The organism is Agromyces bracchium, from assembly GCF_009709675.1.
GTDB classification, from domain to species: domain Bacteria; phylum Actinomycetota; class Actinomycetes; order Actinomycetales; family Microbacteriaceae; genus Agromyces; species Agromyces bracchium.
The window spans coordinates 228,528-284,532 of record NZ_WMLB01000006.1; the positions used below are offsets into that span (position 1 = coordinate 228,528).

General features: G+C 72.2%; 52 protein-coding genes, 1 tRNA gene and 1 pseudogene (1 of these 54 running past the window's edge). 26 read left to right on the forward strand and 28 right to left on the reverse strand.

Annotation, left to right across the window (positions count from 1 at the left end):
• Complete coding sequence (locus GJ743_RS02290) at positions 1-690, reverse strand: hypothetical protein (RefSeq protein WP_155050291.1); 690 nt, start codon at positions 688-690, stop codon at positions 1-3.
• A 232-nt stretch (positions 691-922) separates the two neighbouring features.
• Between GJ743_RS02290 and GJ743_RS02295 the strand changes: the two genes are divergently transcribed.
• Entirely contained in the window at positions 923-2,428 is a 1,506-nt protein-coding gene (locus tag GJ743_RS02295) for a helix-turn-helix transcriptional regulator (protein ID WP_155050292.1), read from the forward strand.
• A gap of 9 nt (positions 2,429-2,437) precedes the next feature.
• Here GJ743_RS02295 and GJ743_RS02300 read toward each other — a convergent pair whose 3' ends face one another.
• Complete coding sequence (locus GJ743_RS02300; RefSeq protein WP_155050293.1) at positions 2,438-2,977, reverse strand: PadR family transcriptional regulator; 540 nt, start codon at positions 2,975-2,977, stop codon at positions 2,438-2,440.
• A gap of 128 nt (positions 2,978-3,105) precedes the next feature.
• Here GJ743_RS02300 and GJ743_RS02305 point away from each other — a divergent pair, with 128 nt between their 5' ends.
• A complete protein-coding gene (locus tag GJ743_RS02305) occupies positions 3,106-4,254 on the forward strand; it encodes a serine hydrolase domain-containing protein (RefSeq protein ID WP_196216882.1) in 1,149 nt (382 codons plus the stop codon).
• A gap of 157 nt (positions 4,255-4,411) precedes the next feature.
• Here GJ743_RS02305 and GJ743_RS02310 read toward each other — a convergent pair whose 3' ends face one another.
• Positions 4,412-5,218 carry a glycoside hydrolase family 16 protein gene (locus GJ743_RS02310; protein ID WP_155050295.1) on the reverse strand — a complete coding sequence of 269 codons (807 nt, stop codon included), beginning with the start codon at positions 5,216-5,218 and terminating at the stop codon, positions 4,412-4,414.
• A gap of 187 nt (positions 5,219-5,405) precedes the next feature.
• Between GJ743_RS02310 and GJ743_RS02315 the strand changes: the two genes are divergently transcribed.
• A complete protein-coding gene (locus tag GJ743_RS02315) occupies positions 5,406-6,854 on the forward strand; it encodes an NAD(P)/FAD-dependent oxidoreductase (RefSeq protein WP_155050296.1) in 1,449 nt (482 codons plus the stop codon).
• On the forward strand, positions 6,851-7,234 hold the full coding sequence (locus GJ743_RS02320) for a cupin domain-containing protein (RefSeq protein ID WP_328288706.1): 384 nt from the start codon (positions 6,851-6,853) through the stop codon (positions 7,232-7,234). Before GJ743_RS02315 ends, GJ743_RS02320 begins: the two co-directional genes overlap by 4 nt.
• Before the next feature lie 55 nt (positions 7,235-7,289).
• On the opposite strand, the gene GJ743_RS02325 is transcribed toward GJ743_RS02320, so the two are convergent.
• Positions 7,290-7,883, reverse strand: a complete 594-nt coding sequence (locus GJ743_RS02325; protein WP_328288707.1) for a TetR/AcrR family transcriptional regulator — start codon at positions 7,881-7,883, stop codon at positions 7,290-7,292.
• 17 nt (positions 7,884-7,900) lie between these two features.
• Entirely contained in the window at positions 7,901-9,385 is a 1,485-nt protein-coding gene (locus GJ743_RS02330) for an APC family permease (RefSeq protein WP_155050297.1), read from the reverse strand.
• Between the two features lie 142 nt (positions 9,386-9,527).
• Here GJ743_RS02330 and GJ743_RS02335 point away from each other — a divergent pair, with 142 nt between their 5' ends.
• Complete coding sequence (locus GJ743_RS02335; protein WP_230386280.1) at positions 9,528-10,688, forward strand: DmpA family aminopeptidase; 1,161 nt, start codon at positions 9,528-9,530, stop codon at positions 10,686-10,688.
• 944 nt (positions 10,689-11,632) lie between these two features.
• On the opposite strand, the pseudogene GJ743_RS20070 reads toward GJ743_RS02335, so the two are convergent.
• From GJ743_RS20070 to GJ743_RS02355, 4 genes and pseudogenes are all read right to left on the reverse strand, one after another.
• Positions 11,633-12,376, reverse strand: a pseudogene (locus tag GJ743_RS20070) (DUF7800 domain-containing protein); the annotation flags it as partial.
• A 61-nt stretch (positions 12,377-12,437) separates the two neighbouring features.
• Complete coding sequence (locus GJ743_RS02345; protein ID WP_155050299.1) at positions 12,438-13,178, reverse strand: winged helix-turn-helix transcriptional regulator; 741 nt, start codon at positions 13,176-13,178, stop codon at positions 12,438-12,440.
• Positions 13,179-13,191: 13 nt separating this feature from the next.
• A complete protein-coding gene (locus GJ743_RS02350; protein ID WP_155050300.1) occupies positions 13,192-13,650 on the reverse strand; it encodes a VOC family protein in 459 nt (152 codons plus the stop codon).
• Between the two features lie 105 nt (positions 13,651-13,755).
• Positions 13,756-15,480, reverse strand: a complete 1,725-nt coding sequence (locus GJ743_RS02355; RefSeq protein ID WP_155050301.1) for a PucR family transcriptional regulator — start codon at positions 15,478-15,480, stop codon at positions 13,756-13,758.
• Positions 15,481-15,628: 148 nt separating this feature from the next.
• Between GJ743_RS02355 and GJ743_RS02360 the strand changes: the two genes are divergently transcribed.
• The 3 genes from GJ743_RS02360 to GJ743_RS02370 all read left to right on the forward strand — a co-directional run bounded on the left by GJ743_RS02360 (position 15,629) and on the right by GJ743_RS02370 (position 20,359).
• Complete coding sequence (locus tag GJ743_RS02360) at positions 15,629-17,179, forward strand: CoA-acylating methylmalonate-semialdehyde dehydrogenase (RefSeq protein ID WP_155050302.1); 1,551 nt, start codon at positions 15,629-15,631, stop codon at positions 17,177-17,179.
• Positions 17,180-17,296: 117 nt separating this feature from the next.
• Positions 17,297-18,712 carry an aspartate aminotransferase family protein gene (locus GJ743_RS02365; protein WP_155050303.1) on the forward strand — a complete coding sequence of 472 codons (1,416 nt, stop codon included), beginning with the start codon at positions 17,297-17,299 and terminating at the stop codon, positions 18,710-18,712.
• Between the two features lie 171 nt (positions 18,713-18,883).
• Complete coding sequence (locus tag GJ743_RS02370; RefSeq protein ID WP_155050304.1) at positions 18,884-20,359, forward strand: flavin monoamine oxidase family protein; 1,476 nt, start codon at positions 18,884-18,886, stop codon at positions 20,357-20,359.
• Here GJ743_RS02370 and GJ743_RS02375 read toward each other — a convergent pair.
• From GJ743_RS02375 to GJ743_RS02390, 4 genes are all read right to left on the reverse strand, one after another.
• A complete protein-coding gene (locus GJ743_RS02375; RefSeq protein WP_155050305.1) occupies positions 20,356-21,168 on the reverse strand; it encodes a Pr6Pr family membrane protein in 813 nt (270 codons plus the stop codon). The two genes, GJ743_RS02370 and GJ743_RS02375, sit on opposite strands and share 4 nt — an antisense overlap.
• A gap of 71 nt (positions 21,169-21,239) precedes the next feature.
• Positions 21,240-22,073 (reverse strand): amino acid ABC transporter ATP-binding protein, encoded by an 834-nt coding sequence (locus GJ743_RS02380; protein WP_155050306.1) that lies wholly within the window; start codon positions 22,071-22,073, stop codon positions 21,240-21,242.
• Positions 22,060-22,725: an amino acid ABC transporter permease gene (locus GJ743_RS02385; RefSeq protein ID WP_328288708.1), complete on the reverse strand. Its 666-nt coding sequence runs from the start codon at positions 22,723-22,725 to the stop codon at positions 22,060-22,062. Before GJ743_RS02385 ends, GJ743_RS02380 begins: the two co-directional genes overlap by 14 nt.
• A gap of 30 nt (positions 22,726-22,755) precedes the next feature.
• Positions 22,756-23,568: an amino acid ABC transporter substrate-binding protein gene (locus GJ743_RS02390; protein ID WP_155050307.1), complete on the reverse strand. Its 813-nt coding sequence runs from the start codon at positions 23,566-23,568 to the stop codon at positions 22,756-22,758.
• A gap of 345 nt (positions 23,569-23,913) precedes the next feature.
• Here GJ743_RS02390 and GJ743_RS02395 point away from each other — a divergent pair, with 345 nt between their 5' ends.
• Positions 23,914-24,246, forward strand: a complete 333-nt coding sequence (locus GJ743_RS02395) for a hypothetical protein (RefSeq protein WP_155050308.1) — start codon at positions 23,914-23,916, stop codon at positions 24,244-24,246.
• A gap of 80 nt (positions 24,247-24,326) precedes the next feature.
• On the opposite strand, the gene GJ743_RS02400 is transcribed toward GJ743_RS02395, so the two are convergent.
• From GJ743_RS02400 to GJ743_RS02410, 3 genes are all read right to left on the reverse strand, one after another.
• On the reverse strand, positions 24,327-24,803 hold the full coding sequence (locus tag GJ743_RS02400) for a PaaI family thioesterase (RefSeq protein ID WP_230386311.1): 477 nt from the start codon (positions 24,801-24,803) through the stop codon (positions 24,327-24,329).
• A 91-nt stretch (positions 24,804-24,894) separates the two neighbouring features.
• Complete coding sequence (locus tag GJ743_RS02405; RefSeq protein WP_155050310.1) at positions 24,895-26,106, reverse strand: acyl-CoA dehydrogenase family protein; 1,212 nt, start codon at positions 26,104-26,106, stop codon at positions 24,895-24,897.
• Positions 26,107-26,153: 47 nt separating this feature from the next.
• Positions 26,154-27,311, reverse strand: a complete 1,158-nt coding sequence (locus tag GJ743_RS02410; RefSeq protein WP_155050311.1) for a CaiB/BaiF CoA transferase family protein — start codon at positions 27,309-27,311, stop codon at positions 26,154-26,156.
• A gap of 116 nt (positions 27,312-27,427) precedes the next feature.
• Here GJ743_RS02410 and GJ743_RS02415 point away from each other — a divergent pair, with 116 nt between their 5' ends.
• The 4 genes from GJ743_RS02415 to GJ743_RS02430 all read left to right on the forward strand — a co-directional run bounded on the left by GJ743_RS02415 (position 27,428) and on the right by GJ743_RS02430 (position 32,145).
• Positions 27,428-28,198, forward strand: coding sequence for a GntR family transcriptional regulator (locus GJ743_RS02415; RefSeq protein WP_155050312.1), 771 nt, complete (start codon positions 27,428-27,430; stop codon positions 28,196-28,198).
• Positions 28,179-28,919: a PDC sensor domain-containing protein gene (locus GJ743_RS02420; RefSeq protein ID WP_155050313.1), complete on the forward strand. Its 741-nt coding sequence runs from the start codon at positions 28,179-28,181 to the stop codon at positions 28,917-28,919. Before GJ743_RS02415 ends, GJ743_RS02420 begins: the two co-directional genes overlap by 20 nt.
• An 87-nt stretch (positions 28,920-29,006) precedes the next feature.
• Positions 29,007-30,371: an NAD-dependent succinate-semialdehyde dehydrogenase gene (locus GJ743_RS02425; protein WP_155050314.1), complete on the forward strand. Its 1,365-nt coding sequence runs from the start codon at positions 29,007-29,009 to the stop codon at positions 30,369-30,371.
• A gap of 223 nt (positions 30,372-30,594) precedes the next feature.
• Entirely contained in the window at positions 30,595-32,145 is a 1,551-nt protein-coding gene (locus tag GJ743_RS02430; RefSeq protein ID WP_155050315.1) for an APC family permease, read from the forward strand.
• A gap of 130 nt (positions 32,146-32,275) precedes the next feature.
• On the opposite strand, the gene glsA is transcribed toward GJ743_RS02430, so the two are convergent.
• Positions 32,276-33,538, reverse strand: a complete 1,263-nt coding sequence (gene glsA, locus GJ743_RS02435; protein WP_328288709.1) for a glutaminase A — start codon at positions 33,536-33,538, stop codon at positions 32,276-32,278.
• Entirely contained in the window at positions 33,535-33,900 is a 366-nt protein-coding gene (locus GJ743_RS02440; protein ID WP_155050316.1) for an iron chaperone, read from the reverse strand. The genes glsA and GJ743_RS02440 overlap by 4 nt, the downstream gene beginning before the upstream one ends.
• Positions 33,901-33,984: 84 nt before the next feature.
• Between GJ743_RS02440 and GJ743_RS02445 the strand changes: the two genes are divergently transcribed.
• On the forward strand, positions 33,985-34,254 hold the full coding sequence (locus tag GJ743_RS02445) for an acylphosphatase (RefSeq protein ID WP_155050317.1): 270 nt from the start codon (positions 33,985-33,987) through the stop codon (positions 34,252-34,254).
• A 43-nt stretch (positions 34,255-34,297) separates the two neighbouring features.
• Here GJ743_RS02445 and GJ743_RS19355 read toward each other — a convergent pair whose 3' ends face one another.
• Positions 34,298-35,107: an FHA domain-containing protein gene (locus GJ743_RS19355; RefSeq protein WP_230386330.1), complete on the reverse strand. Its 810-nt coding sequence runs from the start codon at positions 35,105-35,107 to the stop codon at positions 34,298-34,300.
• 193 nt (positions 35,108-35,300) lie between these two features.
• Here GJ743_RS19355 and GJ743_RS02455 point away from each other — a divergent pair, with 193 nt between their 5' ends.
• The gene (locus GJ743_RS02455; RefSeq protein ID WP_155050318.1) at positions 35,301-35,660 is read left to right on the forward strand and encodes an SPW repeat domain-containing protein; all 360 of its coding nucleotides are present in this window, start codon (positions 35,301-35,303) and stop codon (positions 35,658-35,660) included.
• Between the two features lie 36 nt (positions 35,661-35,696).
• On the opposite strand, the gene GJ743_RS02460 is transcribed toward GJ743_RS02455, so the two are convergent.
• The 8 genes from GJ743_RS02460 to GJ743_RS02495 form a co-directional block, all read right to left on the reverse strand.
• A complete protein-coding gene (locus GJ743_RS02460) occupies positions 35,697-36,029 on the reverse strand; it encodes a hypothetical protein (RefSeq protein WP_155050319.1) in 333 nt (110 codons plus the stop codon).
• Positions 36,030-36,151: 122 nt separating this feature from the next.
• Positions 36,152-37,780, reverse strand: coding sequence for a helix-turn-helix transcriptional regulator (locus tag GJ743_RS02465; RefSeq protein ID WP_155050320.1), 1,629 nt, complete (start codon positions 37,778-37,780; stop codon positions 36,152-36,154).
• A 192-nt stretch (positions 37,781-37,972) separates the two neighbouring features.
• Positions 37,973-39,589 carry a helix-turn-helix transcriptional regulator gene (locus tag GJ743_RS02470; RefSeq protein ID WP_155050321.1) on the reverse strand — a complete coding sequence of 539 codons (1,617 nt, stop codon included), beginning with the start codon at positions 39,587-39,589 and terminating at the stop codon, positions 37,973-37,975.
• A 168-nt stretch (positions 39,590-39,757) separates the two neighbouring features.
• Positions 39,758-40,447, reverse strand: a complete 690-nt coding sequence (gene rplA / locus GJ743_RS02475) for a 50S ribosomal protein L1 (RefSeq protein WP_155050322.1) — start codon at positions 40,445-40,447, stop codon at positions 39,758-39,760.
• Positions 40,448-40,588: 141 nt separating this feature from the next.
• The gene (gene rplK / locus GJ743_RS02480) at positions 40,589-41,017 is read right to left on the reverse strand and encodes a 50S ribosomal protein L11 (protein ID WP_155050323.1); all 429 of its coding nucleotides are present in this window, start codon (positions 41,015-41,017) and stop codon (positions 40,589-40,591) included.
• A gap of 229 nt (positions 41,018-41,246) precedes the next feature.
• Positions 41,247-42,170: a transcription termination/antitermination protein NusG gene (nusG, locus tag GJ743_RS02485; protein WP_328288710.1), complete on the reverse strand. Its 924-nt coding sequence runs from the start codon at positions 42,168-42,170 to the stop codon at positions 41,247-41,249.
• A gap of 66 nt (positions 42,171-42,236) precedes the next feature.
• Complete coding sequence (gene secE, locus GJ743_RS02490; protein WP_328288711.1) at positions 42,237-42,512, reverse strand: preprotein translocase subunit SecE; 276 nt, start codon at positions 42,510-42,512, stop codon at positions 42,237-42,239.
• Positions 42,513-42,553: 41 nt separating this feature from the next.
• A tRNA-Trp gene (locus tag GJ743_RS02495) sits at positions 42,554-42,626 on the reverse strand.
• A gap of 400 nt (positions 42,627-43,026) precedes the next feature.
• Between GJ743_RS02495 and GJ743_RS02500 the strand changes: the two genes are divergently transcribed.
• Positions 43,027-44,244, forward strand: coding sequence for a pyridoxal phosphate-dependent aminotransferase (locus GJ743_RS02500; RefSeq protein ID WP_328288712.1), 1,218 nt, complete (start codon positions 43,027-43,029; stop codon positions 44,242-44,244).
• 2 nt (positions 44,245-44,246) lie between these two features.
• On the forward strand, positions 44,247-45,770 hold the full coding sequence (locus GJ743_RS02505; protein ID WP_328288713.1) for a deoxyguanosinetriphosphate triphosphohydrolase family protein: 1,524 nt from the start codon (positions 44,247-44,249) through the stop codon (positions 45,768-45,770).
• 192 nt (positions 45,771-45,962) lie between these two features.
• Here GJ743_RS02505 and GJ743_RS02510 read toward each other — a convergent pair whose 3' ends face one another.
• On the reverse strand, positions 45,963-46,868 hold the full coding sequence (locus tag GJ743_RS02510) for a LysR family transcriptional regulator ArgP (protein ID WP_155050324.1): 906 nt from the start codon (positions 46,866-46,868) through the stop codon (positions 45,963-45,965).
• A gap of 75 nt (positions 46,869-46,943) precedes the next feature.
• Between GJ743_RS02510 and GJ743_RS02515 the strand changes: the two genes are divergently transcribed.
• From GJ743_RS02515 to GJ743_RS02555, 9 genes are all read left to right on the forward strand, one after another.
• A complete protein-coding gene (locus GJ743_RS02515) occupies positions 46,944-47,666 on the forward strand; it encodes a LysE/ArgO family amino acid transporter (RefSeq protein ID WP_328288724.1) in 723 nt (240 codons plus the stop codon).
• Between the two features lie 312 nt (positions 47,667-47,978).
• Positions 47,979-48,983: an isopenicillin N synthase family dioxygenase gene (locus GJ743_RS02520; RefSeq protein ID WP_155050325.1), complete on the forward strand. Its 1,005-nt coding sequence runs from the start codon at positions 47,979-47,981 to the stop codon at positions 48,981-48,983.
• Between the two features lie 237 nt (positions 48,984-49,220).
• Positions 49,221-50,060 carry a YciI family protein gene (locus tag GJ743_RS20075; protein WP_328288714.1) on the forward strand — a complete coding sequence of 280 codons (840 nt, stop codon included), beginning with the start codon at positions 49,221-49,223 and terminating at the stop codon, positions 50,058-50,060.
• Positions 49,946-51,334 carry an RNA polymerase sigma factor gene (locus GJ743_RS02530; protein WP_328288715.1) on the forward strand — a complete coding sequence of 463 codons (1,389 nt, stop codon included), beginning with the start codon at positions 49,946-49,948 and terminating at the stop codon, positions 51,332-51,334. The genes GJ743_RS20075 and GJ743_RS02530 overlap by 115 nt, the downstream gene beginning before the upstream one ends.
• Positions 51,335-51,419: 85 nt before the next feature.
• The gene (locus tag GJ743_RS02535; RefSeq protein WP_155050326.1) at positions 51,420-52,319 is read left to right on the forward strand and encodes an ABC transporter ATP-binding protein; all 900 of its coding nucleotides are present in this window, start codon (positions 51,420-51,422) and stop codon (positions 52,317-52,319) included.
• A complete protein-coding gene (locus GJ743_RS02540) occupies positions 52,316-53,179 on the forward strand; it encodes an ABC transporter permease (protein WP_155050327.1) in 864 nt (287 codons plus the stop codon). The genes GJ743_RS02535 and GJ743_RS02540 overlap by 4 nt, the downstream gene beginning before the upstream one ends.
• Positions 53,180-53,218: 39 nt before the next feature.
• On the forward strand, positions 53,219-54,418 hold the full coding sequence (locus tag GJ743_RS02545) for a sensor histidine kinase (protein ID WP_155050328.1): 1,200 nt from the start codon (positions 53,219-53,221) through the stop codon (positions 54,416-54,418).
• Positions 54,415-55,080: a response regulator gene (locus GJ743_RS02550; RefSeq protein ID WP_155050329.1), complete on the forward strand. Its 666-nt coding sequence runs from the start codon at positions 54,415-54,417 to the stop codon at positions 55,078-55,080. Before GJ743_RS02545 ends, GJ743_RS02550 begins: the two co-directional genes overlap by 4 nt.
• A gap of 57 nt (positions 55,081-55,137) precedes the next feature.
• Positions 55,138-56,005, forward strand: partial view of a diacylglycerol/lipid kinase family protein gene (locus GJ743_RS02555; protein ID WP_155050330.1) — the 5' portion only. Its footprint extends 212 nt past the window's final position; only the first 868 of its 1,080 coding nucleotides appear in the window; the start codon lies at positions 55,138-55,140; the stop codon falls past the right edge of the window.

Below are 56,005 nucleotides of genomic sequence, written 5' to 3' on the forward strand. Positions count from 1 at the left end.
TCACCCCTGAGGCTCAGTATCCACCACCACCGTGGCGACGGCGACCCAGACCACCGCGAACAGCAGCGGGAACATGCCGAGCATCCAGGCGATCGGGACGAGCGGAGCGATGACGAACCCAGCCCACGCGAGCCATCGCGGGAGTCGTCGCGACCGCCATGCCGTCACGCCGAACGCCACCATCAGCACCGACAGCCCGGTCGTCGCCGGATTGAACACCTGGCTCGCGAGCATCTCGAGGCCGTACCCGGCCTCCGGCGCCGGCGGGAAGCCCCCGTCGAGCGTGCCGGCTGCGACGTGCGCGCCGGCCGACGAGGCCGCACCGGCCACGATGGCGCCGACCGCCGTGATGGCGGCGCCGACGACGCCGACCTGCCCGCCGATCGAGGGCGTGACCCGCCCGACGTCGACCGACCGCCGCAGGAACGCCGCGGCCCAGACGAGGAGGATGCCGGCGAGCGGGAACAGCACCATGCCGAGAAGGGACGTGAGGTTCAGCCGCACGTCGTCGGCGTGCGCGGCAGCGAAGTCGTCGAGGCTGCTGCCCTCGTACACGTAGGGCGGCAACGAGAAGATGACGACCCCGGCACCGAAGGACACGAGGAACGCGGCGCCGATCAGCCGAGCGGGCTGGAATCGCCTCCGTGTCGTCGTGGTCGGGATGACGGGGTCGTCGGCTCGCGTGGACATGGCGGGCTCCCTCCGTGGGATTCGATGTCTCCACGCTCGTCGTCCCGATGTCCCGATCGCACGTGACCGACGGTCCCGTTTCCGCACGGAACAGCTCGCCGACAGAATTCACTGTATTCTTCAGCAGCATCCTGCCGCTGGGATCGGCCAGAACGCGAAGAATGCGATGCTCAGGCAGAACTTCGGGAGGTCTTCGGTTTGCGCCATCCGGGTGCGCATGTGAGCATGAGGCATGGTCACCGCCGATCCAGCCCGCATCGCGACCCCGCAGGCCGCGTACATCGCCGCGCCCGAGCCCGGGCCCGACGAGGTCGACGCGCTGACGCTCGGCCGCCGCATCCGCGAACGCCGCCTCGCCGCCGGCATGACCCTCGGACAGCTCGCCGCGGCGATCGACCGGGCACCGTCGCAGGTGAGCGCGATCGAGAACGGCAAGCGCGAACCGCGGCTGTCGATGCTCCGCACCATCGCCCTCGCGCTCGGCACGACGGCCGACGAGCTGCTGCGCCCGGACGCCCCGTCCGAACGGGCCGCGCTCGAGATCGCCGTCGAGCGTGCGCAGCGCGGCCCGGTGTTCTCCGCGCTCGGCCTCGAGCCGTTCCGTGTCGCGAAGACCATGAGCGACCAGACGCTCGAGACGATCCTCGCGCTGCACAACGAGATCGATCGCCTGCACCGCGAGCGGGCCGCGACGCCCGAGGAGGCCCGCCGGGCCAACGCCCAGCTGCGCGCCGAGATGCGCGCGCGCGACAACTTCTACCCCGAGCTCGAGGCGAAGGCGGCCGAGCTCCTCGAGGCCGTCGGCCACGCGGGCGGCCCGGTCTCGCACCAGCTCGTCGCCGACATGGCGAGCCACCTCGGCTACTCGCTGCACTACGTCGGCGACCTGCCGCACTCGACGCGCTCGGTGACCGACAAGCGAAACGGCCGCATCTACCTGCCGACCCAGCAGTCGCCCTCTCGCGACTCCCGTTCGCCGATCCTGCAGGCGCTCGCGAGCCACCTGCTCGGCCACGAGGAGCCGGGCAACTACGGCGACTTCCTCCGTCAGCGCATCGAGACGAACTACCTCACCGCCGCGATCCTGCTGCCCGAGCAGGCGGCCGTCCGCTACCTGACGGAGGCGAAGAACCTGCGGCGCATCTCGATGGAGGAGCTGCGCGACCACTTCGCGGTCTCGTACGAGACGGCCGCCCACCGGTTCACGAACCTCGCGACGGCGCGCCTCGACATCCCCGTGCACTTCATGAAGGTGCACGAATCGGGCACCATCATCAAGGCGTACGAGAACGACTCGGTGCGATTCCCGTCCGATGCGCTCGGCGCGGTCGAGGGTACGACGGTGTGCCGCAACTGGACGGCCCGCACGGTGTTCGACGTCGAGGACCGCTTCAGCCCCTGGTACCAGTACACCGACACGACGTCGGGCACGTTCTGGTGCACGTCGCGCATCGAGAAGGCCAAGGAGGGCGAGTACTCGGTGTCGGTCGGCGTCCCGTTCGAGCACGTGAAGTGGTTCCGCGGCCGCGAGACACCGCATCGTGCGGTGTCGCGCTGCCCTGACGAGTCGTGCTGCCGACGCGCCCCCGACGAGCTGGCGGGCAAGTGGGCGGATGCCTCGTGGCCGGCCGCCCGAACCCCGACCTCGCTGCTCGCGGCGCTGCCCACGGGCACCTTCCCGGGTGTCGACCAGACCGAGGTCTACCAGTTCCTCGAGGCGCACGCCCCCCGCCCCTGACCGTCGCGGTCAGCGCTCGTCGGCGGCGAGCTCGCGGAACCAGGCGAGCCCGGCGCGGTGCGCCATGAGCCCGTAGTCGAGCGTCGCGCGCTGGTAGCGGAACACCTCGCGGTACTCCTCGGGCACGGCCCGCGCCTGCTCGTCGAGCGCGGCGGCGAACTCCTCCAGACGCGCGAGCTCGCGCTCGACCTCCGACGTGATGTGGTCCAGGATGTCGCGGCGCTCGTCCGCGTCGTCCACGAGGCCGAGCAGGAACAGCCGACTCAGCGCGGCGACCTCGAGGTCTCCGCCGGCGAGCGGTGAGCGGATCCAGGCGTGGAACGCCGCGACACCCTCGTCGGTGATCGTGTGGAACTTCTTGCTGCGGCCGCCCTCGACGACCCCCTCGACGGTCACGTACCCCGACGCGACGAGACCGCGAAGCGCGCTCTGCAGGCTGCCGAAGCTCGCCCGGTAGAAGAGCGATGGCCCGCGCTGGAACTGCGTGTTCAGCGAGTACAGCGTCTGGGGGCCGAGCAGAATCAGCAGCCCGAGGATCACGTTGCCCACCGGCACTCCCTCCGCGACATCCGCCGTTCACGCGTCACCCCTTGTCGGCCGCACGTCGGTGTCGTATATTCCTACTCGTGATATCACTACTCGTGATATCACGATTCGAGACGAGAGGATTCTCGCAGATGACTTCCGCGGACTCGTTCGCCACACGCCTGGACCGGCACCTCGACCGCGTGACGCGACGGCGCGGCGAACTCGGAGCGCCTCAGGTCGCCGTCCGGGCGCCTGGGCTCGGCATCGACTACCGCTTCGGCGACGCCGACGCCCGCTTCCACGTCGCGAGCGTCGGCAAGCTCGCCACGGCGACACTCATCGCGCAGCTCGTCGAGCGGCGGGCGCTCGCCTTCGCCACTCCGGTGGCCGAGCTGCTCCCCCGAGACGAGCTCGCCGGCCTCTTCGAGACGACGCCGGCGACGGATGCCGCGGGCGGAGCGAGCGTCGACCAGTTACTGTCGCACACGGCGGGCGTGGCCGACTACTTCGACGGCCCGGTCGCGAGCGGGTCGCGGATGCGCGATCTCGTCGTCGACGACCCGGACCGATTCTGGTCGCCCGCCGAGCTGCTCGCGTTCAGCCGCGAGCGGCAGCGTCCGATCGGCCGCCCGGGTGAGCGCTTCCGCTACTCGGACACGGGGTTCGTGCTGCTCGGCCGAATCGTCGAGGAGGCGACCGGGCAGGCGTTCCACGAGGCCCTGCACGAGCGCATCTTCCGGCCCGCGGGCATGCTCGACAGCGCGCTCCTCTTCCATTCCGTGCCCGAGCGCGACCGCGCGACATCCGCCGCCGACGGCGACCCGGCCGACGGCCGCGGCAGCACGACCTCCGCCGCCGCGCCGCCGCGCACGGCGATCGCGCCGCTCCGGCTCGGGCGCGTCGAAGCGAGTCGCTTCACGAGCCTCAGCTGCGACTGGGCCGGCGGTGGCATCGTGAGCACGCCCGACGACCTGCTCGCGTTCAGCCGCGCGCTGCACGACGGCACCCTGGTCGCGCCGGCGACGCTCGCGCACCTCGCCGAGCCGCGCAACCGCTTCCGCCCGGGCCTCCGCTACGGCGCGGGCATGATGCAGGTCCGCTTCGGCGGGTTCTCGCCGTTCCTCGCCGGGCTCCCGCGTCCGACCGGTCACGTCGGCGTGCTCGCGACGCACGTCTTCCACGACCCGGCGCACGACGCCGACATCGTGCTGAACTTCGCGTCGACCCGCGAGATGCGTCGCAGCTTCATGACCCTGATCGAGATCGAGCGAGCGCTGCAGCAGGTCGCCCGCGCGTGATCGCGGGGCCCTGGACACCGCGGACGTGACACTCAGGCCACTTCCCGCACCGCACCGCACCGCACCGCACATGAGAATCCGGGTCTCGCGACTGCACGCGGCGCCGAACCTCGGATCTTCATGCACGAGTGAAGGGACCGGCCGGGCCGGCGCGGCCTCAGTCCGCGCGGTACCCCCGCACCGCGTGCACCGCGAACGACTCCGGGTAGGCGGCGACCGCGGGCGGCTCGGGCGGGAACGCGTAGACGTTCAGCATGAGCTGCATCGGGTACTGCGGCGACTGCCGGACCCGCTTGCGCACGAGCCCGTCGATCGAGAACACCACCTCATCCCGCCGCCAGTCGACCGCGTACCGGTGCGGCTCACGCACGTCGTCGTGCACGCGCACCTGTTCGAAGTCGTCGGTGATCGCCGGGTCGTTGAACGGGTGCACTCCCATGCCGACGAGCGCGCTGCCGTCGTCGGCGATGTCGCGCCCGAAGATCTCGAAGACGCAGATCTCGGCGGACTGCGACGGCTCCTCCTCGAGCCCGATCATCCAGAGGGCGGCCATGGCGTGCTCGTCGATGCCGTCGATCGCGGCGACGATCTCGACGCGGCCGAAGTGCGGGGTGAAGAGCCTCCGGTCGCCCTGCGCCTCTCGCACCACGAGGTCGTCGCGGAACGGATGCTGGCCCGCGACCGAGCCGACGGGCCCCGACCGCACCGCGGTCTGCAGGTTCGACACCCGGGTCGTTCCGTCGTACTCGACCGACCACGCCGGCTGGTCGGCGTCGACCCGCAGCCGCAGCACGCCGTCGGCCACGTCGTACCGGGCGCGCGTGCGTTCGCGGCTCGACCACTGCGGCAGGTAGTGCGGAATCCACTGCTCGAGGTCGAGCTCTGGGCCCGAGAGATCGGCGTCGAACTCGAGCAGGTCGGGGGCGGGCGGCGGCACGGGAGGGGCGGGCGGCACTGCGGGCATGCGGTCGATCCTGTCCCACGCCACCGACACGAGGGTTCGTCATCCACAGGCGTGCGCACATGAGAATCCGGGGGATGGGGTCGCTCGCGGCCCCGCTCCCCGGATTCTCATGCGCAACCCCTATTGTCCAACTGTGCAATATGAGGCAGGATGGAGGCCACCAGACCGACTTGGAGTGATCCCACCCATGGGAACGACCGTCTTCGAACGCCGCCGCCCCGCGGCATCCGTCATCGACCGCAGCCTCGCCGACACCGCGCACCGCGTGTTCTGGCTCGACGACCTCCCCGACGAGGCGAAGCGCCCCCGCGCCCGCCTCCAGGGCACGGTCGTCGCCGACCTCGCCGTCGTCGGCGGCGGCTACACGGGCCTCTGGACGGCCGTGCTCGCCAAGCGCGCGAATCCCGACCTGCACGTCGTGCTCCTCGAGGCCAAGCGCATCGGCTGGGCGGCGTCGGGCCGCAACGGCGGCTTCTGCGAGGCGAGCCTCACGCACGGCCGCGAGAACGGCCTCTCGCGCTGGCCCGCCGAGATGGACGAGCTCGATCGCCTCGGCCTGGCGAACCTCGACGCGATCGAGGCCGCCGAGGCCGAGTTCGGCATGGACTTCGAGTTCGAGCGCAACGGCTCCCTCGACGTCGCGATCGAACCGCACCAGGTCGAGTGGCTGCACGAGGCGGCGGCGGATGCCGCGTCCCGCGGCGACGACTCGGTGAAGCTGCTCGACGAGCACCAGGTGCGCGACGAGGTCGACTCCCCCACGTACCTCGGCGCCATCTGGAACACGCGCACGAGCGCCATCCTGCACCCGGCGAAGCTCGCGACCGAGCTCGCGCGCGTCGCCGAGGAGGCGGGAGTCGAGATCTTCGAGGACTCCCCCGTGACGCGCCTCGACACGCCGGGCTCGACCAGCGCGGTGCAGCTCGTCACCGAGCACGGCCGCGTCGACGCGACCCGTGCGGTGCTCGCGACCAACGTCTTCCCGTCGCTGCTGAAGCGCAATCGGCTGATGACCGTGCCCGTGTACGACTACGTGCTCATGACCGAGCCGCTCTCCGACGAGCAGCGCGCGTCGATCGGCTGGGCGAACCGCCAGGGCGTCGGCGACATGGCCAACCAGTTCCACTACTCGCGGATGACGCGCGACGGGCGGATCCTCTACGGCGGCTACGACGCGATCTACCACTTCGGCGGCCGCGTCCGCGACGCCTACGAGGACCGCCCAGAGAGCTTCGAGAAGCTCGCGAGCCACTTCTTCACGACGTACCCGCAGCTCGAGGGGCTCCGGTTCACGCACCGGTGGGCCGGCGCGATCGACACTTCGACGCAGTTCACGGCGTTCACCGGCCTCGCGCGCGACGGCCGCGTCGCCTACGCGTCGGGCTTCACCGGCCTCGGCGTCGCGTCGACGCGGTTCATGGCCGAGACCATGCTCGACCTGCTCGCGGGTCGCGACACCGAGCGCACGCGCCTGAAGATGGTGAAGACGCGGCCACTGCCGTTCCCCCCGGAGCCCGCGGCATCCCTCGGCATCAACGCGACGCGCTGGTCGCTCGACCGCGCCGACCACGACGGAGGACGACGCAACATGCTGCTGAAGACCCTCGACGCACTCGGCCTCGGGTTCGACTCGTGAGCGCGCCCGAGCCGGTGCTCGCGCGCCTCGTCGCAGGGGCCGTGACGGATGCCGCGAGCCTCGCGCTCGCGCACGAACCCGTTCCCGCCGAGCAGGTCGTGGCCGGGTCGCCCTCGACCGGGTACGCCCCGCTCGACGAGCCCGCCGACGGCGGGCGCGCGGGCGAGCTCGGCGTCTGGGAGATGACGCCCGGCGCGATGCGCGACGTCGAGGTCGACGAGGTGTTCCTCGTCATCGCCGGGCGTGCGACGGTCGAATTCGTCGAGCCCGTGCTGCCGTCGATCGAGCTCAGCCCCGGATCGATCGTGCGCCTCGACGCGGGCATGTCGACGGTCTGGACCGTGACCGAGACGCTCCGCAAGCTCTTCATCGCGCGCTGACCGCGTCGCGCGGGGTGCGCGCGGCGTGCTCGCGGCGTGCGACGACGACCGCGGGTCAGAGCTCGCAGTCGAGCGCGAGCGCCGCGTACTCGAGCACGGCGCGGCGGCATTCCGCCCGGTCGAGCCCGAGCCCGAGCAGCGGGTAGAGGTCGTACGAGTCCTCGAGTGCGACGAGGTTCCGCGCGATCGCGGCCACCGGCATGCGGGGGCGGAACGCGCCCACCCCCGCCCCGATCTCGAGCGTCGTGCGGTAGAGCATCACCTGCCGCTCGACGATCGACCGATGGAGCGGGCGCAACTGAGGCCGCTCGGGCAGCAGCGCGATGCTCTCGTAGACGATGCGTAGGTCATCGCTGATCTCGTCGGGGATGCCCGCCTCGATCATCGCGCGGAGCCGCTCGCGCGGGTCGGCGACCTCCTCGGCGATCCGACGGCGGCGCTCGTAGAACTCCTCGAGCACGCCCTCCACCGCGGCGGCGACGAGGTCGTCGAAGGTCGGGAAGTAATAGAGGACGCTGCCCGCACTGACCTCGGCCTCCGCGGCCACCGTGCGGACGTTCGCCTGCAGGATGCCGCGCTCCCCGGCGACCCGGCGCAGCGCCGCGACGAGTGCGTCGCGACGCTGCGCCTGCTTGGTGGACTGCTTCACGTGCGTGCTTCCTCGCCTCAGTCGGCTTCGATCGGCTCCGCCAGTCGCCGGTAGTGCGCCGGGTCGCGGCGCCTGATCGCCAGTCCCCACACGATACCGGCGACGAACAGGATCGGCGTCGGAAGGATGAGGACCAGGTTCGTGACCGGGTCGAGCCCGGTGACGAACTCGAAGTTGAGCACGATCAGCAGGAAGCCGGTGATGAGCCCGGCTGCGCCGAGCACCGGCGCGATGACGACGCGGAACAGGCCATGGCCGCGTCGGTCGCGTGCGAAGAACCCGATGACCGAGATCGCTGCGACGGACTGCGCGAACACGAGCCCGGCGACACCCGTCCCGTACGACCAGATCCCGAGTTGCAGGATCGGGTCGGCGCCGGTCGCCCACGCGACCAGGATCGCGACGACGGCGAGGCCGGCGATCACCGTGCTGGCGACGTGCGGGGCGCGAGTCGTGGGGTGCGTGCGCGCGAGCGGCGCGGGGAGCAGTCCCTCGCGGGACAGCGAGAACAGGTAGCGGCTCGAGGCGTTGTGGAAGGCCAGCAGGCACGCGAAGAAGCTCGTGACGACGAGCACCTGCAGCGCCACGGCGGCCCACGCGCCGAGGTACTGGTCGCCTGCGATGAAGACCGTCTCGGTGAAGGCGTCGGTCGCGACGAGGTCGAGCACGCCCTCGACGCCGAACGCGACCGTGATGACCCAGAAGGTGAACGCGTAGAACACGGCGAGGAAGCCGACCGCGACGTAGGTGGCGATCGGCACCGTGCGCGCCGGGTCCTTGGCCTCCTCCGAGTAGATCGCGGTGCCCTCGAAGCCGATGTACGCACCGAACCCGGTGACGAACAGCGCGGCGACGCCCGGCGCGAACAGGACGTGCTCCGGCGCGAACGGTGCGGCGCTCCATGGCTCCGGTCCGCCGTTCAGGAGCACGCCGATCGAGAGGACGAGGAGGATGCCGACCTCGGCGGTCAGCAGCACGGCGAGCACCTTCGCGCCGACGTCGACCTTGCGGTACCCGAGGAACGCGACGAGACCGGCCGCGACGAGCGACCAGATCGGCCAGGGCAGGTCGATGCCGAACAGGCTCGTGAAGGTGAGCGCGGCGAAGAACCCGAGGAAGCCGTAGAAGCTGAGCGAGAGCGCGATGTACGCGAAGACGGTGACGAGCGCGGTGCCGATGCCGGCGGGCTTGCCGATGCCCTTCGACGCGTAGGCGTAGAACGCGCCGGTGTTGCGGACGTGACGTGACATCGCCGTGAACCCGACGGCGAACAGGATCAGCACGACCCCGCAGATCAGGATGGCGCCGGCGGCGCCGATCCCGCCGAGGCGGAGGGTCGTCGGTGCCGCGCTCGCCACGACCGTCAGCGGGGCAGCGGCCGAGACCACGAAGAAGACGATGTCCCACACGCGGAGCCGGCCGCCGGCGAGCCTGCCCGGGGCGCCTGCGTCCGTGGGCGTCGGCGAATCGACCACGGTCGAATCGGGGATGTGCTGCGTCATTGCCACGTCTCCTCAGGTGCATCGGTGGTGCTCGGGAACGAACTTGAACACGCATTCAAATTCCTATCGACGCCATCTGTCAAGAGTGTTAGATTCGAAATCCCAAGATTCTGAACGATTGTTCGAACTTCAGGAGTCGATGATGACCGCTGCCCAGCACACCCGAGCCCGCGACCTCGGCGTGCCGTTCGACGGCACCCCGGGCCGGTGGAACGCGATCACCGACGTTCCGGGCGTCGAGGTCGGCTACGCGACGATCGTGGAGGGCGACCCCGGCGACGACGTCGTGGCGCGCACCGGCGTGACGGCGATCCTCCCCCGCGGGCGCGGGGGCGCCGGCATCCCGTGCGCCGCAGGCGTGCACTCCCTGAACGGCAACGGCGAGCTCACGGGCCGCAGCTGGATCGAGGAGTCGGGCTCGCTCACGCTGCCGATCGGGATCACGAACAGCCACGCGGTCGGCGCAGTGCACACGGGCATCGACCGCTGGGCGCACGAGGCGCATCCCGGGCTCGCGGCCGAGTGGATGCTCCCCGTCGTCGGCGAGACCTGGGACGGCTACCTCAACCAGATCAACGCCGGGCACGTGCGCCCCGAGCACGCGATCCTCGCGATCGAGTCGGCCGCGAACGGCCCGGTCGCCGAGGGCAACGTCGGCGGCGGCACGGGGATGAACTGCTACGGCTTCAAGGGCGGCTCGGGCACGGCGTCGCGCGTCGTCGAGTTCGGCGACGAGACCCACACCGTCGGCGTGTTCCTGCAGGCGAACTTCGGCAGCCGCCACGAGCTGCGGCTCGCGGGCGTTCCGCTCGGGCGGGAGACCGCGGCGCCGAACCCGTTCGAGGACCTCGAGTGGTTCGTCCGCGACGGCGAGCGGGCGCGGGTGCGTGCCGGCGCGGGCAGCGTCATCGGCATCGTGATCACCGACGCCCCGCTCCTGCCCGGGCAGTGCGAGGCCCTCGCACGCCGCGTGCCCCTCGGCCTGGCCCGCACCGGCACGGCCGGAAGCCACTTCTCGGGCGACATCTTCCTCGCCTGCTCGACCGGCAACGCCGGCTCGTTCACCTCGAACATCCCCTCGGGCGACGTCGGCGACGATCCGTACGAGACCGCCCGCTACGTGCCCTGGGGCCGCATCGACCCGTACTTCGAGGCCGTCGTGCAGGCGACCGAGGAGGCCGTGGCGAACGCCCTCGTCGCCGCGCGCGACATGGTCGGCCGCGACGGGCACGCGAACGTCGCGCTGCCGCACGACGAGGTGCGGGCCGCGTTCTCGGGCCGGGCGGAGCAGCCGGCGGCCTGACCGCGGGCGATCAGCCCGACGTCACGCGTGCCCGCGGATCCGCCGGCACGCGCACGTCCGCGACCTGCTCGAGGTGCGGATGGTCCTGGTCGCCGCCCTCGACCACGCCTGTGTGCCACGACAGCCGGAGCTCGTCGGGCGCATCGACCAGCATCGCGAGGTTGTTCGCGAACCAGGGCCCCTTCACGGTGCGCCAGCGGAAGGGCGCATCGGGAACCTTGGCCGAGCGCGCGGCGAGCCGACCGACGGGCGTCGCCGCGCCGTACGACATCACGACCGAGAACCATCGCATGACGCGCGGCAGCGGGTTGCGGATCGGCGAGCAGACCGCCTGGAGGATCCGCGCGCCCGGCACGTCGTCGCGGTCGACCTGGGCGAGGTAGGAGTAGTGCACGTCGCCGGCGAGGAAGAGCACGTTCCGCGGCGCCCGCCCGCGCTCGCCTGCGGCGAGCTCCCGGACCATCCGCGCGACCTTCTGGAACGTGTCCTGCCAGGCCCCCCAGTGCTCGAGGTCGACGGCCTGGCGGAGCGCCTCGCACACGGGCCGCCCTCCGGCCCCACGCCCCCTGCGAGATCGCCTCGTCCCAGGCCTCGACGTTGTGGAGCCCCATCGGCAGCAGGAACGGGAGGGAGGTCGCGATGAGCACGTGCCGGAATCCGCCGCGGAGCTGCGCGTCGAACCACTCGAGCTCCTCCGCGTCGAGCAGGCCACGGGCCTCCGGGTCCAGGTCGCGCGCGGCACGCGAGTCGACGACGACGAGGCGGATGTCGTCGAAGTCGCGCGTGTAGCTCCACCGCACGCTCGTCGGCTCCCGGTCGCCGCGGTCGGCGAACGCGTCGACCTCGTCGGTCAGGTCGAGCTCGTCGTCGCCGTCGTGCCGCGCGACCCGCTGCCACAGCTCGTCGTCGGCCCGTTCCTCGGGCGTGAGGTTGCCGAGGTGCTGGTACACCCAGTACGAGCCGAGCCCCGCCACGATGCGGCCGTGCCACCACGAAGTCGCCTCCATCTTCTGCTTCCAGTCGTGCGAGGCGTTCCAGTCGTCGCGGATGTCGTGGTCGTCGAAGATCATCGCGGTCGGCACCGTCGAGAGCAGCCAGCGGTTCGCCGGGTCCGACCACGCGAGCCGATACAGGTGGGCGTACTCCTCGTAGTCCTTCAGCTCCTCCCCCGGCTCCTCGTCGATGTCGCGCTTGTTCCGGATGAACTCCTGCATCTCGTCCGAGGTGATGTCCGCGTACACCTGGTCGCCGAGGAACATCATGAGGTCCGGGCGTTCGGCGAACCCCTCGGCGAGCGCGAGCGCGAAGGCGCGCATGGCGTCGACGCCGTGCGTGAGATTGCCCTCGAGGTCGTGCGGCACGCTCGTCCGGCACGATCCGTAGGCGAGGCGAAGGCGCCGGCCGGGCTCCCACGTCGCGACGACGGATGCCGGGTACTCCGAATCCGGATCGGGCCACGCGCGCTCACCGTCGACGTCCAGCTCGTACGGCAGCACGGCGCCGGGCTCGAGCCCGTCGAGCTCGACGAGGGCGTAGTGGTGGTCGTGCACGGCGAAGGTCCGCGCCTGCCAGCTGCGGCCGTCGGCACGGACGCGCACGGTCGCGGCGTCCTCCGTCTCGACCCAGATCGTGGCGGAGGTCTCGCCGACATGGCGGAGCATCGGACCGAGGATCAGCGGGGAGGTCATCACCTCGTTCTACCCGCCGCGCGGTCGCGCGTCACGGGGTTGCGACGCGCGCGCGAACGCGTCAGGCGACGGATGCCGCGAGGCCGCCGGCCGCGTCCTCAGGCGGCTCGACGGGGTCGATGCGGAAGGTGCGCGCGAAGCGCGTCACCCCGTCGCGGTCGCCCGCGAGCACCGGCACGCCCGAGGCATCCGTTCGCCCCGCGATCAGGTCGCGGAGCTCGGCGGGCTCGAGCGCGAACTCGACGCTCGAGCCCGCGGCATCCGCAGCACTCGACCCGACGCCCGCCGAGGGCCGGGGTGCCGGCACCGCATCGGGCCCGATCGGCACGACCTCGAGGGTGCGTCCGTCGACGCTCGCGGCGACCGAGGCGCGCCCGACGTGCAGCACGTACTCGGTCGCGGGCTCGTCGGCCGCGGCATCCGCCCGGAACGCCGAGCGCAGCGCGATCGCGAGCGCCTCGTGGCTGAGGCGCTCCTCGTCGCCGGGATCGCCGAGCACCGACCAGCCCCACCGCTCGAGCGCGACGACGACGGGTTCGAGCTCGCGGCCGAACGGCGTGAGCTCGTAGCCGCCGCGCACCGTCGGCACCCGGCGGACGACGCCTGCCTCCTGCAGTTCCTTCAGGCGGTCGGCGAGGATGTTCGTCGGGATGCGCGGCAGGCTCGCCTTGAGGTCGCCGTACCGGCGCGGGCCGACGAGCAGGTCGCGCACGATGAGCATCGCCCACCGCTCGCCGACCCGCTCGATCGCCCGTGCCACCCCGCTGTACTGGCCGAAGCCGCGCGGGGATCGTGCCGCCATGCGGCCGTTCCGATCAGGCCGACGTCGACGGGGAGCCGGCGCCCTGCTCGGCGAGGAACGCGTCGGGCCCCTGCTCGACGGCGGCCGGCTCCATGAAGAAGAACTCAAGGATGTTGCCGTCCGGGTCCTCGAGGTCGCGCGAGTACATGAAGCCGAGGTCGCTCGTGGGGCGCGGCTCGGTGCCGCCCGCGGCGAGCCCCTTCGCCATGGTCGCGTCGACGACCTCGCGCGAGTCGCACGTGAGCGCGATGAGGGCCTGCGCATGCGTCTTCGGCTCGGTCACCTGCTTGTCGGTGAAGGTCTGGAAGAACTCCCTGGTCAGCACCATGAAGTAGACGTTCTCGTCGACGACGACGCAGGCCGCGTTGTCGTCGCTGAACATCGGGTTGATGGCGTAGCCGAGGGCCTCGTAGAACGCCTTCGACCGGTCGAGGTCGGCGGTCGGGATGTTCACGAAGATGCTGGTGGTCATGGTCTCCCCCTGTGAGATCGGGTCGTGCCGGGCGGCCGACATCGCTAGCTTGCTCTTTGCAAGTGCACTTGTCAAGAGCAAGTAACGGATGGCTCGGCCGGCCGCTCAGCGCACGCCGCTGCGCCGCACCAGGAGCGCGAGATGCAGCGCCGTCTGCGTCTCCCCGTCGTCGAGGTCGACGTCGAGCAGGTCGCCGATGAGCGCCAGCCGCTGGTAGAACACCGAGCGCGAGAGATGGCTCGCCTGCGCCGCCGCGGTGCGATTGCCGGGATGCGCGAGCATCGCCGCGAGCACGTCGAGCAGGTCGCCGCCGCGCGCGAGGTCGTGCTCGATGAGCGGCGCGAGCATGCGCTCGCCCAGCTCCTGCAGCCGGTGGTCGTCGCGCAGGGCCGTCACGAGCCGGACGAGCGGGCGGTCCTGCGACCGGCGAACGATCGGGCCGCGCGCACCGCGCGCCACGGGCGTGCGCGAGAGGTCCAGCGCCTCCTGCACCGACACGAGCAGGCCGTCGAGGTCGCCGGCGCGCGCACCGATCGAGAGTACGACGCCCGAGGCATCCGTCGCCCCGTCGGCGCCGATCGCGAGGTGCCCGACGAAGCGCCGCGCCGCGTCGTCGTCGAAGCGCGTGCCCGCGGGCAACGACACGAGCAGCACCCGGGCGGATGCCGCCGCGCCCGTGCCGACCGGCCGGCCGTCGAGCGCGCGCCCACCGAGTCCGCGCGCCGCGGCATCCGCATCGCCCTCGCCGCCCCGCCCCGTCACCACGACGCCATGGAGGTCGGCGCCGTGCACGGGCAGGCCGGCCGCCTCGAGCCGCGCGATCGCACCGCCCGGCGCCGCGAACCGCCCACCCAGCAGGTGCTCGACGAGTCGCTGCCGCCCGATGCGACCCCACGTGTCGTCGTCGCCGTCGGCGAGCCGGCCGAGCGCGAGGGCGATCGCGCCCTGCTCCAGCACGCTCGTCCGGCCGGCCGGATGCGTCGGTCCGGGCAGCGCGATGAGGTGCCCCCAGCGGATGCCGCGGGCCTCGACGGGCACGATGAGCCACGCGTCCGGGCGGGCTGCGGCCGAGCCCGTCGGCGCACCGCGCCCGCCCGCCCCGGCGGGTCCGCCCGACGCCCAGCGCCGATGCGCATCGCGCGAACGCAGCTGCCAGCCCGCGAGCACCTCCTCCTCCGATTCCGGCGGAAGGTCGGCCGCGACGATCTCGTGCGAGAGGTTCTCGAGCAGCACCGGCGCGGCGAGGGTCTGCGCGAGCTGCTGCACGATGTAGTCGGCCGGAGCGCCGCGCAGCGCGAGCGCGGTGAAGCGCTCCCGGACCTCGTCGCGTGCGTGCAGGGCCGCCGTCTGCTCCGAGATGATCCGGCGGTGCACCGCCTGGGTCAGCCCGACGAACTTGACCTCGCGGTGCAGGGCCGCGAGCGCGAGCCCGTGCTCGGCCGCGGTGCGGTGCACGACGGCCGGCACGTAGCGGTAGTGCGCGCCGAGCTCGAGCACGAGGCCCGAGATGCCGACCTCGACGAGCCCGGCGATGAACGTGCGCAGCTCGTCGGGCTCGGTCGGCCAGCCCGACCCGGTCGAGAGCAGCAGCTCCCCGCCGTCGAGCAGCCGGGCGACGCCGGCGCTGTCGGAGACGTGCACCCAGCGCACGCGCGCGTCGAGTGCCGCGTCGCCCACGAGCACCTCGGGAACGCCCGCCGCGACCGCGTCGAGCGCGAGGATCTCGCGCACCGTGGGCAGGGCGTCATCCGTCGCGAATCCGTTCGCGGTGCCCGCGGGGGCGCCCGGACGATCCGTTCGATCTCGTTCGTCTTCGCGACGCTCTGGCATCCGCTCGGCCTCTCTGTCTCTGTAAGACTGGGGAAACGCCAGCTTAGACGACGCCGGTCGATCTGTCCGGTCCCGGCATCCGAGCGGCGATCACCACCCAGCGACGCCGTGCCGAGGCATCCGTCGCCACGACCACCGAAGGAGCGCCATGAGCCTCACCGAGACCGCCTCGTCGCCCGCCGCGACCACCGACGTGCCGCAGATCGGCCACTGGATCGACGGCGCCCTGCGCGCATCCGCCTCGGGGCGCACCGCGCCCGTGTACAACCCGGCCACCGGCGCCGTGCAGGCCGAGGTCGCCCTCGCGGACCAGGCAGAGATCGACGAGGCCATCGCCTCGGCCGAGCGCGGCTACCGCGTCTGGAAGGACTTCTCGATCGCCAAGCGCCAGGGCGTGCTGTTCGCGTTCCGCGAGCTGCTGAACTCGCGCAAGGGCGAGCTCGCGGCGATCATCACGCGCGAGCACGGCAAGGTGCTCTCCGACGCGATGGGCGAGATCCTCCGCGGCCAGGAGGTCGTCGAGCTCGCGACCGGGTTCCCGCACCTGATCAAGGGCGCGTTCTCCGAGAACGCCTCGTCGGGCATCGACGTCTACTCGCTCAAGCAGCCCCTCGGCGTGGTCGGCGTCATCAGCCCCTTCAACTTCCCGGCCATGGTGCCGATGTGGTTCTTCCCCATCGCGATCGCCGCGGGCAACGCCGTCGTGCTGAAGCCCTCCGAGAAGGACCCGTCGGCAGCGCTCTGGCTCGCCGAGCTGTGGAAGGAGGCCGGCCTGCCCGACGGCGTCTTCACCGTGCTGCAGGGCGACAAGCTCGCCGTCGACGGCCTGCTCACCTCCCCGGTCGTGCAGTCCATCTCGTTCGTCGGCTCCACGCCGATCGCGCAGTACATCTACGAGACCGCCTCCAAGCACGGCAAGCGCGTCCAGGCCCTCGGTGGTGCGAAGAACCACATGCTGGTCCTCCCCGACGCCGACCTCGACCTCGTCGCCGACCAGGCCGTGAACGCCGGCTACGGCGCCGCGGGCGAGCGCTGCATGGCCATCTCGGTCGTCCTCGCCGTCGAGCCGGTCGCGGACGAGCTCATCGAGAAGATCGCCGACCGCATCGGCAAGCTCAAGATCGGCAACGGTGCAGGCACCGACGGCGTCGAGCCCGACATGGGCCCGCTGATCACCGACGTGCACCGCGACAAGGTGTCCTCCTACGTCGACATCGCCGAGGCCGACGGCGCGACCGTCGTCGTCGACGGCCGCGGCTACACCGTCGACGGCCACGAGGACGGCTTCTTCTTCGGCCCCACCCTGCTCGACCAGGTCCCCACCACGTCCCGCGCCTACACCGAGGAGATCTTCGGCCCGGTGCTCTCGGTCGTCCGCGTCGCCTCCTACGACGAGGGCCTCGACCTGATCAACTCCGGCCAGTTCGGCAACGGCACCGCGATCTTCACCAACGACGGCGGCGCCGCCCGCCGCTTCCAGAACGAGGTCGAGGTCGGCATGATCGGCATCAACGTGCCGATCCCCGTCCCTGTCGCGTACCACTCCTTCGGCGGCTGGAAGCAGTCCCTCTTCGGCGACAGCAAGGCCTACGGCGTCCACGGCTTCGCCTTCTTCACCCGCGAGAAGGCCGTCACCAGCCGCTGGCTCGACCCCGCCACCCACGGCGGCATCAACCTCGGCTTCCCGCAGAACCACTGACCCGACCCGGTGGTCGAGTAGGGCGCCCCGCGCCCGTATCGAGACCCCTTCACCCGGTCTCGATACGTCGCTTCGCTCCTACTCGACCACCGCACGAACCGAACCAAGGACTTCCCGATGACCGACACCCTCTCCCCCGAGACCACCGCGGTGTACACGGACCGCCGCGGGGCCGTGCACCCCCTGCCCGACGCGTCCGCCGAGGCGCAGGTGCGCGCCGACGACCGCGCGCACGTGTTCCACTCGTGGAGCGCGCAGGCGCTCATCGACCCGCTGCCCGTCGCCGCGGGCGAGGGCGCGACGTTCTGGGACTACCAGGGCAACGCGTACCTCGACTTCTCGTCGCAGCTCGTGAACCTCAACCTCGGGCACCAGCACCCCGATCTCGTCGCGGCGATCCAGCAGCAGGCCGGTCGCCTCGCGACCATCCAGCCGTCGATGGCGTCCGACGTGCGCGGCGAGCTCGCGCGCCGCATCGCCGAGGTCGCGCCCGGTGACCTCGACAAGGTGTTCTTCACCAACGGCGGCGCCGACGCGAACGAGTACGCGGTGCGCATGGCGCGCGCCGTGACGGGTCGTCGCAAGGTGCTCTCGATGTACCGCAGCTACCACGGCGGCACCGCGACGGCGATCTCGCTCACGGGCGACCCGCGCCGCTGGGCGAACGAGCCGAGCGACGGCAGCGTCGCGCACTTCCTCGGGCCGTACCCGTACCGTTCGTCGTTCCACGCGACGACCGAGGCCGAGGAGACCGAGCGCGCGCTCGCGCACCTCGAGCAGGTCATCACGCTCGAGGGCGCGACCACGATCGCGGCGATCATCATCGAGACCGTGGTCGGCACCAACGGCGTGCTCGTGCCGCCGGCCGGCTACCTGCAGGGCGTGCGCGCGCTCGCAGACAAGTACGGCATCGTCTACATCGCCGACGAGGTCATGGTCGGCTTCGGCCGCATCGGCGAGTGGTTCGCGGTGAACCACTTCGGCGTGACGCCCGACCTCATCACCTTCGCCAAGGGCGTCAACTCGGGCTACGCGCCGCTCGGCGGCGTCGTGATCTCCGACCGCATCGCCTCGCACTTCGACACGGTCGCCTTCATGGGCGGGCTCACCTACTCGGGCCACCCGCTCGCGTGCGCCCCGGGCGTCGCCACGTTCGAGGTGTTCGAGCGCGACGGCATCCTCGAGCGGGTCCGCGACCTGGGCGAGCGCGTCGTCGGTCCGCGCCTGCGCGCGATGGCCGAGCGGCATCCGTCGGTCGGCGAGGTGCGGGGCCTCGGCCTGTTCTGGGCGATCGAGCTGGTGCGCGACCGCGAGACCCGCGAGCCGCTCGTGCCGTTCAACGCGTCGGGGGCGGATGCCGCGCCGATGGCGAAGGTCGCCGCGGCCTGCAAGCAGGCGGGTCTCTGGCCGTTCATCCACTTCAACCGGATGCACGTGGCGCCGCCGCTCGTGATCAGCGAGGACGACCTCGTCCGCGGGCTCGACATCATCGACGCGGCCCTCGACGTCGCCGACGCCGAGATCGCGGGCTGACCCGCTCCGCTCCCCCGACCGACCGCATGGGAATCCGCGGTTCGCGCCCCTCAGGGGCCGCGAACCGCGGATTCTCATGTGCCGGCCCCTCCGGGAGGGTGGCGCGGCCGGGCGACCGGGGTCGCCCGAGGCTGCCGGGCGGCCCGAGCCCGAGCGGCTAGCCTGAGGCACATGGACGCACGCGGGCCCGCCGGGGGGATGCCACGCCGCGCGTTCCTCGCCGCGACGCTCGGCGGCCTCGCCGTCACGCTCGCCGCGTGCACCGACGGCGGCCCGACCCCGACGCCCACCCCGACCCGCACGCCCGCTCCGTCGCCGACCCCGAGCGCGGGCGGCGTCCCGGCCCCCGAGGCGTTCCTCCGCTCACGGTGGAGCCGCGACCCGTTCACGCGCGGAGCGTTCAGCTTCGAGGCGGTCGGCTCCACGCCCGAACTGCGCAGGGCCCTCGCGGAACCGATCGCCGACCGGCTCGTCATCGCGGGCGAGGGCACCTCGTCCGACGCGCCGGGCACCGTGCACGGCGCCTACGCCGAGGGCGTGCGCGCGGCGCGCACGATCGCCGACCTCGCCGACGAGGGCGACCGCATCGCCGTCATCGGCGCCGGCATCGCCGGGCTCGCCGCCGCGCGCACGCTCGCCGACGCCGGCCACGATGTCGTGGTGGTCGAGGCCGGCACGTCGCTCGGCGGCCGGCTGCGCACGGTCGAGGACGACGCGTTCGGCGGCCCGGTGGTCCTCGGCAGCGTCTTCGCCTCCGACGGCGCCGAGCTCCGCCCCGTGCTCGCGGAGGCGGGGGTCGCGACGCGCCCGTTCACGCCCAACGTCCAGGCCCGCACGCCCGACGGCGTCGTCGCCGAGCCCTCGCCCGCCGGGTGGGAGGCGATCGCGATCGCCCAGGAGTGGGCCGCCGGCAACTCGGCCGACGTGTCGCTCACCAATGCGCTGATCCGGTCGGGCGCGGTCCCGATCTCCGGCGAGCCGGGCGCCGACGGCCTGAGCCCGCGCGACTGGCTCGTGAACGCGATCTCGACGGGCGTCGAGCCCACGACGGGCGCCGCGCCGACCCGGGTCTCCGCCAAGCGGTTCGACGCCGACATGGTGTGGCGTCCGACGTCGCGGGTGGTGAGCGGCTGGAGCGCCCTCATCGACCGGCTCGCCGACGGCCTCGCCATCGCGGGGTCGAGCGTCGTCACGACGATCACCGTGGGCGACGACGGAGTGGGCCTCCGCCTCGACACGGGCGAGTCGCTGCGCATGCACCGCGTGATCGTGACGGCGTCGGTCGGCGTGCTGAAGACCGACACGATCACCTTCGACCCGCCGCTGCCGCTCCTGCACCAGCGCGCGATCGGGGTGCTCGGCATGGGCGCCTCCGACGTGGTGTGGCTCGCGTTCGACGAGCCGTTCTGGCGAGCGGATGCCGCCGGCGCGACTCCGACCGATGGCACGAGCGGCGACGCGAACGTGTTCACGCTGGTCGGCGCGACCCCGACCGTCGCCGCCTGGCTCGACGTCGGGGTGGATCCCCGGCGCCCGGTCCTCCTCGGCATCCTCGCCGCCGAGCACGCGCGGCGCCTCGCTGAGCTCGACGACGACGACGCCCTCGCCGAGGTGCTCGCGTCGCTCGAGCCCTTCGCCCCGCGCTAGCGGCCGGCCCGTCGGCGCACCCCGCGCCGCGCCAGCCGCCGGTGCACGCCGACGAGCACCGAGGTCAGGCCGACGAAGATGAGCAGCACGAGGACGCAGTACACCGCCACGCCGAGGTAACCGCCGACCTGCCCGGCGTCGAGGAAGAAGTACGGGTACCACCCGATGTCGGCGCCGCGGACGAGCGTGTAGACGAGCCATCCGGCGGGGAAGACCAGCACGAGGCCGATCGTCGCCCACGGCACCGGCGGGTTCACGGCGATCACGGCGTCGACGGTCCACGCGACGAGCGCGAGCACGGGCACCACGAAGTGCAGGAGCGTGTCGGACCACGGCACCTCGAGCCGGTAGTCGCGCGTCGACGCCTGCACGGCGATCAGGGCGAACACGATGCCGGAGACGAGCAGGTAGACCGTCACGATGGTGCGGAACGCGGCGAGCACGGGCGGGTCGCGGTGCTGCGTGAGCGCGAACCCGGCGGCGACGAGCAGCACGACGACGGCGAGCATCGCCGACAGGATCGTGAAGTAGCTGAAGAAGTTCACCGACGCGAACAGCGGGAACTCGAGCACGTACTGGTAGTTGCCGATCAGCGCGACGATCTCGACCACGGCGATCGCGAGGCGGAACGCTCCGAGCGCGCGCCGCGACCTCGTCGTCCGCGCGAGGGCCGCCGGGTCGACCGCGAGCACGGCGGCCTCGACGGGGGGCGACTCGACGCCGGTATCGGGCGCGGGAGCGGCGCCGGCCTCGGCCGGCTCCGCGGCGCTCCCCGCCCCCGAACCGGAGCCGAGGACGCGCGCGGACATGCCCTCACGGTAGTCGCCCCGCCTCCACGCCGGTCGCGGATACGCCGGGGCGCGCGCCAGTCGCGCCGACCTCAGTCGAGCGGCCGCAGGATCCGGTCGAGGAACCGTCGAGTCCGCTCCTCCCGCGGATTCGTGAAGATCTCCTTCGGCGCACCGCGCTCGACGATGACGCCGCCGTCCATGAACAGCACCTCGTCGGCGGCCTGCTTCGCGAACTGCAGTTCGTGGGTCACCACGACCATGGTCCAGCCCTCGTCGGCGAGCTCCTTGATGACGTGCAGCACCTCGCCGACGAGCTCCGGGTCGAGCGCGCTCGTCGGCTCGTCGAAGAGCAGCAGGTCGGGCTTCAACGCGAGCGCGCGCACGATGCCGACGCGCTGCTGCTGCCCGCCCGAGAGCTGGTGCGGGTACTGGTCGTGCTTCTCGGCGAGGCCGACGCGTTCGAGCAGGGCGGATGCCTCGGCGAGCGCCTGCGCCTTCGGCACGCGCTGTACGCGGATCGGTCCCTCGACGACGTTCTCGAGCACGGTCATGTGCGGGAACAGGTTGTGGTGCTGGAACACCATCGCCGACCGGTCGCGCATCGCCAGGCGCGCGGCCTTGTCGGCCGGGCGGGCGAAGTCGATCGACGGTCCGCCGTCGAACTCGAGCGTGCCGGCATCCGGCGTCTCGAGCCCGTTGAGCGAGCGCAGCACGGTCGTCTTGCCCGAGCCGCTCGGTCCGATGAGCGTCACGACCTCGCCGCGGCGCACCGAGAAGTCGATGCCGCGCAGCACCTCGTTCGCTCCGAACGACTTGCGGATGCCGCGTGCCGACAGCAGCACCGCGGCATCCGTCGCCCCGGCCTCGCGGGGTGCCAGCGGGTCGCCACCCGTCGGCGGCACGGGTGCGTCAGTGGGCGACATAGCGGTCCAACCTCTTCTCCAGGCGCGTCTGCCCGCCCGAGAGCGCGAGGCAGAACAGCCAGTAGATCAGCGCCGCCTCGAGGTAGAGCAGCATGAACTCCTGGCTGAACGCCGCGATCTGCTGGGCGACGCGGAACAGCTCGGTCACGAGGATCAGCGACGCGAGCGACGTGTCCTTGACGAGTGAGATGAACGTGTTCGACAGCGGCGGCACCGAGACCCGGGCCGCCTGCGGCAGGATGACGCGACGCAGCGTCGTCGCGGGCGACATCCCGATCGTGTACGCGGCCTCCCACTGCCCCTTCGGGACCGACAGGATCGCGGCGCGGATCACCTCGGCCGCGTACCCGCCGACGTTCAGCGAGAACGCGATGATCGCGCTCGGCCACGGGTCGATCACGAGGCCGACCGCGGGCAGGCCGTAGAAGATCACGAACAGCTGCACGAGCAGCGGCGTGCCGCGGATCACCGAGATGTAGAACCGGGCGATGCCCGAGACCACCCGGTTCTTCGACAGCCGCATGAGCGCCACGGCGAGCGCGAGCACGAGTCCGATCGCGAACGATGCGAGGGCGAGCGGGATGGTGCCCGTGATCCCGCCCCACACGATCGGCCAGAACGACTCGAGGAACAGTTGCAGGCCCTCGTTCACGGGTCACCGCCTTCCTGGGACGGCGACAGGCTACTCGGTGACGTCGGCGCCGAAGTACTTCTCGCCGATCTTGGCGAGCGTGCCGTCGGCCGCGAGCTCGGCGAGCGCCTCATCGATCGCGGCGACGAGGGCCTCCTTGTCCTGCGTGAGCGCGAAGGCGCTCTCGGAGGTCTCGTCGGTCTCGGCGGCGACCTCGATCGCGGCATCCGGCGTCGTGTTCACGTAGTCGAGGAAGGTCAGCTCGTCGTTGATGGTCGCGTCGACGCGACCCTGCTCGAGCAGGGCGACGGCCTGCGCCCAGCCCTCGACGGCCTCGACCTGCGCGCCCGACTCGGTCGCGAGCTCGTACCAGTTGCTCGTGAGCGACTGCGCGGTGGTCTTGCCGGCGAGGTCGTCGAACGACGAGATCGAGGTGTCGCCCTCGTTCACGACGATGACGCCGCGCGAGACCGTGTACGGCGTGCTGAAGAGGTACTGCTCCTCGCGCTCGGGCGTGATCGAGACCTGGTTGCCGATGACGTCGAATCGGCCCGCGTCGAGGCCCGCGAAGATCGCGTCCCACTGGGTCTCCTGGAAGGCGATCTCGAGGCCGAGCTTCTCGGCGACGGCCTCCGCCACCTCGACGTCGTAGCCGACCAGGTCGCCCGAGCCGTCCTCGTGGTAGCTGAACGGGCGGTAGGTGCCCTCGGTCGCGACCGTGAGCGTCCCGGCCTGCACGAGGCCGTACTCGTCGCCCGCGGCGTCCGCTCCGCCCGAGGCGCCGTCGCTCGTCGAGCACGCGGCGAGCGCGAGGACGGCGGCGGATGCGGCGGCGAGGCCGAGCAGGGTGCGGGTGCGAGTCATACGTGGTGCTCCGTTCGTGACGTGGAAGGGGACCCGGCGGGATGGTGCCGGCCGCCGCGGACGGCGGTGAGCCCCGGCGGTTGCGGACGAGTCCAGCACGGCCGGGGCCACGTGGTGAAACCCGATGACCCCGGGTTTCATTTCCGATCCGACCGGATTCGCGGCAGATCCGCCGTCGGATCGACCGTGCTCGGAAGGCGCCACGCGCACATGCGCGCGCGGGCATACACGCTCGAGTGGCTGGTGCGCAATGGGCGGCGGCGGCGATTTCGGCGTGGCTAGGCTGGCGCGGTCGAGGGACGGATCCCCTCGTCGCACTGCCCCCGCAGATCGAAGGAACCCGAAATGATCACGCTCTCCTGGCTCCTCCTCATCGCCCTCGCCGGCGGCGTCCTCGCGATCGTCGACGGCATCTGGCGGCTGCGCGCCCGCGGCGGGTCGACGGTGATCGGCATCATCGAGATCGTCGTCGCCGGCCTGTTCGTGCTGTCGCTGTTCCTGCCCGGCATCCCGTTCGGATCGCTGGTCCTCGGCATCGCGACGCTCGTCGTGCTCGTCGTCGCGCTCATCATGCGCGGACGCCTCGGCATGACCCTCACGATCATCGCGCTGGTGCTCGTCGCGATCTGGATCGTGCTCGAGAACCGCTGGCTCGTCATCCCCGGCATCAACAGCTGACCGTCGCCGGAGTCCGCGTCGGATGCGCACGAGGCCGGCACCCGCGAGGTGCCGGCCTCGTCGTCTCCGCAGGGCGGGCCTCAGGCGGCGCGAGCCCCGCGAGCCTCGGTGACGCGTCGCTTCTCGCGCACATACACCTCGCGCCGCACCCGCGCGACCACGTCGCCGTCGGCGTCCACGATGTCGGTCTCGAACCACTCGAGCACCTTCGCGCCGCCGTGCGCGCGGCGGCGCAGCTCGTCCGCGCGTTCGCGCGGCACCTCGAACCGGGCGGTGAGGACGCCCCGGCCGGGCTTGACGAACTCGATCTCGCCGCGCGTGTCCCACACGACGAAGTCGCCGCCGAGCTGGTGCCGGACGAGCATGAAGAAGTAGGGGTCGGTCATGGCCGACATCGAGCCGCCGAAGGCGGTCTTCACGTAGTTCCGGGTGAAGGCGTTGACGTGCAGGGCGACCTCGGCGCTCGTCCAGTCGGGCGCGAAGCGCCGCACCCGGATGCCGCTGAACAGGTTCGGAGCCCAGAGGCTCATGCCGATGGCCAGTCGTCGTGGGGTCATGCGCATCGGTCCAGTGTGGCGCGCGGCCGCGGCATCCGTCGGTTCGTAGTCGGTTTGCGACAACGGATGCCGCGCGGCGCGCGCCCGGACGCTAGAAGGCGCTGAGTCCTGTGAGCGCGCGGCCGATGACGAGCTGATGCACCTCGTCGGTGCCCTCGTAGGTGCGCACCGACTCGAGGTTCGCGGCGTGCCGCATGACCGGGAACTCGTTCGTGATGCCGTCGCCCGCCAGGATCGCCCTCGCCTCGTGCGCGATCTTCAGCGCCTCCCGCACCGAGTTGAGCTTGCCGACCGAGGTCTGCGCGGGCGTCAGCGCGCCGCGCTCCTTCAGGCGGCCGAGGTGCAGCGCGAGCAGGACGCCCTTCTCGACCTCGACGAGCATGTCGGCGAGCTTGGCCTGGATCAGCTGGTTCGCGCCGATCGGCCTGCCGAAGACCTCCCGCGTGATCGAGCGGCCGAGCGCCGACTCGAGGCACGACCGGGCCGCGCCCATGGCGCCCCAGACGATGCCGTACCGCGCCTCGTTGAGGCATCCGAACGGGCCCGACAGGCCCCGCGCACCGGGCAGCATCGCGTCGGCGGCCAGCCGCACGCCCTCGAACGTGACGTCGCACTGCACCGACGCGCGCATCGAGAGCTTGCCGTCGATCGGGGTCGCCGTGAACCCGGCGGTCTCCGTCGGCACGAGGAACCCGCGCACGACGCCGTGGTCGTCGGCGCCCTCGTCGTCGACCTTCGCCCACACGACCGCGACGTCGGCGAGCGACGCGAGCCCGATCCAGCGCTTCGCGCCGTCGATGACCCACTCGTCGCCGTCGCGGCGCGCGACGGTCGTCATCGCGGCCGGGTCGCTGCCACCCTGCGGCTCGGTGAGCGCGAAGCACCCGATGAGCTCGCCCTTCGCCATGCCCGGCAGCCAGCGCTGCTTCTGCTCCTCCGAGCCGTACTTGTGGATCGCGCTCATGGCGAGCGAGCCCTGCACCGACACGAAGGTGCGCCAGCCCGAGTCGGCGGCCTCGAGCTCGAGGCACACGAGGCCGTACGCGACGGCGCCGGCCCCGGCGCATCCGTACCCGGTCAGGTGCATGCCGAGGAAGCCGAGCTCGCCGGCCTCGCGCACGAGCTCGCGGCGGAAGTGCTTGTCCTCGAAGTCCTGCTCGATGATCGGCGCGATGCGCTCCTGCGCGAAGCGGCGCGCGCGGTCGCGCCAGGCGAGCTCGTCGTCGGTGAGGAGCGCGTCGAGGTCGAACACCGCGTCGATGCGGGGTGCGGTGACGGTCGCGTCGGTTTCGGTGGCGGTCATGTCGGTCCTTCCAATCGGTCGTGGGCCCAGCAGGGCGGATGTCTCGGTCAGTCGCGCGGTCGCCAGTCGGCGCCCCGGTCGGCGTCGAGTGCGGGCGGCGCGGTGCGGTAGGTCGCTCCGTCCCCGCCGACTCGGATGGGGTTCGCGATCGAGCGGTGCGCGGGTGCCGCTTCGTCGACTTCGCGCGTCTCGGCGACGGGGTCGAGGCCGAGCGCGTCGGCGAACGCGATGGCCTCGGCGACGTCGTTCACGAGCCCGGCAGGCACGCCGGCCGCCGCGAGCGCGTCGACCCAGTGCCGAGCGGATGCCGCGGCCAGCGCCTGCTCGAGCGCGTCGGCGAGCTCGGCGCGATGCGCGACCCGGTCGGCGTTCGTGCGGAATCGGGGGTCGTCCGCGAGTCCGGGCCGGTCGACGACGTCCGCGAGCGCCCGGAACTGCCGGTCGTTGCCGACCGCGATGACGAGCTCCCGGTCGGCGGCGCGGAACACCGCGTACGGAGCGATGCTTGGATGTTGGTTGCCGAGGCGGCGGGGCGGGGATCCCGTCGCGAGCGTCGACGACGCCTGGTTGGTGAGCGCCGAGAGCAGGCTCTGCAGGAGGTTCACCTCGACGAGGCATCCGACCCCGGTGCGCTCGCGCTCGCGGAGCGCAAGCAGGATCCCGGCGACGGCGTTCTGCCCGGTGAGCACGTCGACGAGCGCGACGCCGACCTTGGACGGCTCGCCGTCGGGGTCGCCCGTGATGCTCATGAGCCCGCCGACCGCCTGCACGAGCAGGTCGTACCCGGCGAGCGCCGCCCCCTCGCCCGTGCCGAAGCCCGTGATCGAGCAGTAGATGGCCGCGGGGTTCAGCGCTCGCACGTCCTCGTACGCGAGGCCGAATCGGGCCATGACGCCCGGCCGGAAGTTCTCGACGACCACGTCGGCGGATGCGGCCAGCCGACGCGCCTCGGCCAGCCCCGCGGCATCCGTCAGGTCGAGCGCGACCGATCGCTTGTTGCGGTTGACGCCGCCGAAGTACGTGGCGCGGCCGGCCTGGTCGACGGGCGGGGTCCAGTGCCGCGTGTCGTCGCCCGCAGGGGGCTCGACCTTGATGACGTCGGCGCCGAAGTCGGCGAGCATCATGGTCGCATAGGGCCCGGCGAGCACGCGCGAGAAGTCGGCGACGCGCACGCCGGCGAGCGGTCCGGTGGTTCGCTCGTGCATGGCATCCGCCCTCGCTGGAGGCGGCCCTCATCGGCCGCGCTGGAATTCCTCCTATATTGAATGATTTTTTGGCGCGGCGCCAGTCGGGACCCCTCGGCTCGGCTAGCCTGAGTCGCATGGAAGCGAGGGTGGGTCCTGGAGCGCGCGAGGCCGTGTTCGCCCAGCTCGCCGACCAGGGCCGCGCCGAGCAGGTCGCGCGCCGGCTCACCGACGGCATCGTGCTGGGCGTGTTGCACCCCGGCGAGCGCCTGCCGAGCGAGCCGGAGCTCGCCCGCCGCTTCGGCGTCGCGCTCATCACCGTGCGCGAGGGGCTCGGCATCCTCCGCGAGGCCGGACTCGTCGAGACCCGACGCGGACGCGACGGCGGCAGCTTCGTCGTGGAGGACGTGGGCGGCCACCGGTCCCTCCTCACCACGCGCCTGCGCGGGCTCGCGCAGGTCGAGCTCAGCGACATGGCCGTCTACTTCGGCGCGATCCTCGCGGGCGCAGCCGAGCGGGCCGCCGAACGCGCGGCCGAGGGAGACGGCGCGCGGCTCGCTGCGTGGCTCGCCGCCGCCGACTTCGGCACCGCGGCATCCGCCCGCACGAACCAGGGCGGCTTCTTCCTGGAGGTCGCCGTGCTCAGCCAGTCGGCCCGCCTCGTGCGCGAGCAGATCCGGCTCCAGGCCGAGTTCGGCCCGCTCCTCCTGCTCGGACTCGACGACGACGACGCACGCGCGGAGGTCGTCGCGTGCGATCGCGCGATCGTGCGGTCCGTGACGGCGGGGCGACCGGCGAAGGCGCGCGACGCGGCCGGGGCCCTCGTGCGTGTGCTCTCCGAGCAGCTGCTCGCCGCCAAGTCCCGGGTCGAACGGGGAGGGACGCTCGATGAGCCGATCAGCGCGTGAGGTCGCGACGACGGTCGCCGAGCTGTTCACGGGGGTCTTCGACCAGCTCGCCGCGTGGCGCGCGCCCATCGAGCAGGTCATCGCCGCCTCGCCCGAGGTCCGCCCGGCCGAACTCGACACGACGGTCGCCGACCTCGTCATGCCGCGCATCGTCGAGGACGATCCGCTGCTCGTCGGAGCGGGCTTCATCGCCGACGGCGAGATCGTGCGCGGACGCGACGTGCACTTCGCCTGGTGGCTGGGCCCCCTCGACGCGAACCCGGTGCTGGGCTCGACGACCGAGCCGACCCGGCTCGACCTCACGACGCGTGGCTACACCGAGTACCTCCGCGACTTCCGCGCGCTCGAGTGGTACGCGATCCCCGCGACGACCCGGCACGCGCACGTCACCGGCCCCTACGTCGACCACCTCTGCACGTGCGACTACATCCTCACCCTGACGATGCCGGTGCACGCGCGCACGGGCGTCGGCGACGACGCTCGCATGGTGGGCGTCGTGGGGGCGGATGTCGCGGTCCGCCGCCTCGAGCAGGAGCTCCTCGCCGTCTTCCTCGACGCGCCCGAGCCGCTCGCGCTCGTGAACGCCGACGGCCGGGTCGTCCTGTCGACCGAGCCCACCCTGCAGGTCGGGCAGCTCGCCGCGACGTGGGCCGAGGAGGAGCCGTGCCCGGGCACGCCGTTCCGCGTGCTGGTCGCGCCCGAGGCATCCGCCTCGAAATAAATCATCCGTTGCTATATCTTTGACGGACGAGCGTATGCACCGCGGCAGACGGGCTCTGGCGTGCGTGCACCCGAGAAGGAGAACTCCATGAGCTATGCCGTGACCAATCCCGCCACGGGCGAGACGGTCAAGACGTACCCGACCATCACCGACGCGGAGCTCGAGGCGGCCATCGCCTCGACGGCGGAGGCGCACGCGACCTGGTCGAAGTCGACGACCGTCGAGGAGCGCGCCGCGCTCATCCGACGCGTCGCCGAGCTGCACACCGAGCGCCGTCAGGAACTCGCCGAGATCATCGTCCGCGAAATGGGCAAGCCCATCGAGCAGGCACTCGGCGAGGCCGACTTCGCCGCGGCGATCTACGAGTACTACGCCGACCACTCCTCGGAGTTCCTGAAGGACGAGCCCGTCGACCTCCTCGCCGGCGACGGCTCGGCGATCATCCGCCGCAGCTCGCTCGGCCCGCTCCTCGGCGTCATGCCGTGGAACTTCCCGTACTACCAGGTCGCGCGCTTCGCCGGACCGAACGTGATCATCGGCAACACGATCATCCTGAAGCACGCCGAGCAGTGCCCCGAGTCGGCCGCCGCGATCGAGCAGATCTTCCGCGACGCCGGCGCGCCCGAGGGCGTCTACGTCAACGTCTACGCCTCGCACGACCAGATCGCGACCGTGATCGCCGACCCGCGCGTGCAGGGCGTCTCGCTCACCGGTTCCGAGCGCGCAGGCGCGGCCGTCGCGGAGCTCGCGGGCAAGCACCTGAAGAAGGTCGTCCTCGAGCTCGGCGGCTCCGACCCGTTCATCCTGCTCTCGACCGACGACCTCGACGCGACCGTGCAGAACGCGGTCGACGCGCGTCTCGACAACAACGGCCAGTCGTGCAATGCGGCCAAGCGCTTCATCGTGATCGACGAGCTCTACGAGCCCTTCCTGGAGAAGTTCACGGCGAAGATCGCCGAGGTCGAGGCGACCGACCCGACCTCGTCGGACTCGGCGCTCGGCCCGCTGTCGTCGCTCAAGGCCGCCGAGGGCCTCGACGACCAGGTCAAGCGTGCGGTCGAGCACGGCGCCACGCTCGTGCACGGCGGTTCGCGCGAGGGCGCGTTCTTCCAGACCACGGTGCTGACGGACGTCACGCCCGAGAACCCCGCCTCGAAGGAGGAATTCTTCGGCCCGGTCGCGCAGGTCTACCGCGCGGCCGACGAGGCCGAGGCCGTGCGCCTCGCGAACGACATCCCGTTCGGCCTGGGCTCGTACGTCTACACGACGGACCAGGAGCAGGCGCTGCGCGTCGCCGACTCGATCGAGGCCGGCATGGTCTTCGTGAACCTCGTGCTCGCCGACGGCGCCGAGCTGCCGTTCGGCGGCGTGAAGCGCTCCGGTTCGGGTCGCGAGCTCGGCCGCTTCGGCGCCGACGAGTTCGTCAACAAGAAGATGATCCGCATCGGCTGATCCCGGCGGTCGGGTCGGCGCGCAGCGCCGAATCGAGACCATCCTGCCCACGAGCCCCCGGGTCCCCGTGACCGGGGGCTCGTTCGTGCCGCGAGGGCTGCGGCATCCGCTGAAGAAAATCATTCGGTTCTATAGATATAGAGCCGAAGGTATGGCAGCATGGCGCCACACCAGCGTCCCGGGGTGGGCCGGACGCGATCGATGATGATCACGAAAGGCAGAGATGTCCGAACCCGCGAAGCGCGCCGAACTCGGCGACGCGCAGCACCTCGAGGTCCTCGGCTACCAGGACTCGTTCAACCGCTCGATGAGCCTCTGGGCGAACTTCGCCCTCGGCTTCACCTACCTCTCGCCGCTCGTCGGCGTCTACTCGCTCTTCGCGCTCGCGCTCACCGTGGGCGGGCCGCCCTCGATCTGGTGGATCGTCATCGTCGGTGCGGGCCAGCTGCTCGTCTCGCTCGTCTTCGGCGAGGTCGTCTCGCAGTACCCGATCCACGGCGGCATCTACCCGTGGGCGCGTCGCCTGTGGGGCCGCCGCTACGCGTGGATGGCGGCGTGGGTCTACATCTGGGCCATGATCGTCACCATCACGGCGGTCGCCGAGTACGGCTCGGGCTTCGCCTCGAGCCTCTTCGGGCTCGAGCACACCGCCGACACCACGCTGTGGCTGACGCTCGGCCTGCTGCTCGTCGCACTGCTCATCAACCTCTCGGGCACGAAGTGGCTCGCGCGCATCGCGCGCATCGGCCTCGCCGCCGAACTCGTCGGCGTCATCGGCCTCGGGCTCTACCTGCTGATCTTCCAGCGCAAGCAGGAGTTCTCGGTGTTCTTCGACACGATGGGCGTCGAGGGGGACGGCAGCTACCTCACCGCGTTCGTCGGTGCGGCACTGGCCGGCCTCTTCCTCTTCTACGGGTTCGAGGCCTGCGGCGACGTCGCGGAGGAGGTCGAGAACCCGGCCCGTCGGATCCCCCGGGCCATGCAGCTCACGATCCTCGTCGGCGGCGTCTCCGCGCTGTTCTCGTTCGCCGGCTACGTGCTCGCCGCGCCCGACCTGCGGGCGATCGTCGCGGGCGAGGACGCCGACCCGATCCCCGCGATCCTCGAGTCGACGCTCGGCCCGGTCGGCGCGAAGCTGTTCCTCGTCGTCGCCATCACCGCGTTCCTCTCGTGCGTGCTGAGCCTCCAGGCCGCCGCGAGCCGCCTGCTGTTCTCGTTCGCGCGCGACGGCATGCTGCCCGGCCACCGCTGGCTCTCCAAGGTGACCGAGGGCAGCAAGGTCCCCGCGAACGCGCTCATCGTCGCCTGCACCGTTCCCGCGATCATCGCGGTCCTCGTGTGGCTGAACGCCGACCTGCTCTACCCGGTCACCGCGTTCGCCGTGCTCGGCATCTACGTCGCGTTCCAGATGGTCGTGCTCGCCTCGCTCCGCCAGCGGATCAAGGGCTGGAAGCCCGCCGGGCCGTTCTCGCTCGGCCGCTGGGGCCTTCTCGTGAACATCATCGCGCTCGCCTACGGGGTGTTCGCGATGATCCTGCTCGCGACGCCCGGCACCTCGGGCGACCCCGTCACCGACTGGATCGTGCTGATCGGCCTCGGCATCGTGCTCGGCACCGGACTCGTGTACCTGTTCGTGGCACGCCCCGACCGGCAGTCGGACGCCCCCGCGGGCGACGCGATCGAAGTCGCCGACCGGCTGCGTGCGCACGGAACCCGCGCAGTTCCGGCCGCTGCAGCCACAGCCGCAGCCGCAGCCGACGAGCCCGTGGCCTGAGCCGGGTCCGGGTCGAGAGGGGCGACCCGGATCGGGTCCGGCTCGGGCACGGCCCAGCATCGCGCGAGCACGGACCACGAAGCGCCCCGGGGCATCCGCCTCGGGGCGCTTCGCCGTCGTGCTGCCGCGATCAGTGCGAGTCGTCGACGCCGAACTGCTGGAGCACCCGGTCGGGAGCGCCGATGGCGTGCACCTCGATGCCCGCGGCCTCGGCCGCGTCGGCGGTCGCGCCGAGCAACTGCTCCGCGATCCCGGCGACGACCGTGACGTCGCCGAAGTCGAGCCGCACGATCCGGGCGTCGGTGTGGTCGAGCACGCGCCCGACGTCGTGCACGATCTGCTCCGCCGCGATGAAGTCGAGCTCGCCGCGCAGGTCGAACGTCACGGTGCCGGCCGCCGCGTCGACGTCGACCTCCGCGACCGGGGACACGGGTTCGACGATGTGGTCGAACATGTGGAGCCCGAACCGGTCGGAGAGCGCCTCGAGCATCGCGACGCCGCGGGCGCTGTTGCCGGCCTCGTCGAGCGGCGGCGAGTAGACGCCCACGCCGAACTCGCCCGGCCGCACGGCGACGATGCCGCCGCCGACGCCCGACTTCGCGGGCATCCCGACGCGGAACGCCCACGCACCCGAACGGTCGTACATGCCGCACGTCGCCATCACCGAGAGCGTGTCCCTGGCCGCCCGCTCGCCGATCACTCGGTCGCGCGTGATCGGGTGCACACCGCCGTTCGCGAGCGTGGCACCCATCAGGGCGAGGTCGGCGGTGGTGACGCGCAGCGCGCACTGCCGGAAATAGGGATCGGTCGCCGCGTCGACGTCGTCGGTCGCGAGTGATCCCGCGGCGAGCGCGAGTCCCGCCAGCGCGCGATTCCGGTGCCCGGTCTCGGCTTCCGACCGGTACACCTCGTCGTCGAGGTCGAGCTCGCGGCCGGCGAAGCGGGAGAGCGCATCGCGGATGCGCCGGAAGCGCTCATCGGCGTCGCCGGCCGGCACGAGCGAGGTCGTCACGATCGCGCCGGCGTTGATGAACGGGTTCTCGGGCCGTCCGCGCTCGTCGAGGCTGATCGCGTTGAAGGGCTCGCCGCTCGGCTCGACGCCGACGCGCTCGTGCACCGCGTCCGCGCCGAGCTCCTCGCACGCGAAGGCGTAGACGAACGGCTTCGACGCCGACTGGATCGTGAACGGGGCATCCGCATCGCCTGCGCCGTAGGTCCGGCCGAGCACGCTCGCGATCGTGACGCCGAAGGCCTCGCGGTCGGCGTCGGCGAGTTCGGGGATGTAGTCGGCCACCGTGCCCTCGGCGACGCGGGCGGCGACGTCGCGGAGCGTCTCCGCGAGCACGCGGTCGACCGCGGCGCCGAGCAGGCGCGGCCGGTCGTCGGCGCTCACGCGCGGCGGCGGCCGATTGCCGCGTCGATCTCGTCGCGGCGCAGGCTCACGAGGCGGCGCACGGCCTCCTCGGGCAGTGGATGCTCCGGGGTGAACCGGACGGTGCCCTTGGTGCGGTCGAATCCCTCGAGCAGGTCGGCGGCCGCGTCGATCACGGCGGGGCTGAACGGGTAGAGCCCGATGTGCGCCTTCGCCTCCATGACCGCGAGGAGCGGCTTGCCGGCGTAGCGCAGCGCGGGCATGCCGTAGCTGCGTCCCTCCTCGGCATCGGGCACGACCTCGCGTGCGATGAAGAACACGCCCTCGATGCTCGATCGCGCCGGCTCGTGGAGCCCGGCGACGTACTCGGTGACCTCCCCCATGGCCGTCATCGTACGCGTGCGGCTCGGGCGCGGCATCCGTGCGGTCGCGCGGCACGCGGTCTACCCTCGTCGCAAGGGGGTCGCATGATCCGGCAGCGCGTCATCGTCCACGGCCGCGTCCAGGCGGTCGGCTTCCGGTTCAGTGCGCGCGTCGAGGCACAGCGGCTCGGCGTCTCGGGGTGGGTCCGCAATCGCAACGACGGCGCGGTCGAGGCCGAGATCGAGGGCGAGGAGGCATCCGTCGCCGCGATGCTGGCGTGGCTCGACGAGGGCCCGCCCGGCGCCGACGTCACCTCGCTGAGCACCGCCGACCTCGCGCCGACCGGCGAGCGCGGCTTCCGCGTCCTGAGCTGAGGCCGACGAGCGGATGCCGCGGCCGGGCGTCACCCGTCGGGCGTCACGGCGCCGTCGACGGAGGGGGACGGTCGCCGGTGAAGGCCTCGGTCAGGGTCGCGACGCCGAACGCGAGGGCGGCGCCCCCGATGCCGAGCACGAGCACCGTGACGATCGCGGCGACGAGCACCGGGAGGCCACGACTGCGCTTCGGGACCTCGAAGCCCATCGGCGCCGTCGTGGCCGACGCGGCCGAGCCCGTCTCCGGCGCCGAAGCGGGGTCGCGTGGCGCGACCACCGCGCCCGGCACGCCCCCGACCACCCGAGCCGGCGGCGGTTCGGGCGTCCGCCGCAACGCGTCCTTGGCGAGCTGGGCGAGCGCCGCCGCCATCCCCGTGAGCGGTGCGGCGATCCACGGCGCGATCCCGGTCAGGCCGGTCGCGACCTGCACCACCACGCCGACCCCGAGGAGCATCAGGGTCACGAGCCCGCCGACGATGACGGCGCGCCCGATCCGCACCCTGCCGCGGCGGAGCGCGACGCCCGGCACGGGCCGCTCGCGGGGGCTGAGGTACGACAACTCGACGGAGCCCAGCCGGACGAGGTCGCCGTGGTGGAGCTCATGCGGCAGGCCGGCTTCCGTCCCGTTGACCGAGGTGCCGTTCGTGGAGCCCGCGTCCTCGATCGTGACCGTGTCCCCGGTCCGCACGATCCGGGCGTGCCGACGGCTCATCCCGTCGACGTCGAGGACGATCCCGCACGACGGGTCGCGGCCGACGACGGTGGTGCCGGGCGGGACCGCGAGGCGTCGCCCTCCCCACCGGCCCCCGACCACGAGGAGGGTCGGTTCCGATGCTGCGTGCTGAGGTGACATCCGACTGCCTGCCGGCGGCCGAGGCGGCAGGCCTCGACCACGCGTCGAGCGTACGCCGCGTCGGCGCCCCGAGCCACTCGCGTGCGGCGGGGCGGGAGTCGGGACTTCGGTCCATTGACCGGACGGTCGGTCGGGAATACCGTTGAGGTGACACCCAGATATGGGAGCCGCCACCTGAAGGAGGTTGGTTTCTATGAAGAAGTGGACGCGATGGGAAGACTGGGTGGCGATCGCCGCCGGTCTCGCAGTCGCACTGTCGACGATGTTCCTCGAACCGATGGGGGCATCCGTCTCGATCATGGTGGTGCTGGGCGTACTGCTCGTCGCCTCGGGCATCGTGAACCTGGCCTGGCCGGGCATGGTGGCCATGGAGTACGTGCAGGGCGGACTCGGCATCCTGCTGATCATCTCGCCGTGGGTGGGTCGCTACGTGGAGACGGGCGCCTTCGGGCCTGCGTGGATGTCGTGGATCTGCGGCGCGATCGCCGTGGTCGTCGCCGCCCTCGCCATCCGCCCCGCGATGCGCGCGCACCACGACGCGATCACGCACTGACGCGATCATCGCTGAGGCGATCGACCGCTGACGCGGTCAGCCGCTGATCGCCGCGCCCGAGGCCCGGGAGCGCGGGGCAGTCCCCGCCCCCGGGGCCTCGTCGCGCCCGCGCGGCCGCAGTTGCCGGACGCACAGGACGAGCATGATCGCCGACGCCACCAGGTAGAACGAGTGCAGCAGCCAGATCGGCCCGACGGGCAGGCTGAACACGTACACCGAGTAGACGACGTTCGCCGCGTTGATCATGACGATGCTCCCGAGGCTGTACGAGCCCACGTCGTGCGTGCGGATGGCCTTCCACACCATCGGCAGGTTGGCGGTCGCGAACACGACGGCCGCGACCATCCCTGCGAGCACCGGAACATCCATGCCCGCGACGCTACGCGCGCCCCGGGTCCGGCCGCGTCGGGAGAAGCACGCAACTTCGCACGAGCCGCCGATGGGTCGTTCTACCCATACGGATGCCCGGGGGCGTGCGGGCCCCGTCGCCGTCAGACGAGGGGGTGCTCGAACGCGTAGGCCGTCGCCGCCGCCCGGCTCGGGACGTCGAGCTTGGTGAAGATGTTGCTGAGGTGCCGTGCGACGGTCTTCTCGCTGAGGTGGAGTTCCGAGGCGATCTCGCGGTTGGTGATCCCGCGCGTCACCAACCGCAGCACCTCGACCTCTCGACCCGTCAGCGGCAGGTCACCGCGCCCGCCTGCACCCCGCGCCCGGTCGAGCGCCGCGAGCGCCGGCTCAGCCCCGAGCTCCGCGAACGCCGCCTCGGCGAGGTCCTCCTCCAGCTCCGCTGCCTCGTCCTCGTCGAGGTCGCGGCGCGCCCGTGCCATGAGCACGCGGCACCGCGCGATCTCGTACGGCGCTCCGACCTCGACCCACGCCTCGCGGGCCGCTCGGAGGCGCGTGAACGCACCCGACGCGTCGCCGCCCGCGAGGCGGACCTCCCCGTCCGCGTACGCCGCGATGGCACGCAGCATGACCGACGCGTTCACGCGCTCCATCGCGGCCAGCTCGTCCGCGGCGGCCCGCGCGGCGTCGAGGTCGCCCGCCGCCACCTCGATGCTGACGATCGCGGGCAGCAGGTGGCAGCGCGTGGCGGCGTCGGCGCTGTCGGCGCTCCGCCGGATCAGGCTCTGCGCCAGTGCCGCCCGGCCCTCGTCCAGGCGCAGGAGCGCCAGCCCGGGTTGCGGATCCCATCCCGATTCGGCGGCCTTCGCGAACCTCGCCTCCGCCTCGTCGAACGCGCCCCGCAGGCGCAGCACCTCCGCCTGCTGGTAGTGCGCGCCGAAGGCGGCCCCGACGTCGCCGGCGAGCAGGCGCTCCTCGGCGAGCTTCGCCGCCGCCATCGCGTCGGTCCACGCCCCGTGCAGGCGGAACAGCTCGGCTCGGTGCGCCTGGCACTGCCCGCTGAAGGCCACGAGCGACGGCTGGTCGTGGCACCACCGGTCCAGGGCCCGCGTCCACTCGACCGCGCGTGCGAGCTCGAACGTCAGGTGGCAGTACCCGATCACCGCGCAGTACACGATCCCGGATGGCACGGGGCCGACCTCGCCCGCGGTGACCGAGACCATCACCTCGTCGAGCATCCGGATCCCGCGGGCGGGATCCCCGGCCATGATCGTGGCCTGGCCGCCGCCGAGGAGCGCGAAGGCGGCGACATCCGGATCGCCCGTCCGTTCGGCGATCTCGCCGGCGCGGCCGAAGAGCTCGAGCGCCCGATCCGCCGCCCCGGCGTAGAGCGCCGCGAGGGCCTCCGGAACCAGCACGAACCCGGCGGCGGCCCCCGGCTCGTCGAGTCGTTCGACGAGCCGCGTCGCGCGCGCGAGCCATCCCATTCCCTGCGACGGGTTGCCGGAGTTCATCGACTCGAGGCTGATCCAGGTCGCGCTGTACGCGGCGCGGTCCAGGTCCCCGGCCGCGAGGTGGGCCTCATGGGCGAGCGTGCCCACCTCGATCGCGCGCCGGTCGTGGCCGACGAGGTCGGAGGCCATGGCGAACCGATCGAGGTCGTCCCCGGACATGGCGTCGGCGTCGTCGCGCGCCCGACCGAACCAGTCGACGGCATCGTTCCACCGGCGCTCCGCGAACGCGGTGCGCGCCTGCTCGAGACTCGTCGCGACCATCGCCATCGGGCCCGGCCGGGCGACCGGTCGGTCGCCCGGGACCGCTCCTTCGCGAACGGTACCGCGCACCCTCCCGGGCGGCAAGGCCATCGCGGATGGCGCTTCGCACCTCCTCTCGCACGGCCGACCGGGCACGCCCGTCCGCTCACGTCGTCGCGTGCCGCGCACGCGAGACCGACCTGACCGCCTCGGTCAGACGAGGCCGTGCTCGTAGGCGTACGCGGTGGCCGCCGACCGGGACGAGATCCCGAGCTTTCCGAAGATGTTGCTGAGGTGCCGCGCGACGGTCTTCTCGCTGAGCGAGAGCCGCTCGGCGATTCCACGATTGGTCAGGCCCGTCGAGACGAGCCGGAGCACCTCGACCTCCCGCTCGGTGAGCGCCCCGATCCGGCGTTCGCCGGCGACCTCCGCCAACTCGGTCAGCGCCGGCTCGGCACCGACCGCCGCGAACACGTCACGTGCCGCCGCGAACTCGGTGTCCGCCGCACGGTCGCCGAGCGCGCGCAGCGCGCGCCCCGCGAGGACCCGGGCGCGCGCCCGCTCCACGGGGGCATCGACTGCGAGGAACCCCTCCGACGCCTCCCGCGCCGCGTCCAGCGCACCCCGCGCGTCGCCCTCGGCGATGAGCACCCGGGCCTCGGCCGCCGCGATCATGGCCTCCAGCATCGGCGTGGGCATCGACTCGCTCGCGGCACGCAGGTCGGCGAGCGCCTGCCGCGCAGCGACCACGTCGCCGGCCGCGACCTCGATCTCGACGACGGCGGGCAGCACGAATCGCCGGGTGAACCGATCATCGCCGGCGGCGTTCCGCCGGATCTCCGCTTGCGCCGCCTCGATCTGCCCGGCGGCGAGGCGGAGCAGCGCGAGGCCCGGCTGCGGCTCCCAACCCGATTCGCCGGCACGCCGGTACGACTCCTCGGCCGCCCGGAACGAGCCGCGCAGCCGCTGCAGTTCCGCCGCCGAGTTCGGCGCGCCGTAGACGGCCCGGTAGTCGCCCGCCCGGAACCTGCCGAGCGCGAGCTCGCTCGACGCGGCGGCCTCGTCCCACGCCCCGCGCACGATCTGCAGCGCTGCGCGCAACGCGTGCCGCTGCCCGCTGAACGTGACGAGCGACGGCTGGGCGCGGCACCATCCGTCGAGCAGGTCGAGCCAGGCGGCGGCGCGCCCGAGGTCCTGCGCCATGGTGGCATCCGAGATGAGCGCGCAGCAGATGACCCCCGTCGAGACCGGTCCGACCCGGCCCGCCTCGATCGCCGCGATCGCGCGGTCGTAGCTCGCGAACCCGTCCGCGACCTCGCCCAGCTCGATGAGCGACTTGCCGAGCCCGAGCGACGCGTTCGCGTCGAGTTCGCCGTCGTCGTGCTGCTCGGCGACCGCGCGCACCTCCTCGAACGTCCGACGCGACTCCGCGGCGTCCCCGCTGCCGAGTTGCGCGACGCCCGGTCCCATCCGGGCGAACGCGATGAGCCGCGGGTCGCCGACCGTGCTCGCGACGCGCATCGCGCGCGCCGACCAGGTCACCGAGCCCGAGAAGTCCCCGAACTCGATCATCTCCAGGGCGAGCCACCCGGCGACCCGCCCCGCTGCCTCGGCGTCGGACGCCACGAGGTGCGCCGCGTAGGCGCGCGCCGCGGCATCCACCGCCAGCGGCGGCTCACCTCGCAGCAGCGCGGCCGTCGAGAGCAGTTCCAAGTCGGATGCCGCGAGCCCGCCGTCCGCGTCGACGCGCCCGAGGTACTCGACCGCATCCGCCCAGCGCCGATCGGCCGCCGCAGCGCGGCCGGCATCGAGCGTGCTCGGCGAGGTCATCTCCGCTCCCCCGGCGGCCTCTCCCGGGCGCCCGGGTCCCTCGGCCGTCGTGGTGGAACGTACCGCCGCTCCCGCCGCCGCCGCAACAACGACGAAGGGCCCGCCGGCGAACCGGCGAGCCCTTCGTGATCTCGATACGCGCTTCGCGCTACTCGATCTCCGCGTGTCTCAGATGGCGTTGACGTCCAGCGGGATGCCGGGGCCGAACGTGGTCGACACGGCGCCCTTCTGGATGTAGCGGCCCTTGGCGCTCGACGGCTTGAGGCGCACGACCTCCTCGAGGGCGGCCTTGATGTTGTCGTTCAGCTGGTCCTGCGAGAACGAGGCCTTGCCGACGACGAAGTGCACGTTGGCGTGCTTGTCGACGCGGAACTCGATCTTGCCGCCCTTGATGTCTTCCACGGCCTTGGCCGGGTTCGGGGTCACGGTGCCGGTCTTGGGGTTCGGCATGAGGCCGCGCGGGCCGAGGACCTTGCCGAGACGACCGACCTGGCCCATGAGCTCGGGGGTGGCGACGGCCGCGTCGAACGCGGTGTAGCCGCCGGCGACCTTCTCGATGAGCTCGGCGCCGCCGACCTCGTCGGCGCCCGCGGCGATCGCGGCCTCGGCCGCGGGGCCCGTCGCGAAGACGATGACGCGGGCGGTCTTGCCGGTGCCGTGCGGGAGGATGACGGTGCCGCGCACCATCTGGTCGGCCTTGCGGGGGTCGACGCCGAGCTTCAGCGCGACCTCGACGGTCGAGTCGAACTTCGCCGAGCCGGTCTCCTTCGCGAGCGCGACGGCGTCGGTCGGGGTGTAGTACTTGCCGGCCTCGATCTTCTCGGCCGCGGCCCGGTAGGCCTTGGACTTCTGTGCCATGTTGGTTCTCCTAGCGAGAGTGTGGTCATCGCGCCTGGCGGGCGCTGCCACGAATGAGAGTTCTGGTGAACGGATGCCGCGGCATCCGTGCCCGGTGGTCGAGTAGGCGCGAAGCGCCGTATCGAGACCCGGGCGAGGCGATTACTCGACCGTGATGCCCATCGAGCGAGCGGTGCCCGCGATGATCTTCGACGCGGCGTCGATGTCGTTGGCGTTGAGGTCGGCCATCTTCGTCTCGGCGATCTCGCGGACCTGGGCGGGCGTGATCTTGCCGACCTTGGTGGTGTGCGGGACGCCCGAGCCCTTGGCGACGCCGGCGGCCTTCTTGATGAGCTCGGCGGCGGGCGGGGTCTTCAGGATGAAGGTGAACGAGCGGTCCTCGTAGACCGTGATCTCGACGGGGATGACGTTGCCCCGCTGAGCCTCGGTGGCCGCGTTGTAGGCCTTGCAGAACTCCATGATGTTCACGCCGTGCTGACCCAGAGCCGGGCCGATCGGCGGGGCCGGGTTGGCGGCGCCGGCCTTGATCTGAAGCTTGATCAGACCAGTGACCTTCTTCTTCGGTGCCATGATTTCTCTCTTCCTGTTTCGAACGCCCGACCGGAACGGCCGGGGCACTCTCCCGCGATCCCGGCGGTTCCGGGTTGCGGTGGTTTGGGGAGTCGTGCGCGCGCGCACAACCTGTCAATGATAACGGAACTCCGCTGTTCGAGTAGCACGCGACGAAGTCGCGCGCGTATCGAGACCTGCCACGCGGGTCTCGATACGGCGCTGGCGCGCCTACTCGACCACCGAAGTGCTAGAGCTTGGTGACCTGGTCGAAGCTGAGCTCGACCGGGGTCTCGCGCTCGAAGAGCGAGACGAGGACCGTGAGCTTGCCGCTCTCGGGCTTGATCTCGCTGATCGTGCCGGGCAGGCCCGCGAACGAGCCGTCCTTGATGGTGATGGTCTCGCCGATCTCGAAGTCGACCTCGGCGGGGATCTGGCGTGCGGCGCCGCCCGCGGCGGCACCCTTCGCACCCTTGGCGGGCGCGACGTCCTTGATGTCGACGAGGCTCTTCAGCATGTTGAAGGCCTCCTCGAAGCGGAGGGGCGTCGGGTTGTGGGCGTTGCCCACGAAGCCCGTGACGCCGGGAGTGTGGCGGATGACCGACCAGCTCTCCTCGTTGAGTTCCATGCGGACCAGCACGTAGCCGGGCACGCGCACGCGCGTGACCATCTTGCGCTGGCCGTTCTTGATCTCGACGACATCCTCCATCGGCACCTCGACCTGGTGGATGTAGTCGGCCATCGCCATGGTCTCGCGACGCTGCTCGACGTTCGCCTTCACGCGGCGCTCGAACCCGGCGTAGGAGTGCACGACGTACCACTTGCCCGGGAGGAAGCGCAGCTCGTTGCGGAACGCCTCGTACGGGTCGTGGTCCTCGTCCTCCTCGGTGACGGCCTCGAAGGCCGCCTCGGCCTCGTCGGCGGAGTCGATCTCGAGGGCGTCGTCGACGACCGCGTCGGCCTCGGGGTCGGTCGCCTCGGCGATCGCGTCGAGGACGGCGTCGAGGTCGACGTCGTTGCCCTCGTCGTCGACGACGTGCACGGCGCGGTGCTCGGCCGGCTCCGCGGAGTCCTCGTCGCGCTCGAGCGAGTTGCCCTCCTGCGCTTCGTCCTCTTCGGAGGACTGCTCGGCAGCGGTCGCCCAGTCGACGTCCTGGCGCTCGTTCTTCGACACTTCCTCAATCCTTCTTTCTGCCGTGCCACCGGTGACCGGCGGGCAGGTGTCGGGCCGACGGCCCGATCAGACCCCCGGCGTTCCGAAGACGTACAGGACCAGCCATCCGAAGACCTGGTCGAGCCCCCAGACGATCGCCATCATGATGGCCACGAAGACCAGCACCACCGCGGTGAAGCTCGCAAGCTCCTTGCGGGTCGGCGTGACGACCTTCTTCAGCTCGCCGATGACCTGTCGGATGAACAGGGCGATCCGGGCGAAGGGGTTGCGCCGCGCCGCGCTCTCGCGCTTGGCGTTGGCGACGACATCCTCGCTGGGTTCGTCGAGTACTTTCCGAGCCACCTCGTACACCTTTCATGGGCCGGCCATCGCCGGCCGACTCGCAGGGCGGACAGGACTCGAACCTGCAACCTGCGGTTTTGGAGACCGCTGCTCTACCAATTGAGCCACCGCCCTAAGCGACCCGGCTGACCGGATCACCTCGGGTCGAAGTCGCTTCGATCGGCATTCGCAACGAGCTGGTACCCGCCGTGAAGGCGCGTTCGATCTTGGCTGACTTCAACAACCTCACCAAGTGTATGCGACGTGGGAAGGTGCGCCAAACCGTGGCCCGACGCCCGCCCGTCGTCCGCCCCGCGACGACGCCTCGACGACACGGGACGTACGTCCCGCGCGCCCGGCGGCCGATCGGCGTATCGTGAACCGTGTGAGCCGCTCCGGCGGCGCACGCAGGTTTCGGGGAGCGCGCCTGTGGGGGCAGGCGCCGGACGCCGCGGCTCGGGGGAACACCGCCGCGGCGTCCCTCTCTGGCCGATCCGCCGCTGACGCGCGAGCGCCCGCGCCGTAGGCTGGGATCGTGACCGATCAGCGCCGTCTCTCCGCCCGCATCTCCGCCATCGCCGAGTCCGCGACCCTCAAGGTCGATGCCAAGGCCAAGGCCCTCCAGGCCGAGGGGCGACCCGTGATCTCGTACGCGGCGGGCGAGCCCGACTTCCCGACGCCCGCGCACATCGTCGAGGCCGCGCTCGAGGCGGTCCGCGACCCCCGCAACCACCGCTACACGCCCGCGGCCGGCCTTCCCGACCTGCGCGAGGCCATCGCGTCGAAGACCCTGCGCGACTCCGGCCTCGCGGCCGGCGCGAACCAGGTCGTGGTCACCAACGGCGGCAAGCAGGCCGTCTACCAGGCGTTCCAGGTGCTGCTCGACGACGGCGACGAGGTCCTCGTGCCCACGCCCTACTGGACCACCTACCCCGAGGCGATCAAGCTCGCGGGCGGCCGCCAGGTCGACGTGTTCGCGGGCTCCGAGCAGGGCTACCTCGTCACGGTCGAACAGCTCGAGGCGGCGCGCACCGAGCGGACGCGCGCGCTGCTGTTCGTGTCGCCGTCGAACCCGACGGGCGCGGTCTACCCGCCCGAGCAGGTGAAGGCCATCGGCGAATGGGCCCTCGAGCACGGCATCTGGGTCGTCACCGACGAGATCTACCAGAACCTCACCTACGCGGAGGACCCGGAGGCCGCGCCGCCCCGTGCGCTCTCCATCGTCGAGGCCGTGCCGGGCCTCGCCGACCAGGCGATCCTGGTCAACGGCGTCGCGAAGACCTACGCGATGACCGGCTGGCGCCTCGGCTGGATGGTCGGCCCGGCCGACGTCATGAAGGGCGCCGCGAACCTGCAGTCGCACCTCACGTCGAACGTGTCGAACATCTCGCAGCGCGCCGCGATCGCGGCCCTCACCGGCCCGCAGGAGCCCGTCGAGGAGATGCGCCGCGCGTTCGACCGTCGTCGCCGCACGATCGTCGCCGAGCTGTCGAAGATCGACGGCATGACGGTGCCCGTTCCCGAGGGGGCGTTCTACGTCTACCCCGACGTCACGGGCCTCCTCGGCCGTGAGTGGGGCGGCGTGACGCCGGCCACGTCGCTCGAGCTCGCCGACCTCATGCTCGAGAAGGCGGAGGTCGCGGCGGTGCCCGGCGAGGCGTTCGGTCCGAGCGGGTTCCTGCGCTTCAGCTACGCGCTGGGCGATGCGCCGCTCCTCGAGGGCGTGCAGCGGCTCCAGGAGCTCTTCTCCTGACCGTGACCCCGTCGATGGATCGCGCGGCGCGGCGAACGCCCGAGCCCCGGAGCAGCGCCGACGTCGTCGGCGAGCACTCGCAGTTCCGCCTGGACCTCGAGCGGGTGCGCTTCTCGCCGTACTTCTCCCGCCTCTCGGCCGTGACGCAGGTCATCGGCCAGCCGGGCGCCGGGCCGCTCATCCACAACCGGCTCACCCACTCGATCAAGGTGACGGCCGTCGCGCGCGCGATCGCCGTGAAGCTGACGGATGCCTCGTCGCCGACGCGCGACTTCGCGCTCGCGCACGGCTGCGACGCGGTGGTCGTGCAGGCCGCCGCCTCCGCGCACGACCTGGGGCACCCGCCGTTCGGTCATCTCGGCGAGCGCGTGCTCGACCGGCTCGCCCGCGACACGCTGGGCCTGCCCGACGGGTTCGAGGGCAACGCGCAGACCTACCGGATCGTCACGACGCTCGACGTGAGCGAGGTCGCCCCACGGGGGCTCAACCTCACCGCCGCGGTGCGAAGTGCCGTGGCGAAGTACCCGTGGACCCGCCACGTGGATGTCTCGGCCCTCGGCGACGGGCCCCTGCCACGGGGCATCCGTCGCACCGACCGCGGCGTCGAGGCGCTGAAGTTCTCGGCGTACGGGATCGATGCGGCCGACCTGTTCGAGGCGCGCGACGGGCATCCGCCGCTCCGGCAGTCGCTCGAGTGCTCGATCATGGACATCGCCGACGACATCGCGTACTCGATCCACGACGTCGACGACTTCCACCGGGCGGGCCTGCTCGGCCAGGGTGCGGTGGCTCGCGAGTTCCGCGGCTGGATCGAGTCGGGCCTGCAGCTTCGCGACCTGGACGACGAGGAGCTCGCCCGACGCAGTGCGCCGCCCGGCAGCGCGCTCGAGGCGCTGCGCCGGAAGATGCACGCGACCGACCCGTGGATCGCGGGCGACGAGGCGTTCCGCGCCGCGGTCGGCGTCGTCGCCGACGACCTCGTCGACGGGCTCCTCGCGAGCCCGTTCGACGGTTCGATCGCGGCCGAGCGCGCGCTGTCGTCGTTCACGAACCGGTGGATCGACCACCTGCAGTCGTCGGTCGTCCCGGCGCCCGAGGGCGTCGTGCGGGCCGGGCTCGTGACGCTCGACGAGCGGGCGTGGCACGAGGTCGAGATCCTCAAGTTCGTGCACCGGCACTTCATCCTCGACCGGTCCGACATCGTGATGTATCAGCGCGGCCTCAGCCGCGTGATCACGCGTGCCGTGAAGGGCCTCACGGCGTGGCTGCGCGACGAGGACGACCGGGATCGCGTTCCGCAGCGGCTCCGCGAGCTTGTCGAGATCGCCACCGACGGGTACACCGAGCTGCGCACGGCACGGCCCGAGGGCGTGCCGGTTCCCGAGACGTCGGAAGTCCGCGACCTGGGCGTCGGGCGCGGCGTCGTCGACTACGTGGCGTCGCTCTCCGACGATCAGGCGCTGGCGGTGTCCGAGGCGATCGACGGGCGGCCCGACCGACTCTGGGACATCGGGCAGAACCTCTGAGGTCGGGGTCGAGCCGGGTCTCGGTACGGGCGCTCCGCGTCCTACTCGACCCCCGGTGCGGGCGCTCCGCGTCCTACTCGACCCCCAGTGGTCGAGTAGCGCGAAGCGCGTATCGAGACCCCTGCCAACGGTGACCCGTTCATCCGGTGACGGGTGACCGGCTCGTGCGGTGACGCTGACCGGCTCGTCCGGTCACACGGCGACGGATGGCTCGAGCGCGCGCCGCGCGTCGCGCGTCAGCCCGTCGGCGATCGCGTCGAGGAGCGGCGATCCGAGGTTCCACTGCTGCCAGAACAGGGGCACGTCGACGGGCGGCCCGCCGAGCGCGACGAGCCGGCCGTCGGCGAGTTCGTCGTCGGACTGGAAGCCGGGCAGGAGCCCCCAGCCGAGCCCGAGCTTGATCGCGGTCGCGAAGTCGTTCGACGCGGGCACGAAGTGCCGCGGCGGGTCGGCGGCATCCGCCTCGATGAGCCGCAGGTACTCGCCCTGCAGGTCATCGCGCCGGTCGAAGTCGACGCGCGGCGCTGCGGCGAGCGAGGCGGCTTCCGCCCCGCCCGGGCACCAACGGGCAACCCAGGCCGGCGTCGCGACGGCGGTGTAGCGCATGACGCCGAGCGGGCGGACGAGGCATCCGGCGACCGGCGTCGCCTGCGAGGTCACCGCGCCCATGACCGTGCCCGACTCGAGGAGGCCGGCCGTGAAGTCCTGGTCGTCGCGGTGCAGGTCGAACACGACCGCATGGGTCTCCGCGATGCGGGCGAGCGCGGGCAGGAACCAGGTCGCGAGTGAGTCGGCGTTGACGGCGAGCGGCACGGTCGTGGGGCGGGCGGATGCCGCGTCGTCGCCGCCGAAGGCGGCCAGGGCGTCGTGCTCGAGCAGCGCGAGCTGGCGCGCGAGGCGCACCACGGCGGCGCCCGCCTCGGTGGGGCGCACGGGCTTGGAGCGCACGACGAGCACGCGACCGAGTCGCTGCTCGAGCTGCTTGACGCGCTGCGAGACGGCCGACGGCGTGACGTGGAGCTCGGCGGCGGCGGCCTCGAACGTGCCGCCGTCGATCACCGCGGCGAGCGTGCGGGCCAGGTCGAGCGGGATTTGCATGAAGACATGCTAATGCCGATGAAGAATCCTGAGCTGGATTTCATTTACGTGGCGACGTAGCTTCGAGCCGTGGATATCTCCGTGCTCGCCGCCGGCCTCGGCCTCGGCTTCTCCCTCATCATCGCCATCGGCGCGCAGAACGTGTTCGTGCTGCGCCAGGGGATTCGGCGCGAGCACGTGTTCGTCGTCGCGGCGATCTGCACGGTCTCGGATGCGCTGCTCATCGTCGCGGGCGTCGGCGGCGTGGGCGCGATGCTGCATGCCATGCCGTGGCTCGTGGGCGTCGCGCGGTGGGCGGGCGCGATCTTCCTCGTCGGGTACGCGGTGCTCGCGGCGCGTCGCGCGCTGCGCGGGAGCGACGAGGGACTCGTGGTCGAGGAAGCCGGCAGCGGTGGTCTCGATACGGGCGCTGGCGCGTCCTACTCGACCACCGAGGTGGCGACGACGACCGGTGGTCGAGTAGCGCGAAGCGCGTATCGAGACCAGGCCACCACGACCCTGCCCCGGAGCGCGGTGCTCCCGGTGGTGCTCACGTGCCTCGCCCTCACCTGGCTGAACCCGCACGTCTACCTCGACACCGTCGTGCTGCTCGGCTCGGTCGGCGCCACGCACGGCGACGCCCGCTGGACCTTCGCGCTCGGCGCGGTCGTCGCGAGCGCGGTCTGGTTCTTCGCCCTCGCGTACGGCGCGCGCCTGCTCGGCGGCTTGCTCGCGAGCCCTCGTGCGTGGCGCGTGCTCGACGGCATCATCGCGGTCGTGATGCTCGCGATCGCGGTCTCGCTCGTGCTCCCCGCCTGAACTGGGGATTGCGGGGCACGACCCGACCCGTGCTAGCGTGTCCGCCATCGTGAGTACTGACACCTGTCGCTGCTGTCGCCGCTAGGCGATCGTCCTCCCCGACGATCCCAGGGCGCGATTCCTCACGCGCCGCCGACCGCAGCCCAGCTCACGCCGCATCCGACGCGTCCGCGTCAGCCCACCGGCATCCGTCTCGAGACCCGCTCCCTCCGCTGGAGGACACGAGACCGGATGCCACGGGCAGACGTCCAAGGATGCCGGGGCCGCATCGTCGGCGCACCACCCTCCCGGCACCCTCGAAAGGACCAGCACATGTCCGGCATCCCCGTCCTCGACCTCTCCCTCCTCAACGGCACCCCCGAGCAGCAGGCGCAGTTCCGCGACGAACTCCGCCGCGCGACCCACGAGGTCGGGTTCTTCTCGCTCGTCGGCCACGGCGTGCCCGCAGAGCTCATCGACCGCGCCTACGAGGTCGCCCGCGCGTTCTTCGCGCTCCCCGAGTCGCACAAGCTCGCGATCGAGAACGTGAAGAGCCCCCACTTCCGCGGCTACACGCGCATGGGTGGCGAGCGCACGCTCGGCCGCGTCGACATCCGCGAGCAGATCGACATCGGCGCCGAGCGACCCGCCGTGCCCGTCGGCCCCGACACCGCCGACTACCAGGTGCTCCAAGGCCCGAACCTGTGGCCCGAGGCGCTCCCCGAGCTGCGCGAGGTCGCCGAGGAGTGGATCCGCCGCCTCGACGAGGTCGGCACGCGGCTCCTCCGCGCCTGGGCCGAGGCGCTCGGCGCGCCATCCGCCACCTTCGACGCCGCGTTCGCGACGCCGTCGCCGTACATGAAGATCGTGCGCTACCCCGGCGTCGAGGCCGAGCAGCCGGCGCAGGGCGTCGGCGCGCACAAGGACCTCGGCGTGCTGACGCTCCTCTCGGTCGAGGAGGGCAAGGCGGGCCTCCAGGTCGAGAAGGACGGCGAGTGGATCGACGTGACGCCGCCCGCCGGCTCGTTCGTCGTGAACATCGGCGAGCTCCTCGAGATCGCCACGGGCGGCTACCTGAAGGCGACGCTGCACCGCGTGGTCTCGCCCGAGCCCGGCACCGAGCGCATCTCGATCCCCTACTTCCACGGCCCGTCGCTCGATGCGACGATCCCGACGATCGACCTGCCGCCCGCCCTCGCCGCCGAGGCGCCCGGCGTCACCCAGGACCCCGCGAACCCACTCCACGCGGTCTTCGGCGAGAACTGGCTGAAGAGCCGCCTGCGCGCGCACCCCAACGTCGTCGAGGCCCAGCACCCGCGCCTGCTCGTCGGCGCGTAGGCGAGCGGATGCCGCGTCCGCGCCGGGCGGTCGCGGCGCATCCGGCCCGCCGCCCGCTGCGCGGATTCGCGACGAGTGCGCGGCGACGCACCCGCGCACTCGTCGCCGATCCGCGCACCCGCCGACGCCGTCGACGTCCGGTGCAGGCGCGAGTCCGCGAGTTCCGGCAGACGTGTCGAAAGCGGGTTCCGCCGTTCGTCGTACGTGCGTAGCGTGACCGAGAGAAGGGATTCCGTCATGGAGTACGCACTGTTCTACGCCGAGGGCGCCGACGCGCTGCCCTACGTTGCGGCCGACGACAACGTCGGCGAGTGGGTGGACGACGTCGAGGCGCGCGGCGTCTCCGAGTACGGCGAGCGGCTGCGGCCCGAGCAGGATGCCACGACCGTGCGCGTGCGCGGCGGCGAGGTGCTCGTGGTCGACGGGCCGTTCACCGAGTCGAAGGAGTCGATCGGCGGGTTCGACGTGATCGACGCCAGCGACCTCGACGAGGCGATCGAGATCGCGTCGAAGCATCCGGTGGCCTCGTTCGGCCGAGTCGAGATCCGGCCGTTCATGCGGTGGCCCGACGCCGACCCCGATGAGCGGATCGTGCCGGCGGGCTTCGCCGACGAGGCGCCGCGCGGGCGGCGCTACCTGATGCTCGTGGTCGTCGAGCCCGGCGGCGAGCGCGGGGCGGCCGATGGTGCGCCCGCGGAGGACGACGATCCGGAGGCGTGGGTGCAGGAGATGGACGGCCGCGGCGTGCGTCGCTTCGGCGAGGTGCTGCGGCCGCCGGCGGATGCCACGTTCGTGCGCCGTCGCCACGGCGAGGTGCTCGTGACCGACGGCGGCTTCACCGAGGCGAAGGAGTGGGTCGCGGGCTTCGACCTGATCGAGGTGCAGGGCGGTCTCGCCGAGGCGATCGAGGTCGCGTCGAAGCATCCGATGGCCCGCGGCGGGGCGATCGAGCTGCGACCGCTGTGGCCGTTCGACGTGCACGAGGACCACGTCGCCCGCACCGAGCGCGAGGCCGCGGAGCGCGGCCTGCGACTCGAGCCGGCGGCGGCCGAAGCGCTCGCGGAGGTCGCGCGCTGACGCCCGACGCCGCCGCGGCGCTGCGCGACGCTCACGCGACCGAGTGGGCGCGCGTCGTCGCGACCCTGATCCGCGTCACGGGCGACTGGGACGTCGCGGAGGAGGCCGCGGCCGGCGCGTTCGCACGTGCAGCGGAGACGTGGCCGCGAGACGGCATCCCCCGCAATCCGGGTGCCTGGCTCACGACGGCGGCCAGGAACCTCGCGCTCGATCGGCTCCGTCGGCGCGGGGTCGAGGCCGAGAAGGTCAGGGAGTGGATCGCGATGGAGGAGTTCTCCGGCAGGGCGGGTGGTCCGCCCGACCCGGCCGACGTTGCGAGCGACGCCCTCGACGGCGAACCCGTCTGGGACGACCGGCTTCGCCTCGTCTTCACGTGCGCGCACCCGGCCCTGCCGATGGATTCGCGCGTCGCGCTGACGCTGCGCACCGTCGGTGGGCTCGACACGGGCGAGATCGCCCGCGCGTTCCACGTGCCCGAGCCGACCATGGGGCAGCGCATCTCGCGGGCCAAGCGCAAGATCCGGCACGCCGGCATCCCGTACCGCGTACCGACCGCCGACCTGCTGCCCGAGCGCCTCGACGGCGTGCTCGCGGTGCTCTACCTCATCGCGAACGAGGGCTACCTCGCCTCGCACGGCGAGGCCCTGCAGCGGCTCGACCTGGCCGCCGAGGCGATCCGGCTCGCCCGGCTCGTCGTCGATCTCATGCCCGACGCCGACGAAGCACGGGCGCTGCTCGCGCTGATGCTGCTCCAGCACGCGCGCTCGGCCGCGCGCGTCGACGGCGACGGCGACCTCGTGCCGCTGCCCGAGCAGGACCGCACCGCCTGGGACGCGGCCGAGATCACCGAGGGTCTCGCATTGCTCGAGGGGCCGACGGACGGCTCGGCCCCCGGCCCGTACCGCCTCCAGGCCGACATCCAGGCCGTGCACGCCCGGGCCCGAACGGCCGACGACACCGACTGGCCAGCGATTCTCGCCCGCTACGACGAGCTCGCGATGCTCGCCGACTCGCCCTTCGTCGCCCTGAACCGGGCGATCGCCCGCGGCATGGCGTTCGGCCCGCGGGCGGGTCTCGACGACCTCGCATTGCTCGAGGCATCCGGCCGGCTCGACGGCTACCACCTGCTGCCCGCGGCCCAGGCCGACCTGCTGCGCCGTCAGGGCGAGACGGATGCCGCGGCCGAGCGCTACCGCGAGGCGATCGCGCTCGCCCGCACGGCCCCCGAGCGCCGCTTCCTCGAGCGCCGCCTCGCCGAGCTCTCCTCCGACTGATCCGCCCGCATCCACCGATCGGTGGAGGCCGGAATCGACCGCTCCACGGCTTCCGGTCGCGCGTGTCGAAGAGGAGGCTCGAGGCATGGACACCACCAGCACCAGCGAAGCGCCGGCAGTCAGCATCCGCGGGCTCCGCAAGCAGTACGGCGACGTCGCCGCGGTCGACGGCATCGACCTCGACATCGCGCGCGGCGAGACCTTCGCGCTCCTCGGGCCGAACGGCGCCGGCAAGTCGACGACGATCGAGATCCTCGAGGGCTACCGCCTGCGCACCGGCGGCGACGCGAGCGTGCTCGGCGTCGACCCCGCGCGCGGCGGCCTCGAGTGGAAGTCGCGCATCGGCATCGTGCTCCAGTCGGGCACCGAGAGCGGCGCGATGACCGTGCGCGAGCAGCTCGCCCACTTCGCCGGGCTCTATCCGCACCCGCGCGACGTCGACGAGGTGATCGCCGCCGTCGGGCTCGACGAGAAGGCGCGCACGCGAATCGCGAAGCTCTCCGGCGGCCAGCGCCGGCGCCTCGACGTCGCACTCGGCATCGTCGGCCGACCCGAACTGCTGTTCCTCGACGAGCCCACGACGGGCTTCGACCCCGAGGCCCGACGCGAGTTCTGGGACCTCATCCGCGAACTGAAGCGCGAGGGCACGACCATCCTGCTCACGACGCACTACCTCGACGAGGCCGCGCAGCTCGGTGATCGGGCCGGGATCATCATCGGCGGGAAGCTCGTCGACGTCGGCCCGGTGCACGAGCTCGGCGGCGCCGAGGCGCGCGTGCCCATCGTCCGCTGGCGCGACCGCGACGGCTCCCCACGCGAGACGCGCACGGAGCGACCGGCCGAGCTCGTGGCATCCGTCGCCCGTGAGCTCGGGACCGAGCCCGCTGAACTCGAGGTCATCCGTCCGAGCCTCGAGGACATCTACCTGGACCTGGTCCGCGCCGCCGGCGCGGAGACCCGCGAGACCGAGGAGGCCCGCGCATGAGCGCCACCGACCTGACCACCGCGACCGGCCCGGCAGCCGGCATCCGTCGCCCCGGGCGCCTCTCGCTCGGCGTCTCCCGCATCGGCTACGAGGTGAAGAGCTACTTCCGCTCGCCCGACGCCGTGTTCTTCACGTTCCTGTTCCCGTTCATCATGCTCGGCATCTTCACGGCCGCGTTCAGTTCGGCCGGCGACATCCAGCCGGCCCCCGGCATGGAGGGGATCTCGGTCGGCGCCTACTACCTGCCCGGCCTGCTGGCCGCGGGCATGCTGCTCTCGGGCGTGCAGAATCTCGCGATCGACATCGCGATCGAGAAGGGCGACGGCACGCTGAAGCGCCTGGGCGGAACACCGCTCTCGCCGGTGTCGTACTTCATCGGCAAGATCGGGCAGGTCTTCGTCACCGGCGTGCTGCAGGCCGCGCTGCTCCTCCTCGCCGCGGCCACGATCTTCGGCATCGCGCTGCCCACCGAGCCCGAGAAGTGGGTGACCTTCGCCTGGGTGTTCGTGCTCGGCGTCGGGACCTCGGCCCTGCTCGGCATCGCGCTCTCGTCGGTGCCGCGCTCGGGCAAGTCGGCGGCCGCGGTCGTGATCCCGATCCTGCTCGTGCTGCAGTTCATCTCGGGCGTCTACCTGCAGTTCTATGCACTGCCCGAGTGGATGCAGAACGTCGCGAGCCTCTTCCCGCTGAAGTGGATGGCGCAGGGCATGCGCGCGGTGTTCCTGCCCGAGGACTTCGCGGTGCTCGAGCAGAACGGCGCGTGGGACCTCGGCTGGGTCGCGGTCGCGCTGCTCGCCTGGCTCGTGATCGGCCTGGTCCTCAGCCGCCTCACCTTCCGGTGGATCCGGCGCGACGCGTGAGCGCTTCGCGACGCGAGAGCCCTGTGGGAGCCTGAGTCCATGCAGAACGTGCGGTGGTGGGATGCCGCGGCGGTCGCGGTCGCGGTCGTGATCGCCGCGATCTCCCTGCTCGACCCGCCGTTCGGCGCCGACGACGTCGGCGTGTGGGCCGTCGCGGGGGCGTTCCTCATCGTCCACCTGATCTGGGGGCGCCGGTGCGTGCCGGTCGCGACGACCCGCACGCACCTGGCGGTCTCGATCGCCTACGCCGTGATCCTCGCGGTGGGCACCGCGATCGAGCCGTCGTTCGCGATCCTGCAGGCGTTCCTGTACCCGTTCGTGTGGTCGACGTCGCCGAACACGCGCAGCGCGATCATCGCGAACCTCGCCATCGCGGTCGCGATCGTCGTCGGCTACGCGGTGCGGGAGTGGCCCGCCGGCCTCGTGGTCGGAGGAGCGGTGGCCGCGCTGTCGGTCGGCTTCAGCATCGCCCTCGGCCTCTGGATCACGCGGATCGCGCAGTTCGGCGAGGAACGGGCGCGCCTCCTCGCCGAGCTGCAGGCCGCGCAGGGACAGCTCGCCGCGATGCACCGCGACGCCGGCATCGCCGACGAGCGGGCGCGGCTCGCCCGCGAGATCCACGACACCATCGCGCAGAGCCTCACGGGCCTCGTCATGGTCGCCCAGCGCACCGAGCGACGGCTCGCGGGCGTCGAGGGCGCGGACGCGGCATCCGCTCGCCGTGACGTCGAACTCATGGAGCAGATGGCCCGCGAGGCGCTCACCGAGGCGCGCGGGCTCGTCGCGTCGCTCGCCCCGGTCGATCCCGAGGCGGGGCTCGGCGAGGCGCTGCGCCGGCTCGCGAACTCGTTCGAGCGCGAGACCGGTGTGCGGGTGACGGTGACGACGGATGCCTCGGGGCTCGACCGCGAGCTCGAGGTCGTGCTGCTCCGCAGCGCGCAGGAGGCGCTCGCGAACGTGCGCAAGCACGCGAACGCGAGCGCGGCCGAGATCGTCGTCACGACCGCCGGGACGCCGCCCGAGGTCGTGCTCGCGGTGCGCGACGACGGCGTCGGACCCGGCGACGCGGCGCCCGGGGAGAGCGGGTTCGGCCTCGCCGGGATGCGCGACCGCGTCGCGCTCGTCGGGGGCCGGCTCGAGTTCGGTCCCGGTCGTGACGGCGGCACGGTGCTGCGCGTGGTCGTGCCGGGCATGCGGGATGCCGTGCGACGCGACGAGCCGACGGGAGCGGGGGCATGAGCGGCCGCACCGGCGAACCGATCCGCGTCGTCGTCGCCGACGACCACCCGATCGTCCGGGCGGGCATCGTCGGACTCCTCGAGTCCGAGCCCGGGATCGACGTGGTCGGCGAGGCCGTCGACGGCGCCGAGGCGGTCGCCCTCGCAGTCGAGCTGCGGCCCGACCTCGTGCTGATGGACCTCCGGATGCCCGTGCTCGACGGCGCCGCCGCGACCGAGCGGATCCTGGCATCCGCTGCCGGCGCCGCCGGCACCCGCGTGCTCGTGCTGACGACCTACGAGACCGACGACCACATCCTCGCCGCGATCGAGGCGGGCGCGAGCGGGTACCTGTTGAAGGCCGCGCCGCAGGAGGAGATCCTCGCCGGCATCCGCTCGGTCGCCGCCGGCGAGACCGTGCTCGCTCCGTCGATCGCGGCGAAGCTCGTCGCGCGCGTGCGCTCGGGGGCTGCGGCCGCCGCCGTGCCCGCGCCGACGCTCTCGCCGCGCGAGCTCGAGGTGCTCCGGCTCGTCGCCGACGGCCGCTCCAACCCCGAGATCGGGCGGATGCTGCACATCGGCGAAGCGACCGTGAAGACGCACCTCATCCACGTGTTCGAGAAGCTCGAGGTCGGCGACCGCACGCGCGCGGTGACGCGGGCGATGGAGCTCGGGCTGATCTGAGCCGAACGGCCGCCGCGGTGCGCACGCCGAGACGGTCGACGCCCGTACGCTGAGCCGGTGGGAACGGGACGGGCGGCACCGCGCACGCGGCGCGTCGGGCGAGTTCGGCGTGCACCGCGCGAGCGGGTCGTCGCCGCGCCGGGGCGCGATCGCGCGCTTCCCGCGTCGACCGACGGCGAGGGCGTGTTCGTCGTCCTGAACCGCTCGGCCGGCACGAGCGTCGTCCGCTCCGACCCCGCGAACGTGCTGCGGGAGCGCCTCCCGCAGGCCGAACTGCATTTCCTCGAGCCGGGCGAGGACCCGGCGGCCGTCGTCGCCGACGCGCTCGCGCGGCCGGCTGCGCCCCGCATCGTCGGCGTCTGCGGCGGCGACGGGTCGGTGGCCGCGGTCGCGCACGTGGCCCGCAGAGCGGGCGTGCCGCTCCTCGTCGTGCCGGGCGGCACGTTCAACCACTTCGCGCGCACGGCGGGCGTGGCGTCGGCCGACGATGCCGTCGACGCCCTCCAGGCGGGCGAGGGCGTGCGGGCGGATGTCGCCGAGCTCGTGTTCGGCGAGACCGAACCGATCACGGTCATGAACGCTGCGTCGGTCGGCGTCTACCCCGACGTCATCGCGCTGCGCGAGCAGCTGCGGCCTCGGCTCGGGAAGTGGCTCGCCGGCATCATCGCCGCGGAGCGTGTGCTGCGCCGCACCGACCCGGTCGCGGTCGTGATCGAAGGGCGACGTGCCGAGGTCTGGGCGCTCTTCGTCGGCGTCGGGCGCAACGACCGCGGCATCCACGCGCCGCTGCAGCGGCGCGAGCTCGACGACGGCGTGCTCGACGTGCGCGTGCTGCACCGCGGCTCGCGGACGGGCGCGATCGCGGCCCTCGCGTTCGGCCAGCGGACGGCCGCCGTGCTCCGTCGGCTCCGGCTCGTGCCCGAAC

Coding starts and splice junctions, on each gene's coding strand:
- GJ743_RS02425 (WP_155050314.1), top strand. CDS start 29,007: ATGAGCTATGCCGTGACCAATCCCGCCACGGGCGAGACGGTCAAGACG.
- GJ743_RS02460 (WP_155050319.1), bottom strand. CDS start 36,029: ATGGATGTTCCGGTGCTCGCAGGGATGGTCGCGGCCGTCGTGTTCGCG.
- GJ743_RS02310 (WP_155050295.1), bottom strand. CDS start 5,218: ATGCCCGCAGTGCCGCCCGCCCCTCCCGTGCCGCCGCCCGCCCCCGAC.
- GJ743_RS20075 (WP_328288714.1), top strand. CDS start 49,221: ATGGAGTACGCACTGTTCTACGCCGAGGGCGCCGACGCGCTGCCCTAC.
- GJ743_RS19355 (WP_230386330.1), bottom strand. CDS start 35,107: ATGTCACCTCAGCACGCAGCATCGGAACCGACCCTCCTCGTGGTCGGG.
- GJ743_RS02370 (WP_155050304.1), top strand. CDS start 18,884: ATGGACGCACGCGGGCCCGCCGGGGGGATGCCACGCCGCGCGTTCCTC.
- GJ743_RS02455 (WP_155050318.1), top strand. CDS start 35,301: ATGAAGAAGTGGACGCGATGGGAAGACTGGGTGGCGATCGCCGCCGGT.
- rplA (WP_155050322.1), bottom strand. CDS start 40,447: ATGGCACAGAAGTCCAAGGCCTACCGGGCCGCGGCCGAGAAGATCGAG.
- GJ743_RS02355 (WP_155050301.1), bottom strand. CDS start 15,480: ATGCCAGAGCGTCGCGAAGACGAACGAGATCGAACGGATCGTCCGGGC.
- GJ743_RS02315 (WP_155050296.1), top strand. CDS start 5,406: ATGGGAACGACCGTCTTCGAACGCCGCCGCCCCGCGGCATCCGTCATC.
- GJ743_RS02360 (WP_155050302.1), top strand. CDS start 15,629: ATGAGCCTCACCGAGACCGCCTCGTCGCCCGCCGCGACCACCGACGTG.
- rplK (WP_155050323.1), bottom strand. CDS start 41,017: ATGGCACCGAAGAAGAAGGTCACTGGTCTGATCAAGCTTCAGATCAAG.
- GJ743_RS02400 (WP_230386311.1), bottom strand. CDS start 24,803: ATGACCCCACGACGACTGGCCATCGGCATGAGCCTCTGGGCTCCGAAC.
- GJ743_RS02305 (WP_196216882.1), top strand. CDS start 3,106: ATGACTTCCGCGGACTCGTTCGCCACACGCCTGGACCGGCACCTCGAC.
- GJ743_RS02445 (WP_155050317.1), top strand. CDS start 33,985: ATGATCCGGCAGCGCGTCATCGTCCACGGCCGCGTCCAGGCGGTCGGC.
- GJ743_RS02430 (WP_155050315.1), top strand. CDS start 30,595: ATGTCCGAACCCGCGAAGCGCGCCGAACTCGGCGACGCGCAGCACCTC.
- GJ743_RS02470 (WP_155050321.1), bottom strand. CDS start 39,589: ATGACCTCGCCGAGCACGCTCGATGCCGGCCGCGCTGCGGCGGCCGAT.
- GJ743_RS02540 (WP_155050327.1), top strand. CDS start 52,316: ATGAGCGCCACCGACCTGACCACCGCGACCGGCCCGGCAGCCGGCATC.
- GJ743_RS02350 (WP_155050300.1), bottom strand. CDS start 13,650: ATGACCACCAGCATCTTCGTGAACATCCCGACCGCCGACCTCGACCGG.
- GJ743_RS02420 (WP_155050313.1), top strand. CDS start 28,179: ATGAGCCGATCAGCGCGTGAGGTCGCGACGACGGTCGCCGAGCTGTTC.
- GJ743_RS02415 (WP_155050312.1), top strand. CDS start 27,428: ATGGAAGCGAGGGTGGGTCCTGGAGCGCGCGAGGCCGTGTTCGCCCAG.
- GJ743_RS02395 (WP_155050308.1), top strand. CDS start 23,914: ATGATCACGCTCTCCTGGCTCCTCCTCATCGCCCTCGCCGGCGGCGTC.
- GJ743_RS02295 (WP_155050292.1), top strand. CDS start 923: ATGGTCACCGCCGATCCAGCCCGCATCGCGACCCCGCAGGCCGCGTAC.
- GJ743_RS02290 (WP_155050291.1), bottom strand. CDS start 690: ATGTCCACGCGAGCCGACGACCCCGTCATCCCGACCACGACGACACGG.
- GJ743_RS02365 (WP_155050303.1), top strand. CDS start 17,297: ATGACCGACACCCTCTCCCCCGAGACCACCGCGGTGTACACGGACCGC.
- GJ743_RS02345 (WP_155050299.1), bottom strand. CDS start 13,178: ATGGCGGCACGATCCCCGCGCGGCTTCGGCCAGTACAGCGGGGTGGCA.
- GJ743_RS02335 (WP_230386280.1), top strand. CDS start 9,528: ATGACCGCTGCCCAGCACACCCGAGCCCGCGACCTCGGCGTGCCGTTC.
- GJ743_RS02520 (WP_155050325.1), top strand. CDS start 47,979: ATGTCCGGCATCCCCGTCCTCGACCTCTCCCTCCTCAACGGCACCCCC.
- GJ743_RS02410 (WP_155050311.1), bottom strand. CDS start 27,311: ATGCACGAGCGAACCACCGGACCGCTCGCCGGCGTGCGCGTCGCCGAC.
- GJ743_RS02375 (WP_155050305.1), bottom strand. CDS start 21,168: ATGTCCGCGCGCGTCCTCGGCTCCGGTTCGGGGGCGGGGAGCGCCGCG.
- GJ743_RS02545 (WP_155050328.1), top strand. CDS start 53,219: ATGCAGAACGTGCGGTGGTGGGATGCCGCGGCGGTCGCGGTCGCGGTC.
- GJ743_RS02380 (WP_155050306.1), bottom strand. CDS start 22,073: ATGTCGCCCACTGACGCACCCGTGCCGCCGACGGGTGGCGACCCGCTG.
- GJ743_RS02510 (WP_155050324.1), bottom strand. CDS start 46,868: ATGCAAATCCCGCTCGACCTGGCCCGCACGCTCGCCGCGGTGATCGAC.
- GJ743_RS02330 (WP_155050297.1), bottom strand. CDS start 9,385: ATGACGCAGCACATCCCCGATTCGACCGTGGTCGATTCGCCGACGCCC.
- GJ743_RS02405 (WP_155050310.1), bottom strand. CDS start 26,106: ATGACCGCCACCGAAACCGACGCGACCGTCACCGCACCCCGCATCGAC.
- GJ743_RS02390 (WP_155050307.1), bottom strand. CDS start 23,568: ATGACTCGCACCCGCACCCTGCTCGGCCTCGCCGCCGCATCCGCCGCC.
- GJ743_RS02440 (WP_155050316.1), bottom strand. CDS start 33,900: ATGGGGGAGGTCACCGAGTACGTCGCCGGGCTCCACGAGCCGGCGCGA.
- GJ743_RS02535 (WP_155050326.1), top strand. CDS start 51,420: ATGGACACCACCAGCACCAGCGAAGCGCCGGCAGTCAGCATCCGCGGG.
- GJ743_RS02465 (WP_155050320.1), bottom strand. CDS start 37,780: ATGGTCGCGACGAGTCTCGAGCAGGCGCGCACCGCGTTCGCGGAGCGC.
- GJ743_RS02550 (WP_155050329.1), top strand. CDS start 54,415: ATGAGCGGCCGCACCGGCGAACCGATCCGCGTCGTCGTCGCCGACGAC.